Source organism: Lysinibacillus parviboronicapiens, assembly GCF_003049575.1.
In the GTDB taxonomy this organism is placed as follows: Bacteria; Bacillota; Bacilli; order Bacillales_A; family Planococcaceae; genus Lysinibacillus; species Lysinibacillus parviboronicapiens.
In genome coordinates this window covers 1-40439 of the sequence record NZ_PYWI01000032.1, presented here as the reverse complement: position 1 = coordinate 40439, position 40439 = coordinate 1, and the positions used below count along the sequence as shown (strand labels likewise).

General features: G+C 36.9%; 40 protein-coding genes and 3 pseudogenes. 14 read left to right on the top strand and 29 right to left on the bottom strand.

Features of this window, described 5'->3' with window-relative positions:
* From C9J35_RS19630 to C9J35_RS19615, 4 genes and pseudogenes are all read left to right on the top strand, one after another.
* Window positions 1–259: pseudogene (locus C9J35_RS19630) on the top strand (IS3 family transposase); the annotation flags it as partial.
* Between the two features lie 147 nt (window positions 260–406).
* Window positions 407–916, top strand: coding sequence for a DUF3231 family protein (locus C9J35_RS19625; protein WP_107926130.1), 510 nt, complete (start codon window positions 407–409; stop codon window positions 914–916).
* Window positions 917–945: 29 nt separating this feature from the next.
* Complete coding sequence (locus C9J35_RS19620) at window positions 946–1803, top strand: manganese catalase family protein (protein ID WP_054768524.1); 858 nt, start codon at window positions 946–948, stop codon at window positions 1801–1803.
* 162 nt (window positions 1804–1965) lie between these two features.
* Window positions 1966–2214 (top strand): gamma-type small acid-soluble spore protein, encoded by a 249-nt coding sequence (locus C9J35_RS19615; protein ID WP_054768525.1) that lies wholly within the window; start codon window positions 1966–1968, stop codon window positions 2212–2214.
* 566 nt (window positions 2215–2780) lie between these two features.
* On the opposite strand, the gene C9J35_RS19610 is transcribed toward C9J35_RS19615, so the two are convergent.
* The 9 genes from C9J35_RS19610 to C9J35_RS19570 form a co-directional block, all read right to left on the bottom strand.
* Complete coding sequence (locus C9J35_RS19610) at window positions 2781–3518, bottom strand: 16S rRNA (uracil(1498)-N(3))-methyltransferase (protein WP_107926128.1); 738 nt, start codon at window positions 3516–3518, stop codon at window positions 2781–2783.
* A 76-nt stretch (window positions 3519–3594) separates the two neighbouring features.
* Window positions 3595–4536 (bottom strand): 50S ribosomal protein L11 methyltransferase, encoded by a 942-nt coding sequence (prmA, locus tag C9J35_RS19605; protein WP_107926126.1) that lies wholly within the window; start codon window positions 4534–4536, stop codon window positions 3595–3597.
* Between the two features lie 21 nt (window positions 4537–4557).
* Window positions 4558–5679, bottom strand: a complete 1122-nt coding sequence (gene dnaJ / locus C9J35_RS19600; protein ID WP_107926124.1) for a molecular chaperone DnaJ — start codon at window positions 5677–5679, stop codon at window positions 4558–4560.
* A 237-nt stretch (window positions 5680–5916) separates the two neighbouring features.
* Window positions 5917–7758, bottom strand: coding sequence for a molecular chaperone DnaK (gene dnaK, locus C9J35_RS19595; protein ID WP_107926122.1), 1842 nt, complete (start codon window positions 7756–7758; stop codon window positions 5917–5919).
* Window positions 7759–7833: 75 nt separating this feature from the next.
* Window positions 7834–8409, bottom strand: coding sequence for a nucleotide exchange factor GrpE (gene grpE / locus C9J35_RS19590; protein ID WP_107926120.1), 576 nt, complete (start codon window positions 8407–8409; stop codon window positions 7834–7836).
* 11 nt (window positions 8410–8420) lie between these two features.
* Entirely contained in the window at window positions 8421–9452 is a 1032-nt protein-coding gene (hrcA, locus tag C9J35_RS19585; RefSeq protein ID WP_107926118.1) for a heat-inducible transcriptional repressor HrcA, read from the bottom strand.
* An 89-nt stretch (window positions 9453–9541) separates the two neighbouring features.
* Window positions 9542–10687, bottom strand: a complete 1146-nt coding sequence (gene hemW, locus C9J35_RS19580; RefSeq protein ID WP_107926116.1) for a radical SAM family heme chaperone HemW — start codon at window positions 10685–10687, stop codon at window positions 9542–9544.
* Between the two features lie 209 nt (window positions 10688–10896).
* The gene (gene chrA, locus C9J35_RS19575; RefSeq protein WP_107926114.1) at window positions 10897–12057 is read right to left on the bottom strand and encodes a chromate efflux transporter; all 1161 of its coding nucleotides are present in this window, start codon (window positions 12055–12057) and stop codon (window positions 10897–10899) included.
* A gap of 124 nt (window positions 12058–12181) precedes the next feature.
* Window positions 12182–13054, bottom strand: a complete 873-nt coding sequence (locus tag C9J35_RS19570) for a DUF4179 domain-containing protein (protein ID WP_107926112.1) — start codon at window positions 13052–13054, stop codon at window positions 12182–12184.
* A 255-nt stretch (window positions 13055–13309) separates the two neighbouring features.
* Between C9J35_RS19570 and C9J35_RS19565 the strand changes: the two genes are divergently transcribed.
* The 3 genes from C9J35_RS19565 to C9J35_RS19555 all read left to right on the top strand — a co-directional run bounded on the left by C9J35_RS19565 (window position 13310) and on the right by C9J35_RS19555 (window position 17850).
* On the top strand, window positions 13310–14023 hold the full coding sequence (locus tag C9J35_RS19565; RefSeq protein WP_107926110.1) for a polysaccharide deacetylase family protein: 714 nt from the start codon (window positions 13310–13312) through the stop codon (window positions 14021–14023).
* Window positions 14024–14525: 502 nt separating this feature from the next.
* Entirely contained in the window at window positions 14526–16169 is a 1644-nt protein-coding gene (locus C9J35_RS19560; protein ID WP_107926108.1) for a pyridoxal phosphate-dependent decarboxylase family protein, read from the top strand.
* Complete coding sequence (locus tag C9J35_RS19555; RefSeq protein ID WP_107926106.1) at window positions 16153–17850, top strand: methyl-accepting chemotaxis protein; 1698 nt, start codon at window positions 16153–16155, stop codon at window positions 17848–17850. The genes C9J35_RS19560 and C9J35_RS19555 overlap by 17 nt, the downstream gene beginning before the upstream one ends.
* A gap of 76 nt (window positions 17851–17926) precedes the next feature.
* On the opposite strand, the gene C9J35_RS19550 is transcribed toward C9J35_RS19555, so the two are convergent.
* The 9 genes and pseudogenes from C9J35_RS19550 to C9J35_RS23955 all read right to left on the bottom strand — a co-directional run bounded on the left by C9J35_RS19550 (window position 17927) and on the right by C9J35_RS23955 (window position 23939).
* Window positions 17927–18865 (bottom strand): SDR family NAD(P)-dependent oxidoreductase, encoded by a 939-nt coding sequence (locus C9J35_RS19550; RefSeq protein WP_107926104.1) that lies wholly within the window; start codon window positions 18863–18865, stop codon window positions 17927–17929.
* A gap of 83 nt (window positions 18866–18948) precedes the next feature.
* Window positions 18949–19518, bottom strand: coding sequence for a TetR/AcrR family transcriptional regulator (locus C9J35_RS19545; RefSeq protein WP_054768527.1), 570 nt, complete (start codon window positions 19516–19518; stop codon window positions 18949–18951).
* A 190-nt stretch (window positions 19519–19708) separates the two neighbouring features.
* A complete protein-coding gene (locus C9J35_RS19540; protein WP_107926102.1) occupies window positions 19709–20134 on the bottom strand; it encodes a GatB/YqeY domain-containing protein in 426 nt (141 codons plus the stop codon).
* Between the two features lie 52 nt (window positions 20135–20186).
* Entirely contained in the window at window positions 20187–21641 is a 1455-nt protein-coding gene (locus C9J35_RS19535) for an Msr family ABC-F type ribosomal protection protein (RefSeq protein WP_107926100.1), read from the bottom strand.
* Window positions 21642–21830: 189 nt separating this feature from the next.
* Window positions 21831–22349, bottom strand: a complete 519-nt coding sequence (locus C9J35_RS24610) for a DUF3658 domain-containing protein (protein WP_268807937.1) — start codon at window positions 22347–22349, stop codon at window positions 21831–21833.
* Window positions 22323–22676: pseudogene (locus C9J35_RS24350) on the bottom strand (DUF1835 domain-containing protein); the annotation flags it as partial. The gene C9J35_RS24610 and the pseudogene C9J35_RS24350, both read right to left, overlap by 27 nt.
* Before the next feature lie 497 nt (window positions 22677–23173).
* On the bottom strand, window positions 23174–23476 hold the full coding sequence (locus tag C9J35_RS24605; RefSeq protein ID WP_201262095.1) for a formate/nitrite transporter family protein: 303 nt from the start codon (window positions 23474–23476) through the stop codon (window positions 23174–23176).
* On the bottom strand, window positions 23416–23766 hold the full coding sequence (locus tag C9J35_RS24600; protein WP_201262094.1) for a formate/nitrite transporter family protein: 351 nt from the start codon (window positions 23764–23766) through the stop codon (window positions 23416–23418). Before C9J35_RS24600 ends, C9J35_RS24605 begins: the two co-directional genes overlap by 61 nt.
* Window positions 23763–23939: a formate/nitrite transporter family protein gene (locus tag C9J35_RS23955; RefSeq protein WP_201262093.1), complete on the bottom strand. Its 177-nt coding sequence runs from the start codon at window positions 23937–23939 to the stop codon at window positions 23763–23765. The genes C9J35_RS24600 and C9J35_RS23955 overlap by 4 nt, the downstream gene beginning before the upstream one ends.
* Before the next feature lie 338 nt (window positions 23940–24277).
* Between C9J35_RS23955 and C9J35_RS19520 the strand changes: the two genes are divergently transcribed.
* The gene (locus C9J35_RS19520) at window positions 24278–25273 is read left to right on the top strand and encodes a PLP-dependent cysteine synthase family protein (protein WP_107926098.1); all 996 of its coding nucleotides are present in this window, start codon (window positions 24278–24280) and stop codon (window positions 25271–25273) included.
* Window positions 25274–25322: 49 nt separating this feature from the next.
* On the opposite strand, the gene C9J35_RS19515 is transcribed toward C9J35_RS19520, so the two are convergent.
* From C9J35_RS19515 to C9J35_RS19505, 3 genes are all read right to left on the bottom strand, one after another.
* A complete protein-coding gene (locus C9J35_RS19515; RefSeq protein ID WP_107926096.1) occupies window positions 25323–26315 on the bottom strand; it encodes a zinc-dependent alcohol dehydrogenase family protein in 993 nt (330 codons plus the stop codon).
* A gap of 37 nt (window positions 26316–26352) precedes the next feature.
* Window positions 26353–26763, bottom strand: a complete 411-nt coding sequence (locus tag C9J35_RS19510) for a GNAT family N-acetyltransferase (protein WP_107926094.1) — start codon at window positions 26761–26763, stop codon at window positions 26353–26355.
* Window positions 26764–26882: 119 nt separating this feature from the next.
* Window positions 26883–27566 carry a toxoflavin lyase-like VOC family protein gene (locus C9J35_RS19505; RefSeq protein ID WP_107926092.1) on the bottom strand — a complete coding sequence of 228 codons (684 nt, stop codon included), beginning with the start codon at window positions 27564–27566 and terminating at the stop codon, window positions 26883–26885.
* Window positions 27567–27876: 310 nt separating this feature from the next.
* Between C9J35_RS19505 and C9J35_RS23755 the strand changes: the two genes are divergently transcribed.
* The 3 genes from C9J35_RS23755 (at window position 27877) to C9J35_RS19495 (ending at window position 29597) form a co-directional block, all read left to right on the top strand.
* Window positions 27877–28044 (top strand): hypothetical protein, encoded by a 168-nt coding sequence (locus C9J35_RS23755; RefSeq protein ID WP_167396013.1) that lies wholly within the window; start codon window positions 27877–27879, stop codon window positions 28042–28044.
* Window positions 28045–28259: 215 nt separating this feature from the next.
* Window positions 28260–28433, top strand: a complete 174-nt coding sequence (locus C9J35_RS19500) for a hypothetical protein (RefSeq protein ID WP_010861235.1) — start codon at window positions 28260–28262, stop codon at window positions 28431–28433.
* A gap of 297 nt (window positions 28434–28730) precedes the next feature.
* A complete protein-coding gene (locus tag C9J35_RS19495) occupies window positions 28731–29597 on the top strand; it encodes a cation diffusion facilitator family transporter (RefSeq protein ID WP_107926090.1) in 867 nt (288 codons plus the stop codon).
* A 271-nt stretch (window positions 29598–29868) separates the two neighbouring features.
* On the opposite strand, the gene C9J35_RS19490 is transcribed toward C9J35_RS19495, so the two are convergent.
* Window positions 29869–30423 (bottom strand): integrase, encoded by a 555-nt coding sequence (locus C9J35_RS19490; protein WP_107926088.1) that lies wholly within the window; start codon window positions 30421–30423, stop codon window positions 29869–29871.
* A 224-nt stretch (window positions 30424–30647) separates the two neighbouring features.
* Window positions 30648–30950: a KGG domain-containing protein gene (locus C9J35_RS19485; RefSeq protein ID WP_054768531.1), complete on the bottom strand. Its 303-nt coding sequence runs from the start codon at window positions 30948–30950 to the stop codon at window positions 30648–30650.
* A 206-nt stretch (window positions 30951–31156) separates the two neighbouring features.
* On the opposite strand from C9J35_RS19485, the gene C9J35_RS19480 reads away from it, so the two are divergent.
* From C9J35_RS19480 to C9J35_RS19470, 3 genes are read left to right on the top strand one after another with little or no spacing between them, the layout of a single operon-like run.
* Window positions 31157–31384 carry a spore coat associated protein CotJA gene (locus C9J35_RS19480; RefSeq protein ID WP_054768532.1) on the top strand — a complete coding sequence of 76 codons (228 nt, stop codon included), beginning with the start codon at window positions 31157–31159 and terminating at the stop codon, window positions 31382–31384.
* Complete coding sequence (locus tag C9J35_RS19475) at window positions 31377–31640, top strand: spore coat protein CotJB (RefSeq protein WP_107926087.1); 264 nt, start codon at window positions 31377–31379, stop codon at window positions 31638–31640. Before C9J35_RS19480 ends, C9J35_RS19475 begins: the two co-directional genes overlap by 8 nt.
* Window positions 31641–31676: 36 nt before the next feature.
* A complete protein-coding gene (locus tag C9J35_RS19470; RefSeq protein WP_054768533.1) occupies window positions 31677–32246 on the top strand; it encodes a manganese catalase family protein in 570 nt (189 codons plus the stop codon).
* Window positions 32247–32598: 352 nt separating this feature from the next.
* On the opposite strand, the gene C9J35_RS19465 is transcribed toward C9J35_RS19470, so the two are convergent.
* The 6 genes and pseudogenes from C9J35_RS19465 to C9J35_RS19440 all read right to left on the bottom strand — a co-directional run bounded on the left by C9J35_RS19465 (window position 32599) and on the right by C9J35_RS19440 (window position 39763).
* The gene (locus tag C9J35_RS19465) at window positions 32599–33402 is read right to left on the bottom strand and encodes a PhzF family phenazine biosynthesis protein (protein WP_235616380.1); all 804 of its coding nucleotides are present in this window, start codon (window positions 33400–33402) and stop codon (window positions 32599–32601) included.
* A gap of 473 nt (window positions 33403–33875) precedes the next feature.
* Window positions 33876–34645: pseudogene (locus C9J35_RS19460) on the bottom strand (DUF2935 domain-containing protein).
* A gap of 770 nt (window positions 34646–35415) precedes the next feature.
* Complete coding sequence (locus C9J35_RS19455) at window positions 35416–35631, bottom strand: hypothetical protein (RefSeq protein ID WP_054768534.1); 216 nt, start codon at window positions 35629–35631, stop codon at window positions 35416–35418.
* Window positions 35632–35871: 240 nt separating this feature from the next.
* Window positions 35872–37068 (bottom strand): Ger(x)C family spore germination protein, encoded by a 1197-nt coding sequence (locus C9J35_RS19450; RefSeq protein ID WP_107926083.1) that lies wholly within the window; start codon window positions 37066–37068, stop codon window positions 35872–35874.
* A complete protein-coding gene (locus tag C9J35_RS19445; RefSeq protein WP_107926081.1) occupies window positions 37065–38156 on the bottom strand; it encodes a spore germination protein in 1092 nt (363 codons plus the stop codon). The genes C9J35_RS19450 and C9J35_RS19445 overlap by 4 nt, the downstream gene beginning before the upstream one ends.
* A 26-nt stretch (window positions 38157–38182) precedes the next feature.
* Complete coding sequence (locus tag C9J35_RS19440; protein ID WP_201262091.1) at window positions 38183–39763, bottom strand: spore germination protein; 1581 nt, start codon at window positions 39761–39763, stop codon at window positions 38183–38185.
* Between the last annotated feature and the right edge of the window lie 676 nt (window positions 39764–40439).

The window sequence follows — 40439 nt, the reverse complement described above, 5'->3', positions numbered from 1 at the left end:
CGATATCAACAGGCCGTAAAAGGGAAAGGCATTATCATGAGCATGTCCCGTAAAGGTACGCCCGCTGATAATGCCCCAATTGAATCATTTCATTCTGCATTAAAGTCTGAAACATTTTACTTAGACAATTTAAGGCGTACTACGACGGCAATCGTAGAACAAACTGTCAAAGACTATGTTAAAGTATTATAACTATATCCGAATACAAGCGAAACTAAACAACCAGTCGCCGGTACAATATCGACAACTGGTTGGGTAAATGCTTTTTTGATCTCTGTCTTATATACAGGGGTCAGTCCCCTCCTGGTAGTGGCCCTTTTTAATTTTGGTATAAAAAATGTATAAAAGTGAATGTTATTCATCCATACTATCTTTGCTTAACTAAAAAAGAAAAGGAAGTGTTAGTATGGGTATTCTTGGTGGAAATCCAAAAGACGAGCCATTGCATTATGGTGAAGTATTCAGTGTTTGGTCAAGCTTAATTGCAGACTACGGTATGATTTCTGGCAACCAAACGCTTTATAATCACGCTGGTGACGATGATCTTAAAAAGATTATTGAAGATATCATCGAAACATGTAGAGAAGAAGTAAAACAATTAGAAAAAATTCTAAAAACGAATGGTATTGCTTTACCACCTGCTTCACCTGAACGACCTGTAGCAAGATTGGAAGATATCCCTCCAGGTGCTAAGTTTAATGATCCAGAAATAAGCGCCGCGCTCACAGCTGACATAGCTGCTGGATTAGTGGCATGTAGCCAAGCAATAGGTACTTCCACTCGTGAAGATATCGCATTAATGTATGGTCAGTTCCATACAGCAAAAGCTCTACTTGGTGCTAAACTTTTACGTTTGAACAAAAATAAAGGTTGGCTTGTCCCACCGCCATTACATGTGGATTATCCTGAAAAATAAAATCTATTTCTCCGAATCGAGGAATGTAAATGTATTATTATAAAGAAGAATTGATTAACATTATTAAACCTGACAAACCGGATCCACAAGCAGCACGAGTAATGCAAGAAATACTTGGTGGTCATTATGGTGAAATGAGAACCATGATGCAATACTTTTTCCAAAGCTCTAATTTTAGAGGCAAAGAAACACAATTTCGTGATTTGCTTCGTGGCGTTTTCTTAGAAGAAATTGCTCATGTAGAACTAGTACAAAATACAATTAACCAATTACTAAATGATTCTGGAGAATCTTCTGCCCCAGGCAATAATGGTATGGACCAAGCACCCTTAGATGATGCCGTTAGACATGCAAATCCGCACCATTATATTGTGGGAGCACAATCATCTTTACCTGTTGATGCTGCCGGTAATCCCTGGAATGGCTCGTGGGTGTATGCGCACGGAAACCTTATTGCAGATTTATTGGATAATTTAGTACTTGAGTCAACTGGTGTACTTCAAAAGACACGCATTTATGAAATGAGTTCTAATCAGACATTTAGGGAAACACTTGCCTTTCTAATCGTCCGGGACAATGCTCACCAAAATGCATTTGCCAAAGCGTTAGAAACATTAGGTGTAGATTGGGGAAAACTATTCCCTGTACCGAACTACGATATCAACAAATATCCTGAATGTAGAAAGTTCGTTGAAATGGGTTATCATAATGCCCAGTTTAACTTTAGATTAGACCCCACACGTATCGGTGAAATATTCCAAGGTCAAACTCCAAGTAGAAATGGCGGAGAACTGAATGTAACTCCTCCTCCTGAAGGATTCCCAGTACCACTTATGCCAGAGATGCCAAATGAACACAGCCCTGGTCTTAAGGATATGAATAATTAACCATTCTTCTGTAGCGTTTACAATGCTACAGCTTTTTTATGCAACAATTTGGCGAAGTTAAGAACGTAATATTATCTCCAGCTTTGCAGAAATTTTCTAATCAAAAATTTCTACGGATATTAAAACCTCTTCTGAACAGACTAATTTCAGGAGGTGAAATACATGTCAAATAAAAACAAGAACCAAACCGTTGACCAAATTAGACAACAAATCCAACAAGCGGAAGCTAACAAAAATCAAGCTTCTGGTCGTTTTGCAACTCCGAATTTTATGAACGCAATGAACAACGTAGAATTCGGGACTGAGACTGATGTAAACCAAGTTAGACAACAAATCCAACAAGCAGAAGCTAACAAAAATCAAGCTTCTGGCCCTAGCGCAAATAAAGGTTTCGGAAACAATTCAAATTAATTTCATATCACACAACGGCAGATTTTTTCTGCCGTTTTTTGTTTTCGGTTACATTACAACATCCTCATATTGTTTTGTTCAGTAACAAAAACTCTCTGTACTTCTTCAAAATTCCACTTTCATAACATTCATTTCATCTTAGGTATTCAAACAGTCTCTGTTTTTAATATTTATTAATTTCAGTTTAATAGACCGATTACCAATCAACTTCCAATAACTTTCTGAAACGGAAGTAATCTTTTTTATTTACAAATTCCTCATATTGTTCAGTCAGTAATTAAACACTCATTTCCGAACAATTCCTAGTTATCCAAATACATTTAACCCCAAAAACTTTACTCGTAATTAGCTGAATTAATAGAGCGTGAGCTTATTGTAAAAACAGGACAATCCATATTAACTCGCTATCTTTACAAAGAAAAAATCACTTAAAACCGATATTTTAAGTGATTTTCCCAAGCCATTCAAGCCTTGTTATTATTGGATTCCTACGCAATCATATCTCTGTTTACTACCCCACAGCCAAGCGTGTGAAAAGCCACTTTCGATAAGGCTAAACACCTCTTTCATTCAAATTCATAAGATATTGCAGACAGTGCATAAAGTGGCGCTGTTTCTGCTCGTAAAATTCTTGGTCCTAGAGACATCGTTTGTGCGCCCGCTTCAAGCAACGCCTGTGATTCCTTGCGCGCAATGCCACCCTCTGGACCGAAGATAATAAGGATTGATTTCGACTTCTTATCATAAACGTTTTTCAGCTTCTCGGCAAACCTTGTGCGCTTTTCAACCTTTGCATCCTCTTCATCCGCAATAAAAATAGCGTCAAATTTTCCTAATTGCGCAACTAGTTGCTTAAAACTTATTGGCTCGAAAATGACAGGTATATGTGTTCGATGGGACTGCTCTGCAGCCTCTTTTGCAATTTTTTGCAGACGCTCCTGCTTTTTCGCTCCCTTTTTTGTGTCCCATTTTACAATGGAGCGTTCGGCTTCAAATGGTAATAGCGCATACATGCCCAGCTCTGTCGCTTTTTGTGTAATGAGCTCAAGTTTATCTCCCTTCGGTAGACCGCAAGCCACTGTCACATGAACTGGCAACTCTGGTGAAGTGATGGTACGGCCAGTTGATTGAACAAGCACGTCATCACCTTCGAATGCAGTAATGGTACAAATATAGGCTGTATGTTCAGCAACAACTACGATTTCTTCGCCTTCCTTCATACGCATCACGCGTCCAATATGGCGTGCATCTTCTCCAGTAATGCGCGCAGTTTCAATGCCAGTTTCAATAAAATAACGTTGCATATTGCTCGCTCCTTCACATGAAGAAAACGCCATATCGTAAGCACTCGGCTCACGATTTGGCGCTTCCTCCGTCAATTTATTGCGGACGACGGGCGATAATGGCTACCCAATCTTCCATCAGTAATACTTCTTCAATCACAAAGCCAGAAGCTTCGAGTGCAGCTTTCACATCATCACGTTTAGCGCCAATGATGCCTGAAGTGACATATAGTCCACCTGGTTTGACTATCGTGAATGCATCGTCTGTAAAGGACATAATAATTTCCGCTAAAATATTAGCCACAACGACATCAGCAGGTTCTTTTACCGTATCCAGTAAGTTGCCATGGAAGACCGTCACTTTATCGTCTACTTTGTTTAACGCAACATTTTCCTGTGCTGAACGTACAGCTACCTCGTCTAAATCAAGCGCATGAACGCTTTTAGCACCAAGCATTGCTGCGCCGATTGAAAGAACGCCTGAACCAGTACCAATATCGACAACCTTATCACCCTCTTTAACGACCTTTTCAAGTCCTTGTAAACACATGACAGTTGTTGGGTGCGTACCTGTACCAAATGCCATACCAGGGTCTAATTCAATAATCAATTCATCCGTAGAAACAGGTGTATAGTCTTCCCATGTTGGTACAATTGTAAAGCGTTCAGAAATTTTTACAGGGTGATAATATTGTTTCCACGCTGTTGCCCAATCTTCCTCGTTCACTTCAACAATGGATACAACATTTTGACCAATATCGATATTGAAATTTGTTAAATTTGTAATAGCTGCTTTAATTTCTTCGACAGTTTCATTTAAAAAACTAGACTCCGATAAGTAAGCTTTAACGATAACCCCCTCTTTTGGGAAATCATCCTCGTTTAGCGCATAAATCTCACCAAACTGATCTTCGCGTGGCTTCGCATATTCAGCAGAATCCTCAATTACAACACCACTAGCCCCTGCTTCATGCAAAATATTTGAAATTGCTTCCACCGCTTCATCTTTCGTATGAATCGATAATTCTGACCACTTCACGTAGCTCTTCAGCTCCTCTTATTATTCACCTTGGAATTTTTTCTTGATTTTATCAAACAGCGAGCTTCCTTGTTCTTCTGGAATATCGCCACTAATTTCTGCAAATTCACGTAATAATTGCTTTTGTTTTTCAGTTAATTTTTCTGGCGTGATAACTTTGACTGTCACATATTGGTTACCTGTGCCGTAGCCATGTACATTCTTCACACCTTTATCTTTTAGGCGGAATTGAGCACCTGATTGTGTCCCTGCAGGAATACGTAATTTCACTTTACCGTGGACAGTCGGAACCTCAATTTCATCTCCAAGAGCTGCTTGTGGGAATGTTAGTTTTAATTCGTAATAAATATCGTCCCCATCACGTTCAAATTCGTTGTGCCCTTGTACGCGGAACATAATATATAAGTCACCTGCTGGACCACCGTTGATACCTGGTTCACCTTGCCCAGAAACACGGATTTGTTGACCATCATCAACACCTGCTGGGATTGTAACTTTGATTTTTTTACGTTTTTGGACTTTACCTTCCCCACGACAAGTTGAACATTTTTCTTTAATGATTTTACCTGTACCATGACATGTCGAACAAGCACGACGATTCATCATACGACCGAAAGGTGTGTCTACTGCTTGATTCACTTGCCCTGCTCCATTACATGTTGAACATGTCTCAGGTGTCGTACCAGGTTTAGCTCCAGAACCATGACATGTATCGCATGTTTCATCTTTTGGAATTTCAATTTCTGTTTCTTTACCAAAAATTGCTTCCTCAAATTTAATGTTCATACGATATTGTAGGTCATCGCCTTTGCGTGGTGCATTCGGATCTTGACGACGGCCACCTCCGCCAAAGAATGAGCTGAAAATATCCTCGAAGCCGCCAAAGCCGCCTCCGCCACCGAAGCCACCACCAAAACCTGCATTTGGATCTTCGTGGCCAAATTGGTCATAGCGCGCTTTCTTTTGTTCATCACTTAGAACTTCATAAGCTTCAGCGATTTCTTTGAATTTTTCATCTGCACCTGGTTCTTTGTTAAGATCAGGATGGTATTGCTTTGATAGTTTACGGTATGCTTTTTTAATGTCATCTTTTGAAGCCGATTTTGTTAAACCAAGCACCTCGTAGTAATCGCGTTTCTCCATGATTCACACTCCGCTCTTTTTGCATAAAATCTATTGTAACATGCAGTTATAAAAACTGCTTCTATTTTTTCATCATATGAAAAGCTAATTCATGCCGCTCCGCACTCTTCTAGTATTAGAGCATCTAAAAGTAGTGGCTTGAATACTTTGACTCTGTTTTTATTTTTTATCTTGTAAAGAGAAAAGCCAAAGCCGCAAGCGGTCTTTGGCTTTTTCACTTTACTGTGTTATTTGAAATTATTTATCGTCTTTTACTTCTTCAAAATCAGCATCTACGATATCTTCATCTTTGTTACCAGCGCCAGCATCTGGTCCTGCTTCGCCACCTTGAGCCGCTTGTGCAGCTGCAGCCGCTTGTTCGTATACTTTCATTACTAGTGGTTGTAATACGCCTTCTAATTTTTCTTTAGAAGTTTTAATACCTTCTAATTCACCAGCTTCAAGTGCTTTTTTCAATTCATCACGAGCATCTTCTACAGATTTTTTCTCGTCTTCAGTGATTTGTTCACCTAAGTCTGTGATTGTTTTATCCACTTGGAATACTAATTGGTCTGCTTCGTTACGAAGGTCTGCCTCTTCTTTACGTTTTGTATCTGCTTCAGCGTTTGCTTCAGCATCTTTAACCATGCGTTCAATTTCGTCCTCTGATAAACCTGAATCAGATTGGATGACAATTGTTTGTTCTTTATTTGTACCAAGATCTTTCGCTTTAACAGAAACGATACCGTTTTTGTCAATATCAAATGTAACTTCGATTTGTGGAATACCACGTGGTGCTGGTGGAATATCCGCTAATTGGAAGCGACCTAATGTTTTGTTATCCGCTGCCATTGAGCGTTCACCTTGTAATACGTGAATATCTACTGCTGGTTGATTATCAGCCGCAGTTGAGAACACTTGTGATTTAGACGTTGGGATTGTTGTGTTTCGGTCGATTAATTTTGTGAACACGCCGCCCATTGTTTCAATACCAAGTGAAAGTGGTGTTACGTCTAGTAATACTACGTCTTTTACATCTCCAGTTAATACGCCACCTTGTACCGCTGCACCCATTGCTACTACTTCGTCAGGGTTTACACCACGGTGAGGCTCTTTACCAGTTTCTTTACGTACTGCTTCTTGTACTGCAGGAATACGAGTAGAACCACCAACAAGGATTACTTGGTCAAGTTCTGAAGCAGAAAGACCAGCGTCAGATAAAGCTTGACGTACTGGACCAACTGTACGGTTTACTAAGCTTAAAGTAATTTCATCAAATTTAGTACGTGTTAAAGATACTTCTAAGTGAAGTGGACCTTCAGCACCAGCAGTGATGAATGGTAATGAAATTTGTGTAGAAGTTACGCCTGATAAATCTTTTTTCGCTTTTTCAGCTGCATCTTTTAGACGTTGCATTGCCATTTTATCTTTAGAAAGGTCAATACCATTATCTTTTTTGAATTCAGCTACTAGGTACTCGATAACTGCGTCATCGAAGTCATCCCCACCAAGCTTGTTATCACCAGCAGTTGCTAGTACCTCAAATACACCATCACCTAATTCAAGGATCGATACGTCGAATGTACCACCACCAAGGTCAAATACTAATACTTTTTGATCTTGATCTTGTTTATCTAAACCATATGCTAGTGCAGCAGCTGTTGGCTCGTTGATAATACGTTCTACTTCAAGACCTGCGATTTTACCAGCGTCTTTTGTTGCTTGACGTTGTGCATCATTAAAGTATGCAGGAACAGTAATAACAGCTTTTGTAACTTTTTCACCTAAGTAATCTTCAGCATAGCCTTTTAAGTATTGAAGAATCATTGCTGATACTTCTTGTGGTGTATACTCTGTATCTTCCACTTTAACTTTTTCAGCAGTACCCATTTTAGATTTAATAGAAATAATTGTGTTAGGGTTTGTTACTGATTGACGTTTCGCCACTTCACCAACTTGACGTTCACCATTTTTAAACGCAACGACAGATGGTGTTGTACGGTTACCTTCTGGATTTGGAATTACTTTTGGTTCTCCACCTTCAAGTACAGATACACAAGAGTTCGTTGTTCCTAAGTCAATACCGATAATTTTGCTCATAGTAAAATTTCCTCCTAATATTTAAACGCATTGGTGCGTTCGTTAACTAATTTAATTTATTAAATAGTGCTATGACTATTCGTTAACAGATACCATTGTTGGGCGTAATACACGATCTTTCAAAATATAGCCTTTTTGAAGTTCACGTACGACAACACCCGTCTCTTTTTCACTATCTTGTTCTTGCATAACAGCTTGGTGAACATTTGGGTCAAACTGCTCACCTTCTGCTTTAATGACCTGTAATCCTTCTTTTTCAGTTGCCTCGATAAGTGAACGGTACACCATTTCAATGCCTTTCACGATTGATGCAGCTTCATCAGAAGTAGGTTCGATTTGTAGAGCACGCTCAAAATTATCTAATACCGGCAATAAATCTGTTAATAAATTTTGCGCACGGTACTTTTCAGCTGCCTCACGTTCAACTTGCTGACGACGACGTATGTTGTCGAAGTCTGCACGTAAACGTAAGTGACGATTTTCTTCGTCATCTAATTTTGCTTGTAATTCTGCTAGCTTTGCTTCATATTGCTCTTCAATCGTTAGTTCTACCTGCTCTTCTACTACTGCTTGAGCTTCTGTTTCTGTTGATTCGTTTTCAACTTGTACATCTTCTTGTACAAGTTCTTTGTTTTCGGTTTTTTCAGTCACTTGAATCCTCCTTAATAATCACTACGATTCTTCGTAAAGGCCTGTGATAAATCCATGCGTATTACGTCTAGTAAAGCAACAACACGCTTATAATCCATACGGGTCGGGCCAATAATAGCGATGGCACCCTGCTGTTCTTCACCAATTGAATAAGTGGTCGTAATGACACTACAGTTCTCCATCTCCAACTGCTTATTTTCTGAGCCTATACGTATATGAATACCTGATTCATTCGGATGGAAGAGCGACTGCACTTGGCTGGTCCTTTCCATCAAATCCATAATCATACGGACTTTATTTAAATCGTGGAATTCCGGTTGGTTGAACATATTTGTTTTACCGCCATAAAAAATCTTACTTTCCGAATTATGCATCGTTGCTGATACAAGGGAATGAATAAAATCATCGGCTGATTGTATATGCTGCTGTAACACAGCAAGTACTTCAGCTTCAAGTTTTTTTTGGATTTCATCTAGTGACGCGCCGACTAAGCGCTCATTTAAGATATTAACCATCTTCTCAAGCTCAGAAGCGGTAATATGAGGTGGTAAACTAAACATGCGATTTTCAACATGCCCGTTATTCGTAACGATAATCGCTACTGCTGTATCACTTGAAAGTGGTACGATGGAAAAGCGTTTCACTCGATGTCTTTGTACATCAGGTCCTAATAGTATCGACGTATACGATGTCAGCTCCGATAAAATATTGGCAGACTTTCGGATAATTTGCTCGACTTCTACTAAACGTTCATTGAAAATTGATTGAATTTGTTGAATATCCTTAGAGTTTATACCTTGAGGATTCAACAAATGATCTACATAAAATCTATACCCCTTTTCCGAAGGCACTCGACCAGAGGAAGTGTGTGTTTTTTCCAAAAAACCTAATTCCTCTAAATCCGCCATTTCGTTTCGAATTGTGGCTGGACTAAATGTAATCTCTTGTTTTTTTGAGATTTGGCGAGAACCTACCGGCTGTGCAGACGTAATAAAGTCGTCTACGATGACTTGTAATATCTGTAATTGCCGATTTGTAAGCATGATTATCACCTCTGTTAGCACTCGACTAAGAGGAGTGCTAATACTATTATTAAGTTATCAAATCCCACATTTTCTGTCAATGGAATCGCTCAATCTTCTAATAAAAATTGTTGAAAAACTTCATTTCCTACAAAACGGCCTTTTCGCGTAAGACGAATTCCGACATCATCATGTTCCAATAGGTTGTCTAAAACTAACTTTTCAATGACTGGCCCATAATGCATTTGCATAGTCTCTTTAAATTTCTCTTCATATATATTATGAGAAATGCCAGCCGTTTTACGTAGCCCTAAAAACATTTGCTCTTCACGTTTTTCAGCATCTGTTACTGCATGTTTGTGCACAATAGGTAATTCTCCAGCGTCTACTGCATCCATATATTTTTTTAATGGTCCATGATTGGAATAGCGTAAACCACCCAAATAGCCATGTGCTCCTGCCCCAAAACCAGCATATTCGTCGTTTTCCCAATAAATGTTGTTATGTGTTGAAGCAAAACCAGGTTGTGCGAAATTACTAATTTCATATTGCTGAAGACCATGCGCCTCCATTTCTTGCATAAGCACATCGTACATTTCCGCTTCTAAATCTTCTGTAGGTAGGTTCAGCTTACCTTTTGCATACTGGTTATAAAAAATCGTTTTTGGTTCCACTATAAGTGAGTAGGCTGAAAAATGGGGTAAATCGAGCGCAAAAGCTTTTTCTAATGAGTCCGTCCATTGCGCCATCGTTTGGCCAGGCAAGCCATACATTAAATCAATACTAATGTTTTGAAAACCAACCTCTTTAGCTAATGCTATCGTTTCATAGACATGTACATTGCTATGTGTGCGACCAATTTTTTTTAGTAAGTTTTGATCAAATGACTGCACACCCATACTTAAGCGATTAACACCGCCTTTATACAGTGCTCGCATTTTAGCCTCAGACAGTTCATCGGGATTGGCCTCTGATGTAAATTCTGTCACACTGTGCATCGGAATATACGTGCGAATGAGATTGAGTAGTCTCTCTAATTGCTCAGGTGACAATGCAGTAGGCGTCCCACCGCCAAGAAAAATCGTTTCTATCTGGTTAAAACTATTAGGATGCTTTTTAGTCGCAAGGGCCATTTCCTTGCCAAGTGCTTCTATATATTCATCTACTGGTTGATTTTTAAAGTAAAATTTATTGAAATCGCAATAATTGCAGATTTGATGACAAAAAGGAATATGAATGTAAACACCCCGTGCCATGACTATCCCTTCTTTCTTGTTAAGTCCTTTTCCATTTCCCCATTATAAACAATCGTTAAGGAGAACGCTATGAATCCATCTAGATAGAATTATGAGATAATCTTTACACTGTTGATTTAATGACATGCAAAAAAATCAAAACCATTAGAAATGTAGTGGCTTTGATTTTTGTGAAAAAATGTATAAATTAAAAATCTCCTTTATAGTGCCTAATAAAAAACAACCCCTACGCCAATCCCTAATAGTACAAGTAAATACGGCTGGATCTTCCAACGAATTAAGAGTACTAAAAAACCTATAACAATAAATACGTCCAGGCCACCTTGGATTGTTTGCGTTACGATTGGCTGTATAAATGCAGCCGCTAATATGCCGACTACTGCTGCATTGGCACCAGCCATCGCACCTTTCAATCCTGTTGTACGACTAATTGTAAACCAAAACGGGAGGACACCAATTATTAGTAAAAATGCCGGAAGAAAAATGGCAATTGTGGCGACAAGTGCGCCAGGAATTCCACCAATAATCATGCCTATATAAGAAGCAAATGTGAATAATGGTCCGGGCATAGCCTGTGTAATGCCATAACCAGTTATAAAATCAGATGAACGTAATAAGCCACTTTGCACAAACTGTACCTCTAGTAGTGGTAGTACAACATGACCCCCACCAAAAACTAAAGCTCCTGAGACATAAAATTTTTCTATTATCTGGAGCCATTCATAGTTAAATAGTGAACTAGCTACAGGTAACCCGATGAGTAAAATTATAAATAGTAATAAAAAACGCATCCCCATTGTTTTTGAGATTGGTAATCTAATGCCCTCCGAGTCTCTGTTTGTCGTGCTTTCTTTAAATAATTTAAAGCCCACTAAAACTGAGGCAAAAATAACAACCACTTGAGCAAATGGATGCATCCATAAAAGCAATACTACTAGTGCCAAGAAGGCGATTAAAAAGTGTCGAAGGCTGGGAATTAACTTCTTTGACATATCCCAAACCGCTTGTGCAACAATTGCAACAGCCACTAATTTTAAGCCATGGATCCAGTTCATGTCTATTTCTTTGTGTGCATAAAAATAAGCGCAAACCATTAATAGCAGCACAGAGGGCAAGGTAAATCCAATAAAAGAAGCAATACTCCCTAGCAACCCACCCCGTAGTAGGCCTATCCCCATTCCCACCTGACTCGATGCAGGACCTGGTAAAAATTGACTGAGCGCAACCAAATTACTATATTCTTTGTCAGTTAACCATTGTCGATTTTGCACATATTCATGTTGAAAATATCCTAAATGTGCAGTTGGACCACCAAAAGAAGTACAACCTAATTTAAAGGAAACGAGAAAAATCTCCACTATCTTTCGCAAATGTTTCAACTACTTTCCATGTCATATATAGTAATAGTACATGGAATATTTATTAGGTTAGATTAAGATATTGTAAATTTTCTCTGTAAGTCAAGATTCCACTGTTAAACGTAAATTCTCATAGTTATTTCTCACCAATTTTAATTACTGGACCAAGTTCTTTATCTCTATCACCTGTTTCGACAGGTATTAACTCATACATTTTATCCTTCAAATACAGCGCATCGAAACGGATTCCCCACTGTGTATGCTCTTCATTTAAAGGATAAGAAGAATCATAACGCCATGTTTTTCCAGACTCAGATAAAATGTTAAATGCAATAGATTCTTGTAAGCTTTGTGTTGACTGAAAGTATATGGTAGTAGAAATCGGTGTTGAAACAACCTTTTCTACCTTAATTACTTGACCATCATTTAGCGTAATTGCTTTGTCCACAGAAAAAATTATTCTATCTTCTAGCAATTGCTCTTGTAAAGCCTCTATTCTAAATACCCACGGTTTATCAATCGGCTTTTCCCAATTCCAATCGTTATAGCGTATTTCAAGTTTTAGCTTTTCATTTTGCGGTAACTCACTCATCTTTACACTGTTATATATCGTATAGATTGAATCAGTTTGTGCAATGGTCTGACCACCATTCCGAACTGTAAAATTCTGACCATTCACCAATACTTGTGGAATGAAAAAAACTTGATAGTCGAAATCTAAATCCTCTACTGGCTCAAAGGTTGCATTAAGTAATATTTGATTATCATCCATCATCACCTCATTTAATGTCAAACGCCCGAAATCGTTTTCAATTGTTTGACCAACAAATGTTTTGTAGACACTAAAATCAGGCTCCTTAGATTTATCTAAGAACGAGGCTACGACAGGCAAATTAGTAATTATTACACAACTGACTACTACTATACACAAAGCAATAACAAACCATTTTTTGCGTACTCGTTTTTTCTTAGGCTGGTCTTCAGATAAACTATAATCACTGGACAACATAAACCCCCCCTTGTTCTTACATGGCAATATATTGTTATGATTCATTGTAATAACGAATTGAGTATTATATAACCAATCATCCACTGCAAAAAATACAGCAGCGCACCAGCAAACTTTGTCACTCGAATCAAAGCTTAGGACAGCAACAAACTAGCTAACTTATCTAGTGAACAAAGACCTCATTGACTAACGTAATAAAACAGGTTGAACCTTGCATAAGAAATAACAATACCGTTAGAAAGGTTGGTTGCATAAATGAAAAAGAAAATCTTCTATATATCTATTGGTGTGTTGTTCACTATTATTTTAGTATTAGGCACATACAAACTAATGAATGCTCGAACATATCAACTGTTTGGAGAAATAACGGCACATATAGATACAAATGAAAAAGTTGTCGCTTTAACATTTGATGATGGCCCAACAGAAAACGTCAATGAACTGCTGCCTATATTAGACCAATACCATGCGAAGGCAACATTCTTTCTTATTGGAAGCGAGATAGAGGAGAATCCAGAAGCAGCACAAAAAATCGTCAGGGCAGGTCACCAAATCGGTAATCACACTTACTCACATAAACCAATGGTGTTCAAAAGTAACTCTTTTATAAAAGAAGAAATTGAAAAAACCGATCAACTGATTCAAAGCATCGGTTATACTGATGAAATTGCTATTCGACCACCTTATTGCAAAAAATTAATTGGTTTCCCTTATTACTTAAATAAAAATAAGCGGGACACCATCACGTGGAATTTGGAGCCAGATACGTACTATTCGACAGCTAAAGAAAAGATCAATTATGTAATGGAGAATATCCAACCAGGGTCCATTATTTTGATGCATCCCATGTATGATGACACTGGTAATGAACTACAAGCCGTAGAGGGTATTTTACAAGCACTCACTAAAGATGGTTATAGATTTGTGACAGTGAATGAGCTCAAAAATTTTGTAAGTATAGAAGATTAGTAGCATCAACTACGTTCCAAGATATTACTTTTTGTGATAGTGATTAAAAAGGCCATCCCAATTATTAATTTCAAACAGGGACAGCCTTTTTTAATTCAAAGCCATGTTATGTAAATAATAAAAACCTCATTAGTAAATAGGCTTCATATGATTTCAGTTAATAATCAGATAATAATATTCTCAATAAAATTATTGTAATCAACTTTGAGTTTAAAACTTATCGTTGGTTTAGAATTAAGGTATCTGAAGTGAGTGTAAGTCGTCGCCCTCCCCTTTTTAAGTAAAAACCGCTACTCCCTCATGCTAAAAAATTTTTTATCATCATTACTGTTCTTTCTAAATCATCCTTCTCTAATTAGTTAGATTATTAAGAAATGTCAAAATTTAATATTTCAGGCAAACATTAATATATTTTCTTAAATAATATGTTATTATAATTTTAGCAAAATGTCCTATTATCCCAGACACACTAGCGAAATATGAACTATAAAGGATGATGAAAATGAAACAAATTCAGCAACTTTTCCAGAGTGAAGATGGAAATATCGAACAAAGAGAGAATTTTCTTTCACTATTAGAGAAAATTGTAACCTCATTAGATAACTTAAAGAATCCCCAAAAAACAACACTTGGCCCGATGAAAGAGCGCTCTGCCAATTTTTATCAAGAATTGATGCAGGACAACCAAGTACCAACATCAGGAGTAGGCCTTGATCAAGTCGTTGACGATTTAACACAACTGATGCAAGGACATCCTTACCATACACGCAACTTTGTTACGAATGTTTTACCAATGGCAAGCATTCCTGGCGTATTAGGTCAGTTTACAAATGCCTTACTAAACGGGAACAATCTGTGGGATGTTTACGGGCCAGCTGCAGCAGAATGTGAGGTTAAGGTTGTTGCGATGATGTCGAAGTTAGTAGGTTATGACTTTACACAAAGCTTTGGTTATACAACTTGGGGCGGACAAGGTGCTGTATTCAGCGGGCTACGACTTGCTATTGCTAAACAATTCCCTCAGGCCAAAGAAGAGGGTGTGCCAAATAATTTATATTGCTTTGCCTCAGAAAATGCTCATTACAGCTTATTAAAATCGATTGAAGCAGTTGGTATTGGTAGCAAGCATTTAATTCGTGTGAAGGCTGGGAAAGATCATTCAATGGATGTTCAAGATTTGCAAGCTCGCATGACAGAGGTTATTGAAAATGGTGGCATCCCTGTTTATGTAGTTGCTACTACAGGTGCTACAGATCAATTCGCCATTGATGATGTACAAGCAATCAAAGAAGTTACGACAAACCTTGAGAAAAAGTACGACTTACAATCAATACATATACATGCTGATTCAGCACTAGGTGGCTTCTATGCCTTCTTCAATGATTACGATTTCAAGAAAAACCCGCTTCATTTTGAAGAGGATGTCTTACAAGGTCTACTACAAATTCATGAGCGTATGCAACATCTTGCCATTGCCGATAGCCTTTGCTTTGACTTCCAAAAGCTTGGACAAACTCCTTATTTAACAAGCTTATTCTTAATAAAAGAAGGTAAAAATTTACGATTACTGGACATCGATGACTTTGATACACCATATGTAGGCAATCGAGGCTATGGTTCATATCATACAGGTTATACATTAGAGTGTTCTCGAATGGGCAGCTCCATTGCAATCTATGCTGCTTTGCAAGCATTCGGAAAAGAAGGCTACCAACAAATCTTAGCTAATTATGTGCGTGTAAATTTAGCCTTCCGTAAGCAATTAGCTGAAAAACTTCCTATGATACAAGTAGTCAATGAAGCAAATATTGGTCCTGTAACAGCCTATCGTTTGTATCCTAAAGACTTTAATTGGGCCTCTGAACAAGCAGGTAGCTATACACAAGATCAGCTAGAATATATAAATGCTATAAACGCTTCTTTATTTGAAATTTTAGGAGAAGGCCGCGACGAAGTATTTTTCGGTGATACAACACGTGTATGTACTGTTAGCGCTAGTGATACTAAACAACAAATACCGGTTGCTGCAGCAAAATTCTTTTCAATTTCTCCTTATACTGAGACGGAACATATTAGCAACATCATCCATTTCTTGCAACAAAAGGTAAAAGTATTGGAGGCATCACAAATTGAGTATAGTCACTAAATTAAAGAGTTCGTTACTCTATAAATATATTGCAAGTTTTACCATTCCAATCGCTATAATATCAGTAATATTTAGCGTTGTATTATTTGCTGTTTCCTATAGAATAATTGATGATTTTGTTATTACACAGTTTGAATCTTCCTTAGAGGTTGTATCTGGTACGATTTTTGATGATATAGAAAAAACTGATGTCATAGCAGCAGATAATGGCAGTCAGGAAAAATATCAAAAAGTATTAGATGATTTAAATAGAACAATCAAAAAGTATGATATAGAAAATGCCTATGTGCTTTCCCGTGCAGAAGGCAAGGAACATATTGTAGCTTTAAGTAATCAAGATAGTTACAAAGCAGATTATGTTTTTGATGATAAAATGCATACTGCTTTAGACAAAGGTAACATTCAAGTTAGTGATATTTATAAAGATGAATTTGGTATCCATAAATCGATTTTTATTCCTTTTAAAGATACGAATATTCTGTTTGGTTTAGATATGGATGCCTCATTCATTTCTACACTTCAAACTCAGACTCTTTGGTTATGTATTATTATGACTGTTATTTTTGTGATATTTGGTATCATTGTGGCTTATTTCATTAGCATTGGCATTACAAAACCAATCAAAAATATGACTGGTTATGTTGGTAAAGTGGCACAAGGTGACTTATCTGTTCAGCCCTTGCAAATCAGTGGCTCAAATGAAATTGCACAACTTTCTAACGGTATTCAAAATATGACCGAGGATTTACGTTCTCTTATCTACCAAATTGGTGAAAATGCTGAGCAGGTAGCTGCAATGTCAGAAGAATTATCTGCTAGCTCGGAGCAAACAAGCGCATCCATTCAACAAATTACCTCTTCTATGCAGGAGGTAGCAGGTGGCTCAGAAGTGCAAACAACTTCCATTGAAGAGGTTGAAAATCATATTACAGCCATCTCCACAAAAATGTCAGAGGTTGTATCCAGCGTCAATGATGTAACGACTAAGGCATTTAGTGCATCCTCTATTGCAGAAAAGGGCAATACAACAATTCAAAGTGCTACACAGAAGATGGATGAAACATCCGATGCAATTCATGCGACTTCAGATGTTGTGAAGCGTTTAAGTTCATACACGAATGAGATCGGCGATATAGTAGCATTAATTACTCAAATTACAGACCAAACGAATTTACTTGCATTGAATGCATCGATAGAAGCAGCACGTGCTGGTGAACACGGTAAAGGTTTTGCTGTTGTAGCTGAAGAAGTCCGTAAACTAGCTGACCAATCTCTAGAAGCTGCTAATAGTATTCGCTCACGGATTGATACGATTAAAGAGGAGTCTACTCAAGCTGTGAAATCCATGGCGATTAGTAGCAGTAATCTTGAAGAAAGTACTACTTCCTTTAATGCTTCAGGCGAAGCCTTTGGAGAAATTTTTTCTCATATTACAGCACTTACCCAAGATATGGACCATGTTAACAACATCATCTCCAATATAAATAACGGGGTTAGCAGTATTGCTAGTTCTGTAGAGCAAGTTGGTGTTGTAGCTGTTCAAGCATCTGGAAATATTCAAAGCGTTGCTGCCGCTTCAGAAGAACAGTCAGCTAGTATCGAGGAAATTACTGCTTCTTCGAATAATTTAGCTGAAATGGCACAACAGTTACGCAATATCATACAAAAATTTAAGCTATAGCAAATAAAATGACTTTGAGCGCATCTGCCAAAGTCATTTTTTTGTTTTCAATGTATTTCTATTGAAAATTGATTTGTTATTGCTCCCTCTCCTTCAACCATAACAATGTCTCTTGAAGCCCTTTCTTATACGGCGTTTGTGGTAAAGTACCTATAGCTTTTTCATATTTTTCCCCACTCAATATGACAGGCTGCTCTGTTAAATACATCATTTCCTTCATTTCCTTCATAAATGGTGAAAAGATGGCTAACAGTCCAATCATTGCTTTCGAAACTGAACGAACCTCTCTCTTGTAGCCAGTAATGTCTCGTAAAATCGACACTAGTTGTTCTCCAGTAATTGTGTGAACAGCTGGCACATGCCAATTTTGATTATATGTGTCTGTCCGTAGAGCAAGTTCAACCATTGCTTTCGCTCCATCAAATGTATAAAGGAATTCTCTCGCCACTTGCATGTTCCCCACATAATTTGCCTTTTTATCTTTTACAACGCTTTTTAACATTCCGTATAAAATTGTATTTTCAGCATTTGGACCATATAAATCAGGCAGATGAACAATTAATGATGGTATATTACTGTCCATTAATGTGCGTTCCATAGCTAAGCGAATTTTTCCTTTTTTCGTTTGCGGGTCTTTCGTTGTGTCTTCTGTAACAACGCTTGTAGTTGGCTCTCCATATGCATATATATTATCTACAAGTACGATTTTCGCCTGTTGTGCCTGTGCAACCCTAATTAGGATATTTAAGCACCGCATATGCTTTTCTTCCCATTCTTGATAGGGAAAGCTAATTGCATGAAAAATAACCTCTACCCCAAGGGAAGCCTTCTCTAGCTGTTCTACATTGAATACATCGCCTGAATAAATTGTCACATTCGGTTGCTGTTGAAAAAGGGCTACCAACTTCTCTTTACCCCTAGCGAAAGCCACTACCTCTATACCTCTCGCAGCTAATTCGTTAACAAGTGCATAGCCCATTCCACCGGACGCCCCCACTACTAATGCTTTCTTCACATTTCATTCCCCCTTTAATTAACCACCGGTCAAATAATGCTAAAAGCAAACTCCAAATTCACATAATCTAGAGCCTACATTCCTTATGTTAATGCTTTGACAAGAAATTTAGCATGTACATTTACAGCTTCTCTTGCTTCCTCATAGTCTTTCACATAATGTCGATAATGTGAAACAAAACCATGTAACGCAATAAAGACAGAATGAATATCTGAAACCAATAATTTATTTGTAGCTAGAGCTTGTAGAGATTGCGCAAATTTTTCATAGCTAAGATTTGCAGCCTCTTGTGATAGACCGTCTATTTCAACATCTCTCACCATAAACATCAATTCATATTGGCTTTGATGATTTAAACCAAACTTCATAAAGCCTATAAATACATTATAAAGTTTTGTTTCATAATCTTCAGTTCCATTCACAGTGTCATCTAAAATTTTATTTAATTGCGTAAAATACGCACCAATAATGACATAAAATAATTCCGCTTTATTTTTAAAATGATAGTAAATTGCCCCATGGCTACAACCAAGCTCTTTTGCGATACTACGCATGGAAACTTGTTGAAAATCTTTTTCGGTAAACTGTTTATGTGCTACTTCTACAATCATTTCTTGCGTCAGTTCATGTGCTGATGGCTTACGTGGTGACATGATACCCTCCCTAACTAACCAGTGGTTAATTAATAGTATAAATTTTTCTCATTTAATTGACAACGAACAAATTAAATTATAATAACAAATATTAGAGAAGGAAGAAGGGATAACCCGCTAGTGTAGCTGGCTATCCCTTGTGTTTGAATGTAAAACTTTATCGTTTCCTGAAGGTGAAGCAATATAGTTGTTAGATTAAACTTTTTACAACTTTTGAAATAACAGCACCTTCTGCTTGACCCGTTAACAGTGGTTTAGCAATTTTCATCGCTTCTCCCATATTCATGCCCGAGATAACTCCCGCTGCCGTTAGTTTTTCAGCAATTTCTACTTCAGTTAATTGTTTTGGCAGGAATGATTTTAGTAACACTAGTTTCGCTTGCTCTTTTTCAATTAAGTCTGCACGACCGGCATTTTGTGCGCCTTCCAATGCCTGATTAGTTTGCTTCACTTCACGATTGATGATGGCAATTTCCTCATCGTGTGTTAGGGCTTCCCCCTTTTCCTTCTCTGCCAAATCTAACGCTGATTTCACAAGAGTTAGCACACCTTTTGCCAATACGTCCTTTTCTCTCATCGCCTTTTTAAGTTGTTCGAAAACTTCAGTTTTTAACATCTTTTTCACTCCTTCTATCCCATTGACTCACTTTTTATTGTAACATTAATGCTTATACTCGTTGTAGCTTTTGAGCGCTTAGTTGAAACTGCATATCCGCAACGTTTTTAATAATTGCTTGATCGTGCGATGCAATAATAACCGTGCCCTCATACGCCATGATGAACTGTTCCAAAGCTTCAATGGCATGAATATCAAGAAAATTTGTAGGTTCATCTAATAATAATAAATTATAATCACCCAAAAACAACTGACAAAGTTGCAAACGAATCGCTTCTCCGCCACTTAATGCAAGAACACTTTTTTGGACATCGGTTCCTACAAATTGCATTGCATGAAGAACACTACGCAGCATCCCCTCATCATAGTCTGAACGCTTCTTCAAAAATTGCAGGACTGTTTCTTGTTGTTCTAATCGATAACTCATTTGACGAAAAATTCCGATTTTAACCTTTGGTGAAATAATTAAACCCTCTCCATAATTCGCCATATGTGAAAGTAATGTACTTTTACCACTGCCATTAGGACCCGTGATGGCAATCGTTTGACCAAGCGGTAATTGGAAGTTGACATCTTGTAGCAGCACCTTATTTGCTACTTGTAGTGTTAAGTGCTGTGCCATAATTGGAAACTTGTTATGCAATTCAAGAGCAGGTACTTGTCTAAAAACAATTTTCTTCTGCTCTTTGACAGTCTCAACTTTTTGTAGCTTGTCTACACGCTTTTCAATAGCCTTTGCTGCTTTATAGACGGCCTTTTGACTTGTACTTTTAGATTTTGTTTCAAACATACGATTGGCCATCGCCTTCGATTCCTTACGCGACAACTTACCAGCCTGTGCTATTTTCTCAGCCTTTTTCATTTTCTCCTGAGCCGCTTTTTCTAGTCGAGCCTTTTCCTTCATAAATTGCTCGTGTGCCTGTTCTTGTTGCTCTCGTTCCAACTGTTTTTGTCGTTTATAATCACTATAGTTGCCCTTGTAAACCCGCACTTTTCCTGATTCGACTTCCCAAATCGTTGTCACCATCTGATCTAGAAATGTTCGATCATGACTAATACATACAAGTGCCCCGTAATAATAGCAAAGCTCGTCTAGTAAAAAGGCAATACCTTGTTGATCTAAATGTGTAGTTGGCTCATCTAATAGCAATGCCTCATAGTAATGTGTGAATAGCTGTGCTAATTTTAGTCTTGTTTGCTCTCCACCACTTAGTTGGTTAGTTTGAGTTGGAACAGCTAATTTGCTAAGCAACGTCCCATCCGCCTCTGTCATTGTAGGTGCTTCGATTTGTTCGATATACCCTGGATTGACGTATCGCCTAACTTGTCCGCGAGTTGGTTGAAGCTTCCCTGCAAGTAATTTCATTAAGGTACTTTTCCCGGCCCCATTATCGCCCACAATACCGATGCGATCAAATTGATGTACTGCTAAACGATCTATTGCTATGATTTCTTTCTCCAAAAATGTCACTTCAATATTTTCTAATTCCAAGCATATTTGTTCCATATTCGCTACCTCCGAAATGTAGTATTTCGTATCGATAGCTAGGATCGATACGAGCTTATTCTGCTAAGCTCGTATTAATAAAACAAAAGCATCATCATAAGTTACCACTCCTTATCTCTATATAAAAGTACTTGTTAGTCATTCTATCTATGATTTTTAGGGAAATCAAAACTTCAGAAAATGAATCTATCAAGTAGCATCCGGCAATCTCACTTCATAATAGCGCATGGCCTTTAAATCCCCTTTATGCATAAAAACACCTTGCTTGATTAAACAGCGTAATCGATATTCAATCCACTCATCTCCTCTATATTGCTCCATATGCCCCATTACCTCGCCAATTAAACGGGCCGATTTTCGAAATTTCTTGTTGCCCTCTTCCTTCTCTAATCGCTTTGCACATGCAATAATAAACGCATCATCACAATCCTCATTTGTATTTTGCCATAGCTCATGATGTTCCCATGACCGAATTAAATAGTCATCATCTGCAAGCATTCGCAAGCCTTCCGCACATAATATTTGTCGTTTCGCCTGCTGTAATGGTCGTAAATCATACCGTTCGTAAAAGCTTAACAAATCCTCTGAACTAACTTCACCAGACGATCTTGGGTAGTTATCTTCCGCTAAATGTGGGAGGCTATAAATTTCATGAAATGCTGTATACGTATCCAGAACAAACACGGGATTTAACTTATTTTCCAACATTGCTAAAACGAGACGTAAACCCGTTTGCTCATGGGCATTTTGACAAGTCCAAATAACGATATGCTGATGCGGGGGAATATTCTTTATTTTTTCCACAATATCGAACATAGAACTTTTATATAATTGTAGCCCATCATCCTCAGAGTTATAGCGTTCTTGGAACCACTCAAATCAAGCCTCGATACCAGAGACCTTATGTAAATCTTTCAATGGACCAATTGAAAAGTTTGTTGGCAGCATAATAATATCTTCCGTATTGGTATAGTCTGTATTGCGAAAAGCAGCTTTTAGACTTCCAGCTGGCGATTCACCAAAAACGATGTGCATCGTTTGCACATCCCTCGTTTTAGGCTTATCCCCGAACTTTAAAATGGATTGTCGTATATCTTGTAACTTTTCTTCATTCAAACTGCTATTTACCAGCAATAACAACAGCATCGATTTTGCATCCGCTTCATTCAACCTTTGAATAGCTTGTTTTAACTGAGTTATTTTTTCCACATCATTCACTCCCTCTATAGACTATATACAGTTCCTATTTTGAATGTAATAGTTTTGGGTTTATCTTGTCATATAATATACCGCTAATCATCCAAGCGACTATAATGATTACATCAGCAAGCAGAGACTTTAAAAGTATCCACTGCACATAACGTTTCAGTAGTTTCCCACCGCCTTAAATGATACAGAATGCAACGGTAAACATAATGGTATAAAGCACTCCTATTGCGATTATTTGCTTGATCGACAGCCTTTTTATTTTTTCCTTATTTCCCAATATTTTATAGCATATCATACAGAAACACATCAATATAGCTAACATTTTAATCCCCTTCACATCTTATGTTCATCCAATACACAATGCCAATGATGGCACCGCCAATGATATTGCCAATCGTCACTGGAATTAAATTAGCTATGGCGCCACTCATAGATACAAGGTCCCCATGTGGCACCATAAGTGCTAGGCTAAAGAGTGTCATATTAGCAATACTATGCTCAAATCCAGACGTAATAAATGGAAAAATACAGCTAAAAATCATCGCTAATTTTGCGATTTCTGTTTTCAATTTATAGTTGCACCATACTGCCAAACAAACAAGCAGATTACATAAAATGCCGCGCATGAAAGCGCCACAAATCCTGCAGTCATCTTGGCCGTTGCCATTTTTTCGATATAAGCTGCCGTATCTCCCATCGCAAGTCCCGCATAAACGAACAACATCGCAGCGAACAGTGAACCGATAAAATTTCCTAGATAACTAAACGTCCAAATACTAATCATTTCTAATGGTGACGACTTTTTTTCTAATGTACTAATCGTCAATACTAAGTTATCTCCTGTAAACAAATTTGCTCCAGCCATCATGACCATACTAAGGGCCACACCAAATGCGAGACCCTGCACAACTTTCATACTGGTACACCTGATGGCTCAAATAAACCGCCGATTGTTACGATGAGTAAAATACCAAAGCCAATAAAGAGCCCACCAAATATGGCTTGCAGTAAATAAGTGCTCGGTCTTTGCTTCATCATCTTAATTTTGGTTTGTGCTATAGTCGTTATTGTAGCAATTGTCTCCTTCATTTGTTGCCATCCCCCACATACACTCAACTCCTCTTATCATAACTTATTTGCTAGTTTTCCAAAATTACCAATCTAATGGTTTTTACGATGATTAACTAAATTTTTATGATTTACTGCTACCTATTGGGCCGATTTATAATACAGGGAAGCATCACAATAAAAAGATAGCCATCTGTGACAGGCAAAAGTACTAACTGTTAGCAATAATTTTTTTCTATCAGCTTTTTTATTCTTTCTATCATGGATTTTCTTGCTCAGCCAAATTAGTCATGATAAGATATCTTCAATTCTTACTATACAGGTATGTTAAGTGGGATAATTAAAAAGGGGATGGTTGGATGAGTCAAATTGTTGCTAATAAAATTAAGCAGTCGATTACAGAATTAGTGGGACATACGCCACTATTAGCGCTTAATCAATACAAAAAAGAACAACAGCTAGAGGCAGAAATCATCGTAAAACTGGAATATTTTAATCCTGCAAATAGTGTGAAGGATCGTATTGCAAAAGCAATGATTGAAGATGCAGAAGCTCGTGGTCTTTTATCGAAAGATAAAACAATTATCGAGACGACAAGTGGCAATACAGGAATTGGATTAGCAGCAATTGCAGCGGCGAAGGGCTATAAATTACGCATTTATATGCAGGATGGTGTGAGCGAAGAACGCACAAAAGTAGTAAGAGCATATGGTACTGAGGTAGTGCCATTTTCGGATGTTCCAGAAATGGTAGCTGCATTTGAAGAAACTGAAGGCGATTTTGTGGAAACAATCAAAGTTTTTAGAGAAATCGTTGTAGAGCAAGAAGAAAATGTTGTCTTTCTAAATCAATTGGACAATGATGTCAATCCAAACATACACAAACTAACAACTGGACCAGAAATTTGGGAAGATACTGCTGGTCAAATTGATATTTTCGTTGCCTCTATCGGTACAGGTGGCACGATTAGTGGTGCAGGCGCTTTCTTAAAATCCAAAAATCCAGCCATTCAAATTATTGGTGTAGAGCCGGCCGTAAATTCCATCGCTACGGTGGAAAATCCTGATATCGTTGAAATTACAGGTGTTCATCGTTTCTCTGATGCTGATGCAGCTCGTGTCCCCTCAAATGTCCATCTTGAAATTATTGATGAAGTGCTTGAAGTGGAAACTGCACAAGCTTACGAGGCAGCACGGGCCGTTGCGAAAACAGATGGTATATTAGTTGGCACGTCCTCTGGTGCTGCTTTATATGCAGCAACATTACTGGCTCAGCGGCCTGAGAACAAAGGGAAACGTATTGTTGCTATCCTTCCTGATACGGGGTTACGCTATTTATCGACCGATCTATTTTAATGCTAAAAACGAAGGAAGATAATTTACTTCCTTCGTTATTCTACAGCACTTAATAGCTCGTTAAAAATATTTTCCCCTTAGTTTTTTTAGGAGATTCAAGTACATCTATAGCTTTGTGAATGTTTAGTAGATCATATTGTGCATCCATCTCCAGCATCATTAATTTCTGTTCTTCCACAAGTGTTATTAGCTGTTGAAACGTTTCTTGCCATTTTACTGTTGATACCTGGTTATTCCAATGTCGTAAATGAAACATATTTGCCCGAACATGGGCAACATTAACAATATTTCCCCAATTTACTTGTACGCCCGATAAAAGACCAATTGTTAAAAAATTACCACTAGGGCGTACGCAAAAAGCTAGATCATTGCTCGCCGAACCACCAATGGAATCTATGGCTGCATCTGCACCTTGGCCATTTGTTATCTCCATAACAGTTTCACACAAATTCACTGTTGAGGTATCTATTACATACGAAGCACCAAGCTGCAATAAATCTCTCGTGTGTTTAGGATTTCGTGTTACGGCAATCAAATGAAAGCCAATTATTTTAGCTAATTGAGCAAAAATATGTCCAATCGCAGACCCACATGCATTCACCAATAAGATATCCTTAGGTGTTAGTTTTAAAACTTCCGTACAGATCACCCAAGCCGTCATTGGGTTAATGTACATCTGTGCGGCCGTAAAATCATCCATTGAATCAGGTATAGGCACTGCGAATTCAGCTCTTGTCTGAACAAGCTCTTGCCAAGTGCCTTCACCGCGTAATGGTAACACACGCTGTCCAAGCAAATTTTGTGAAACAAGTGGGCCTACCGCTTCTACAACCCCCACTCCTTCATAACCTGGAGTATTCGGTAAAGCAATGCGATGAGCATATTTACCCCAAATCGGTATCAAGTCAGAAGGATTTATAGGACGTGCTAACATACGAACAAGGATATCGTGATTTTTCGGCGGTTTGATGGTTTTGTTTTCAAATTTCAGTACATTTTTAGGACTACCAAATTCATAAATCTTAATACATTTTGTCTTCAAAACGTTTAACCCCTTTTATAAAGTTTATGTGTGCATTTTAATCATAAAAAACCATCATCCCTGGCGCATCTAGATCACGTTCAGTAAAACCAAACTGTTGATAAAAGGGTTGTTTGCCTTTCGCACAAAATAATTGAACCCATTTTATGTTCTCTTGCTTGCAATGCGCCAATAAAGATTCCATTACTTGTGAGCCAATCCCTTGTCGTTGATAATCGGGATGTACCATAACATCACAGATAAAGGTTTGATAAATACCATCCGAAATAATTCTTCCATAGCCTACTAAAGTTATACCATCGTAAATTGATGCACTAAACCAGCTATTGCAAATTGCTTGATACAATTGGTCATAAGTATAAAGCCCTTTTACATTCCAGCCAGTTGTTTGATGTAAATTTTTATACTCTTCAAAGGAAGGATTTGATTTACATAATTCATACTTCATAGTATCTCCCCATCTCTTTTTGTATAAATATACATTTCGATATATATTAACACAACAAAAATTAAGGAAATTTGGCTAAAATAACATGACTAGAGGTTAGGAAAACGACATTGTTAAAATTATAGTTTTAATATCATAAATTCCCCATGTTCTGTCATGTTTAATTGCAACGCACTATTCACTTCAATGGTGAGTGGACTGACAATTGCATCTTTATTTGAAAAATACCAATTCCGTTTACTAGGTCCTAATAAAATATTTGCGCCATCCTGATAATTCCCTATAAAAGTAAGTGCGTCTGTACGAATTTCTTCACCAAAGCAAGGTAAGATACCATATTCCATTATGCGAGCCGCGACTGCCTGTATAGAATCTGTTGTTAAATTTATTTCCCCAATATTAAGTAAATGTTCTGATGAAAATGAATCACTATCATTTTTAGGGTTTACTTCACATCTTGCAATAAGCTCTACCACATTCCCCTCTGGATCATAAAAATAAAGAGAATGTGCCTTTAGTGCTTCAAAATATACTTCATCCTGTTGATCTAATTGTAAAACTTCGAGTCGTTGCTTTACCCAATGCTTTGCTTGCACAAATAAATTGCTCGGAATATTAAATGCAAAGTGATATTGCTTTTGAATCGCAGTAGGAATCCATTCAAATGTGAGAATGCTTTTGCCAACTGCTATTTCAAAAAAACTATCATTGCTCGTTAACAATACCAAACCTAATTTTTCACAATAAAATTTTTTCATGTTGGGTAAATCATATGCGAATAACTTCACCTTGGTAATCCTCATCGACTAATCTCCTTTGCCATTGCCATCTATATCTATTACTATACTGAACAATCCCCATTCGTACCTCATGCAAAAGCATGAAGGTAACCGGTTATTTTTGTATGAGGCGAGATTCGCAAGCTATTTCACACTATAGCTACCCACGATTACCTTTGCTATTGAGTGATTATATTCCCTAATATTATGTAATTCGTTCTCTTCTTGGACTAGATTAAAAATACTGCTATCTTTTGTAGCTAAACGTTTTACTTAGAGCCCTCAAAATTGCCTATAACGAAGATTTAAAAAGATGTATAAATGGAGTGATGAAATGAACATAAAAAAATATTTGCTGAGCTTTAATTTTGGCTATGTGTTAGCGCTCATTATCGTATTCTTCCTGTTTGATTATTTTTCATGGTCGTTTGCAGTTGGCTCATTACTTGGAATAGGTATATTTGGCTTGCTTATTAAGATACTGACAAGAAGAAATCATTAAAGTATGTAGCCGGACTTTTAAAATCAACTTCTGATGTACTTTTATTCACATACCCTCACTATTGAATGTCATCTTGGAAATAGCTTATTATGCTTTTTCAAGTTTCAACACGATATTAATTTTACACTTTCACAGCTTTGCATATTTTTTATGTGTCCGGCCAAATTAAGTGTGGTGACATTTCACCAATTACTAACTACAATGGAGGGATTTTTATGAATATTCGTGAAGGTTTAATCCCAACTGTATTAGGTTCAGCTGTTACTGCAACTGGGTACATTTTGAAACAGAAACATGGTTCTAACAAAATGTTTGCCAATACTATTTTTGGATTTGGCCTAGCCCACATAGTATTAGGTGCAATTGACCTTGTAGAGCATCGTCGTTAGTAGGAGAGAGCGCAAAAGTTTGCGCTCTTTTTTATAGCGTAAAGATTCAGCTATTTTTATTTTCGCTAAAATAGGGCTTTTTTGCTCCATTTCAACAGAAAATACTGCCCCATTACGTCCAAACGTTTCGCTCTGTAAATAACACACTAAAATCCTCCCTAAGTGGTTTCTATTTTTGCTTAGGGCAACTCTTTTTCTCCCCCCTAATTTACTAGTGAGCAGGCAAAAACGTTGCCATAGACCTACACGATATTGACCTGTTATCATAAGTTTAGATTTTTTAGGGAGTGAATTATTATGAATTCTTCAAAGGTTGCTTTTTTATCAGTTATAAGCAATTCTCTTGTAGTGATACTTAAAATTATTGTCGGACTTATTACTGGTTCGGTTGCTATTTTATCGGAAGCTATTCATTCATTTTTGGATTTAATGGCCTCGTTAATCACTTTTTTCTCAGTTCGAATAGCCAATAAACCGGCAGATAAAGAACACCCATATGGACATGGTAAAGTCGAAAATATTTCTGGTACAATCGAAACCCTATTAATATTTGTAGCTGGGATTTGGATTATATATGAATGTATTCACAAGATGCTTGCACCCTCTCCAATAAAACTCCCGCTCCTAGGTATTGTTGTTATGCTATTTGGAGCTATCATAAATATTTTTGTTTCAAGAATTGTCTATAGAACTGCTAAAAGAACCAATTCCGTAGCCATGAAATCCAATGCACTACACTTACTGACAGATGTCTATACTTCGTTGGGCGTCGCTTTTAGTCTACTAGTAGTTCATTTGACAGGATGGTATATTTTAGATCCCATCATCGGTATAGTGTTAGCATGTTTTATTATGGTAGAAGCTTTTAAATTAATGAAAGAATCTTTCCCCCCATTACTGGACGCAAGATTATCCGCTGACGAGGAAGAAAAAATCATGCAAATTATTGAATTATATAAAGAGGAGTATATTGAGTATCACGATTTCCGCACTAGACGCTCCGGCGCTGAGGAGTATATCGATTTTCACTTAGTTGTCGCCTCAAATAAGGATATAAAGACCGTTCATGAACTCTGTGACCGTATAGAAAACAAAATTCAACATCATTTTCATAAAGCCCATATTTTAATACATATGGAACCAGAAAACGAAAAGTTAAATTAAAAATTTGCCTCTTTACATTTTGTCATAAAAAAACTACACCTCAATGGTTAGTGGTGTCTAACAATTGGGGTGTAGTTCAATTAGTGAGAAACTGACTTTTCTGTTAGAGCTAAGTAATTTCTCGACATATCTCCTTACTGCATCGTTCCGCTGTTGATATAGTTAGTCTATTGAAAGATTGCTCCATTTTTGCTCGTTTAAGTGACGAACCAAAACATCTATCTCTCCAAAAATAGGAATCTCAGGATTTGAATTACTATTGCATTGCTTATTATGCTAACTGTAAAACTTTATGATTAAATAGTTCGTTATATAAATTTAGATCTTCCTGATAGAGTTTTCTATAAGTTGAGAGGCTATGAGCCTTTATGACCTCAAATTCGTTCATATCTACTAGATGTACTTCTTTATTAAGCTGCTCTGCGTTGTCCCATGCAGTTTCTTCAAATTTAATATTCATTATATGTTCTTCTAAAATCATAGTTAAAAGTCTATCATTATTATAAATTTCTTTAAATGAATATTGCTTCTTCATCTCATATATTTCAAGTGTTCGTATCAGCGATTCTTGTAATGCTTGACGGTCAATGGCATGGCCTAATTCATGCAAGGTAATTGTTTTAATGTATACCTCAAGTGGAAGCGGTAGCAATATTTCTTTATGGGCTTCGATAAGCCTTTTTGAATCAAAACTAACATAGTCCCCAATAAAATTATAACTCATATTTATGCCGGAATTATCTTGTTTTAATGTTATATTCATGCCAACATCAGACAATACAGATAATATCAAATCATAAATGCAGTCCACTGTATATTTTTTCATTATTTAATTTCTTCCTCATTTCTCTTGATAATACTGTGATGAAATAACAAAATATTACTAAAGCTGATTTAATATATACTAATTTTTATGTAAATTCAACTTTTTTATTCTTTTTCATCAAGAGTGAATAAGGTATTATAAAATGCAAAAAAGGTGTTTGTAGTTATTAACTACAAACACCTTTTTACAATAGTTCTAGCATCCTCATACAATATTAAAAATTCTTAATTATTATCGTTACTGCGACGATTACGACTCTCGCCGCCTTTTCGTCCTGATTCAGTCATATTTCCATTGGTATTGTTTGCACGTTGATTAGCACGCGCTTCTCCACCCTTGCGTCCAATCTCTTCATAAAATTCATGATCATGATTCTTAGAAGTGGCTTCCCCACCCTTACTTCCAATTTCTTCATAAAAATCACGACCATGATTGTTGGAGGTAGCTTCTCCGCCTTTACGTCCCGCTTCTTCGACAGTCATGTTTTCATTGTTGTTTCTGTTGCGATTGTTCTGCTTGTTAGCCATTATTAATTCCTCCTAATATTTTTTTGAGCTGTTTGACTAGCTCACTATTTATATTCCCAATTAATAGAACACTAAACATTTATTTTTAAAGACCTGTTTTGCGACTTCCTCATTGAACCAATGTCGATTTTTCAATATGGACATGAATAAAACATGTTATTCATATACTCAATTGATGTATTTGAAAATAGAAAGGGGGATTTTCTATGTTTACTCAATATAAATATTGGAGACCTTATATAAGCCCGTATGATCCATGTAAGCCTATAGAGGTTAAAAGTTATGCCACGCCTCCTCAGCTTTATTTAGGATTCCAACCTTACGGGCTTCCACAATTCAGTTCACCAAAGGAGGCTTTAAAGTTCGGCACTTTGTGGCCACAACTTTTTAGCCCCTACCCAGATCCGCATAAAGGAGTGGATAAACGTGACTAAGAAAATGCCACCTGAGTTTTATCAGCTCTTAGAGGAAATACAGGCCATTGATTTTGTAATAGTGGAATTAAATCTTTATCTAGATACACATCCTCATGATTATGAAGCTATCAATCAATTTAACGAAAATGCGGAAAAAAGTATGAAATTAAAAATTGATTTCGAGCAAAAGTTTGGACCTCTTATGAATTTTGGGAGAAGTTTTTCCAATTACCCTTTTAACTGGATCGATACGCCTTGGCCGTGGCAAGTGTGAGAAGTAATTTGAAAAGCTGGATAGGAGGAATCGTTAGTGTGGTATTATGAAAAGAAGCTTCAATATCCTGTGAGAGTAAGTACATGTAACCCTATGCTAGCCAAATATCTAATTGAACAATATGGTGGTGCAGATGGGGAACTTGCTGCTGCTCTTAGGTATATGAATCAACGCTATACAATCCCCGATAAAGTTGTTGGCCTACTAACTGACATTGCTACAGAAGAATTTTCCCACCTTGAAATGATTGCAACAATGATATACAAACTTACAAAGGACGCAACGCCACAGCAAATTAAGGAAGCTGGTCTTGGTGACCATTATGTCAATCACGATAAGGCATTGTTTTATCAGAATGCAGCAGGTGTTCCATTTACAGCGTCCTATATCCAAGCTAAAGGAGATCCAATTGCTGATTTATATGAAGATATTGCAGCAGAAGAAAAAGCTCGTGCCACGTATCAGTGGATAATTGATTTGTCTGATGATCCCGACTTGAATGATAGCTTGAAATTTTTACGAGAAAGAGAAATTGTACATTCTCAACGCTTTAGAGAAGCTGTGGAAATATTAAAAGATGATAAGGATAAGAAAAAGATATTTTAATAACAATGAAAGAATAACTTTCGTTTAAGAAGATCAGGCTCCCAAATGAGTACTGATCTTTTTTACATATATCTTTGTTTAATAGTTCTTGGTCTAGTTTAAAAATTCAGGTCATTTTTAGAAACAGATGTTGCCTATTCAAATGCTGCCCGCTCAGCATTTGAATGTCCGATTGCCAAGACAATGTCCTCCTTTATAACCCTTATACTGTTTTTGAGTCATCCATCTTCAGAACCGACATGAAGATTGTTATAGAATACTAACTTTGATGGCAAGCCGGAGCCGAAAAAACTATCAATAAAATTATCCCCATCACGTAGTGGACTTTTCACAGCTTTTTCAACTTTAAGGTTTATATTAATATTTCCCCCGCTAATATCAGAACCGCTGAACCTGCAATAGCTACATCGTTTACTTTTGGTGTAACATATAATAACCCACCACGTTTTGAGAGCTGTTTGCTAACGATACTTTCTTTTGATAATTTCTTACACCAGTAAGGCCCTAACGCACCATGAGTAGAACCATTTACATGGTCTTCATCAATGCCCTGTGCTGGAGAAAAAAATCTAGAAACAATATCGATGCCCTTCTCTTGAGACATGCTCGTAATACACACGCCGCGCACTGGAAAGTGTTTCATGGCAGGAAAATCAGGTTGAAAATTTGCAATATATTCTTCATGACTTAGTTCCACGATATAATCCAAGTCTGTTTTCCCTACATATGTCGGTTTTGTGCCAAGCCATTCTTCAAGTTCATAGGGACATTCAATCTCTTCTAACTGATACTTCTTAATCGTTATTTCAACCATTTCATTAAACCAATTTGCCTGCAAGGACCCACTTACAGTCTGGAATGTAATAGAAGATTCTACTGGCAAAATTCCTTGGTGCCAGAGTAGAAAAGCACCAGCTATTGTTCCGTGTCCACAAATTGGGATTTCCATTTCTGGCGTAAACCATCTAAGAAAAAAGACATTATCCGCCTTTTGAATAAAAGCTGTTGTTGGTACAGGTATCTCTTGAGCTATTTTCTGCATGGTCAACGCAGGAATTATTGACTCTAGTAAACATACGGCTGCTGGATTTCCCTTGTAAAGTTCTGTAGTAAAAGAATTGACGATAAAATATGAAACTTTGTCCAACTTTCTCACCTCATTTTTCATTACTAATTATTAGTATAGATGTATTAGACCATAAAACAATAATCAAATTACTAAAGTTTCACTTACAGTCGAGAGAGAAATCAAAGCTATAAAATCGCTAGAATATTGTCAAAAGAACACCAAGAATTACTAAATTAGCATTCTCTGCAATTTACTCAAGCAGTGTGTTAATTGAAAGTGGTCAAGCTTTTTTAACTGTTCAAAAAGGCACACAGCAGGTCACAATTTCTGAAAACCGTTCTATTCATTGAACGCACAAGTAAGCACATGATACTGCCGAAAGGTTACACGGATATATCCCGAACGACATAGAGAAAAGCGCGCAAACAGTCATCAAATAACCTGGGATTCACTATAAATGAGCACCTGGTTATTTGATGACTTACAGTAAGGCTATCTGTGTTTTTAATGCTATATTTGCAAAGCAGTCTATTCTAAAGATTTCTTTAAAGTTTGGAACTTTATACTTCTCCACCACTTGCATGGGCAAGCTTCATTAAATAATACTGTTCCTCCCTCCACATATGATCTGCCATTGGAGCTGTGAATGTTCCTAATACTTCAGCGCTTAGGTCCATTTCCTCTAACTCCTGTAAAAAGGCTTTAAATAAAGTCATTTCGATCTCTACATCTTTATTAAAGCGTGTTAATGCAGGAAATGACTGGATATTGGAACGTAAATAACCCGTTAACTCTACTGCCTTTAAATAAAATTGTTCGAAATGTTGGGCAAACGTATTACTCTTTTGTTTCAGTCTTTTTTCTACTCCATCTAACTCATCATTGATGACACCAGCATGTCCTGATGCATCTAAAAGCCAGACTAAGTGATGATGTAGTTCATGAAAATAGGGGGGATTTCACCTTTTTTCAAATAGCTGAGAACATTTTGATACTCCTCTAATTCATTGACCATATGATTGACAAAGGTAGGCGTTAAATGTATACCAATTTTCCCTGATAATTGGCGTCTAAGAATATGAAACTTAAATTGCTTGAACTGTTCAACAGTCTCATCAACAGTAAGTGCAAAGGTAACGGCTACATCGGAAGCATTCAGTGTATTCGCAAAAGCGAGTAACTGGGCAAATTGATGAATAAATGAATTTGCTGTGTTAATATCCTCCACCTCTGATGGATACAAAGAATCATGAATAAATTGACCATGGTCTTTCAATATTTCTAACCAAAACTTATGTTCAAATACTGCATGCTGTACATAATTTGACAACCATTCTCATCCCCTTTCATTCTTACGTCCTTCCATTCTATTCTTCTTTAAATTCTAATATTAACCAAGGCGAAATTATGTTAGGATTTTTGTAATGATAACAACCTAGGCAATAGTATTCCATTCCGCTCAAGAATGGCATTATCTATACTAGTTTTGAAGAGATGGAATAAGCGATTGATAGGATTACAAACAATTAAGGGTAAATTTAGATGTAGTTCGCTCACCTCCTGAGAGCTGCACATAAAAGAAAAAACAGAATGGAAAATCCAATCTAGATAAATGGGGTGGCTTTTTTATAAGGAGGCAGCATAATGAGGTATATAGGGTTTATGATAATTTGGTAGTTTACTAAAAGGCATAACGATCGATGATGCTATGATGAAAAATTTAGTTTTGAGAATTAGTGGTGCTATTTCCCTCTTTATTGGAGCTAATACGCTTCATAGACAAATTCCCCAAGGCAAATTCAAAAAAGACCAAGACTCAGTCAAATTATGAGCCTTGGTTATTTATATTTTGCTAATCTTTTCTAGACAATTTTATAAGTTGTCCACTTTCAACCAACATCGATTCATACATTCCATGTGCTTGTTTAAATACCAAGACTTTGTTGTTTCAAGTATTCGTATTGTTTTTACTTCTTTAAACTCTAGTTAACATTTCCAAGTATAAATTAAATTCTCTAGATAATACTAAATAATAAAATGCCTATATAAACGATTTTCCTATTCACTTTTAGGCGCTTATTTCAATAAGCATTTGAGTATTCAAATGCCATTCTGAGTTGGAAAATTACCGGTTAAGGGATTGTTAGCAACAGCTTGTAAATGTTGATTCATACGAGTAATTGGTTCTTCTTGTGTGTACCGTGAGTTTAATTCGTTAAAGTTTTCTTTTGTTACTTGTGGAAAAGTACCTTTCTTTACCCCTTTAACTACATAAAAAACAGCTATTCCTATTATACACCATGTTATAAACCTCATTAAGTAAGCTCCTTCCTTTTACTCTAAACACTTTTAGTATTGGGAATCAGATAGAGATTATACTGAGAATAATTTTCCTACCGGATAAATGAGTTAAGAATATTGGAGTACAGTGGAATTACTTACTTTTTCAATAAAGAGAAATTGGTCACCACATTACTACCTCACTTCATCATCAAGCTACAAGCCAGAATACATTAATCATAATCGACTAATGTCATGTTACAATATTATAAGGTCTTAATAACCTGACGTCCCATAGTCTTTGATGGTTAATTTCACCTTACACTTAATTGGAACCTCACTAAATGTTTGATCCCAATCTTTTTTAACTTTTTTCCATACTTTAGGGTACTCTATTCTCAACCTGTTTCCAAATCCAGAAACGTCTACTTGATATTCTTTTTGGATTTTATCTAATGTATTCTTCACCAACTGTTCCACTTCTTTTTCGCTAACTTTTTCTGCCCTTTTGAGAAATTCATTATTAAATGGTTTCTCTGAGAGAACCCAGTGTTCAGCAATTCTTCCCTCAGATTCAATATTGACATCAAATGAGATATTGTCCCCATCTACATGAGGTATAATTTTACTTTTCATTGATAATACCTCGTAAATAATTGGTTGGTCTGTTTCTTCATCCAAGCTTTTAACCAATCCGCCTTTCCCTTTCCCGGTGATCCACGTTATACCCTCTAATTCCTTATTATTTAAAACACCGATTAGTTTCTTCGTCTTTCCTTCAATTACGGCAGCTCCTGCAAATTTCACTTCTCCTTTCTCTGACACAACGTTTTGCAAAAGAAAACTAGATCCTGAATGTAATTTCCCGTCTAATTTCGCAAATGTCATGGGAGGCAAAATTTTTGTGGTTCTTTCGTAACCTTTTATAATTTCTACGAGTTGGAAAGCTGGAATTTCAACTGTTTCTTTCGATTCTAGCGTGTCACTCGCTCGGTTTTTCGCAATTAGGATTGTACTACTTGGTCTTATCTCTAGTTCTCTAAGAAAAAAATCCAAAAGCTGTTGCATATTCACAGTACTTGCAAGATCCTCTCCGATGACTAGTACTTTTGAATGTTCAGCAAAAGCACGTTTGTCTATTTTCAATATCATATTTCGTAAGGTCGGGAGTATTGCATCTCCTGTTTCAGAAACGTTTTTGTAAGCTTTTTGTTGTGTTGAGCCTTCTTTTGCTCCAGTACCGATAGTCTCTGAAGTAACAAACTGATTGGTTATAGTTATCAGATCTCTGTTAGAATACTCGCCATCTTGTTCCTCCCAAGAACCCCCATCATTTTCTATATCCAACGCTGTGCCAACAATAAGACCTAAATCTTCAATTTCTTTACTGCTCCAGCATCCAGTAAGTAGAAGAATCATCAGAAATAAAAGCAAACCTAGGAGGAGCCGTATATTATAATAATTTAGTTTCATACTTTTCGACCCTTCAATTTTGAAATTAGCAGTAACATTAGTGGTAGTACACCAAATAAAAATAATGCGATATTACCAATCATATCTCCAAATTTAAATAAGTCATTGATATTTTTTGGAATCATAGCAATGATATAAATAATCGGTAGCAAGCCATACATAAATGGATGAATATTTTTTTTGAAGAGTTGAGCCAGCCCTAAAGAAGCTGCATAAAAGGTGATAGTAAAGGTAGCAAATATTTGCATAATCCAAATCACAAGTAAAAAAGACTCAAAGCGTTCAAAAATCAATCCGGGTATTTCAAAACTTCGCATAAGTTCAAGCGTCGGCCATGTTTTCATAACCACTCCATCGATTGATAAGGCTCCTATCACCATTACAACTGTTATGACGTAAAATATTAAAGGGATGGATAATCCAACTAGAACTACTTTCACGGCTTTGTCCGGCTTCTTCATAAACGCTACAATGAGTAGCATAATTTCAGGGCCTAAAAATGCAAGTGTAGCTGTCTTTATTCCCTTTAACACTGGTAACATTCCTAACCCTAGTACTGGGCGGACATTATCTATTTCAAATATTCCTAAGCTCATAAAGGTTACAATCAAAAAAATGACAATCGTAATAGGGAATATAATCTCAAACAGTCGAGCAATCGGGTTTACTCCACCAATAATCAAATAGAGTCCTACCCACATAAAAGGCATGATAATAGCCCAAGTAGGGGTGCCTTCCAGTAAAAAAAGACCTGTTACTTCCGCCATTGTTCTAACTTCAAATGCTGAAATTGTAAAAAAGTAAACTATAATAAGTAAACTAAGAACCCTTCCCATCCATTTTCCCACGATATCTTGACTGTATTGATAAAAAGTTTTTTCCGGGAACTGTTGGCTTAATTTCACGATAATTACCCCGACAATCATCGCTATAAGTCCTCCTAAAAATACACTAATCCATACATCCGGTGTTTTGACTTGCTCTACAGATGTGCGGGGTAGAGTCAGAATTCCAGTTGCAAGTATATAATTAACGAGGATAACTAATGCTTGGGAGGTAGTAATTTTGTCATTTGAACTGATTAGCATGATTGGCTTATTTCCTTTCATAGTGATTAATCTTTACGAATAGAATCTTTCGTATGCAGCATCTTCGGACGACGTTTCATCATCATAAGTGGCATGCGAACCATAAAGTCTTTCCAATCACTTGCTCGATAAGGAACCGTAGGGCTTACATAAGGTACACCAAAACTCTTCAATTTCACCAAATGGCTGCAAAGGAAGAGGAAGAATAAAACAACTCCGTATAATCCAAACATAGTAGCGAAAAACATAGCTCCAAAACGAAGCATACGTAATGTAATCCCTGCACTGTATTGAGGGATGGCAAAGGAAGAGATGGCAGTTAAAGCAACTACTATCACCATAATTGGGCTAACAATCCCTGCTTGCACTGCAGCTTCCCCAATGACTAATCCACCGACGATCCCCATTGTTGCGCCAATGGGTTTAGGCAAGCGAAGACCCGCTTCCCTCAAAATTTCGATTGCTACTTCCATTATCAGTGCTTCTATTATGGCAGGAAACGGAACACCCTCCCTTGTTCCCATCATAGAAAATGCTAATTTGGTTGGAATCAATCCCTGATGAAATGACACAAACGAAATATACAAGGAGGGTCCTAAAAGCGAAATAGCGGCTGCTAGATAACGTAATAGGCGGATAAGGGAACTAGGTAACCAACGCTCATAATAGTCTTCTGGTGATTGCAACAGCATGCTAAAAGTAACTGGAACGATCAATGCAAAAGGTGTTCCATCCAACAAGACTGCTACTCGTCCTTCCATCAAGGCACCAAAAACACGGTCGGGGCGCTCTGTATTCTGTACTTGTGTAAAAGGACTAAGGTAATTATCTTCAATTAATTGTTCTACATAGCCTGATTCTGGAACATCATCAATATTTATTTTTTTAATTCTTTTCTTAACCTCTTCGACCAAATTAGGATCAGCAATCTCTTGCATATAGACGATAACAAGTTCTTTCTTTGTACGTCGTCCTACTTGAAAATTGATAATCGATAAGTTTCGAGTATCACCATGTTGTCGTAAAAGAGCAGTATTATCACTCAACGTTTCTGTAAAACCAACTCGCGGGCCTCTAACTAATGCTTCTGAAACTGGTTCTTCAATATTTCGCGATTTCCCTTTGGTTGTACCTAGAATTAGCACAGTCGACATTCCATCAACTAACAGTGCAGTTGAGCCTGTCAATACTTTGGACACTAAACCTTTTAAATCATATACTTCTGTTAATTCACTAATGGAAAGTACTTGATTTTTAATAAGCTCTTTTGAAACGGCCCCTTTCACAAATGATGGATCATCATAGGATTTTTCAGAAAAACTCAACATAAGTGATTTCATAATATGGTTGTTAATAAGCTCTTTATCTGACAGCCCATTAACAAAGATGATTACCGCATGAACACCTGTGTTCCCTATTTGAAATTCCCTAAATTGCACATCCCAGTTGTGACCAATTTCTTTCCTCACAAGTTCCAGATCAACGGTATAATCGCCCGTAAATTGATTTGATGACTCATTTGATGACTCTTCCGCATACTTTAATGCATTTTCTTTTTGGTTTTCAAAATCAAGTTTTTGTTTGATCTTTGATTTCCACCATTTCATATTTATCAATCTTCCTTTGATGTACTAATCCAATTAAACACTCTTGAAATAATGTAAGGAATGAAAAATACAATAAAGCCCTGCATAAATACTTTCCATTCTGGAAAGTAGGAAACCAATATTCCCCACATTTAAATCCCCCTTAAAACCCAAGTCTTCACATTAAAAAGTGTTAGTTTCCAATTATCAGCATGAACTTCTACTTTATAATTCCATCTTTATCTAAGTAACAAAATTTTAAACTCAAACCTTAAATACTTTACTGCCCTATTTAAATGTTCTTTGAAGTAGAAAACATGTAACTTACTTATCACAAATTTTGTAGAGTTTTCTAGAACTCTTTATCGATACAACCAAAGACATGAAAAAAGTTCGAATCAAATGTTAGAATTACATAGTTCAACTTTATTGGCAACTTCACAGAGAAAATCCTAATTTATAAAAGATTCATTAATTCAATCCAGTAATTAACAAATCAAAAAAAGACCAGGTACTCACAGTGATATGCTCCCTATTAGGTAGACAGATTAAAAAATAAAATCTGTTTACCTAAGGGGAGCATTTTTATGGGGCGAAGTAAACATTCACTCGAGTTAAAACTACATATCCTTCAATTGTACGAAGAAGGTCACTATTCAATCAATGAATTGTGTGAAAGGTTTTCATTAGATCAACA

Coding starts and splice junctions, on each gene's coding strand:
- C9J35_RS19495 (WP_107926090.1), top strand. CDS start 28,731: ATGAATTCTTCAAAGGTTGCTTTTTTATCAGTTATAAGCAATTCTCTT.
- C9J35_RS19610 (WP_107926128.1), bottom strand. CDS start 3,518: ATGCAACGTTATTTTATTGAAACTGGCATTGAAACTGCGCGCATTACT.
- C9J35_RS23755 (WP_167396013.1), top strand. CDS start 27,877: ATGAACATAAAAAAATATTTGCTGAGCTTTAATTTTGGCTATGTGTTA.
- C9J35_RS19570 (WP_107926112.1), bottom strand. CDS start 13,054: ATGTTGTCCAGTGATTATAGTTTATCTGAAGACCAGCCTAAGAAAAAA.
- C9J35_RS19510 (WP_107926094.1), bottom strand. CDS start 26,763: ATGAAGTATGAATTATGTAAATCAAATCCTTCCTTTGAAGAGTATAAA.
- C9J35_RS19455 (WP_054768534.1), bottom strand. CDS start 35,631: ATGAGGTTTATAACATGGTGTATAATAGGAATAGCTGTTTTTTATGTA.
- hrcA (WP_107926118.1), bottom strand. CDS start 9,452: ATGCTTACAAATCGGCAATTACAGATATTACAAGTCATCGTAGACGAC.
- C9J35_RS19620 (WP_054768524.1), top strand. CDS start 946: ATGTATTATTATAAAGAAGAATTGATTAACATTATTAAACCTGACAAA.
- C9J35_RS19520 (WP_107926098.1), top strand. CDS start 24,278: ATGAGTCAAATTGTTGCTAATAAAATTAAGCAGTCGATTACAGAATTA.
- C9J35_RS19485 (WP_054768531.1), bottom strand. CDS start 30,950: ATGGCTAACAAGCAGAACAATCGCAACAGAAACAACAATGAAAACATG.
- C9J35_RS19490 (WP_107926088.1), bottom strand. CDS start 30,423: ATGAAAAAATATACAGTGGACTGCATTTATGATTTGATATTATCTGTA.
- C9J35_RS19545 (WP_054768527.1), bottom strand. CDS start 19,518: ATGTCACCACGTAAGCCATCAGCACATGAACTGACGCAAGAAATGATT.
- C9J35_RS19615 (WP_054768525.1), top strand. CDS start 1,966: ATGTCAAATAAAAACAAGAACCAAACCGTTGACCAAATTAGACAACAA.
- C9J35_RS19565 (WP_107926110.1), top strand. CDS start 13,310: ATGAAAAAGAAAATCTTCTATATATCTATTGGTGTGTTGTTCACTATT.
- C9J35_RS19440 (WP_201262091.1), bottom strand. CDS start 39,763: ATGAAATGGTGGAAATCAAAGATCAAACAAAAACTTGATTTTGAAAAC.
- C9J35_RS19500 (WP_010861235.1), top strand. CDS start 28,260: ATGAATATTCGTGAAGGTTTAATCCCAACTGTATTAGGTTCAGCTGTT.
- dnaJ (WP_107926124.1), bottom strand. CDS start 5,679: ATGGAGAAACGCGATTACTACGAGGTGCTTGGTTTAACAAAATCGGCT.
- C9J35_RS19480 (WP_054768532.1), top strand. CDS start 31,157: ATGTTTACTCAATATAAATATTGGAGACCTTATATAAGCCCGTATGAT.
- C9J35_RS19560 (WP_107926108.1), top strand. CDS start 14,526: ATGAAACAAATTCAGCAACTTTTCCAGAGTGAAGATGGAAATATCGAA.
- C9J35_RS19625 (WP_107926130.1), top strand. CDS start 407: ATGGGTATTCTTGGTGGAAATCCAAAAGACGAGCCATTGCATTATGGT.
- C9J35_RS24610 (WP_268807937.1), bottom strand. CDS start 22,349: ATGTTGGAAAATAAGTTAAATCCCGTGTTTGTTCTGGATACGTATACA.
- C9J35_RS19535 (WP_107926100.1), bottom strand. CDS start 21,641: ATGGAACAAATATGCTTGGAATTAGAAAATATTGAAGTGACATTTTTG.
- C9J35_RS23955 (WP_201262093.1), bottom strand. CDS start 23,939: ATGAAGGAGACAATTGCTACAATAACGACTATAGCACAAACCAAAATT.
- C9J35_RS19540 (WP_107926102.1), bottom strand. CDS start 20,134: ATGTTAAAAACTGAAGTTTTCGAACAACTTAAAAAGGCGATGAGAGAA.
- C9J35_RS19445 (WP_107926081.1), bottom strand. CDS start 38,156: ATGCTAATCAGTTCAAATGACAAAATTACTACCTCCCAAGCATTAGTT.
- hemW (WP_107926116.1), bottom strand. CDS start 10,687: ATGGCACGGGGTGTTTACATTCATATTCCTTTTTGTCATCAAATCTGC.
- C9J35_RS19505 (WP_107926092.1), bottom strand. CDS start 27,566: ATGAGGATTACCAAGGTGAAGTTATTCGCATATGATTTACCCAACATG.
- C9J35_RS24600 (WP_201262094.1), bottom strand. CDS start 23,766: ATGAAAGTTGTGCAGGGTCTCGCATTTGGTGTGGCCCTTAGTATGGTC.
- C9J35_RS24605 (WP_201262095.1), bottom strand. CDS start 23,476: ATGCGCGGCATTTTATGTAATCTGCTTGTTTGTTTGGCAGTATGGTGC.
- dnaK (WP_107926122.1), bottom strand. CDS start 7,758: ATGAGCAAAATTATCGGTATTGACTTAGGAACAACGAACTCTTGTGTA.
- C9J35_RS19450 (WP_107926083.1), bottom strand. CDS start 37,068: ATGAAACTAAATTATTATAATATACGGCTCCTCCTAGGTTTGCTTTTA.